Source organism: Weeksella sp. HMSC059D05 (assembly GCF_001809725.1).
Lineage (GTDB): Bacteria > Bacteroidota > Bacteroidia > Flavobacteriales > Weeksellaceae > Weeksella > Weeksella virosa.
The window spans coordinates 121,122-178,792 of the sequence record NZ_KV798535.1 but is presented as its reverse complement, the minus strand read 5'-3'; the positions used below and the strand labels follow the sequence as shown (position 1 = coordinate 178,792).

Annotated in this window: 47 protein-coding genes, 2 tRNA genes, 1 other RNA gene and 1 pseudogene (1 of these 51 only partly in view); 29 read left to right on the top strand and 22 right to left on the bottom strand. The window is 36.1% G+C overall.

The features are described 5' to 3' along the window. Both rfbB and HMPREF2660_RS10975 read right to left on the bottom strand, forming a co-directional pair. Positions 1-939, bottom strand: partial view of a dTDP-glucose 4,6-dehydratase gene (gene rfbB, locus HMPREF2660_RS05550; RefSeq protein ID WP_013597730.1) — the 5' portion only. It extends 108 nt beyond the left edge of the window; only the first 939 of its 1,047 coding nucleotides appear in the window; its start codon is at positions 937-939; its stop codon lies off the left edge, out of view. A gap of 127 nt (positions 940-1,066) precedes the next feature. Further along, positions 1,067-1,207, bottom strand: a complete 141-nt coding sequence (locus HMPREF2660_RS10975; protein WP_168160791.1) for a hypothetical protein — start codon at positions 1,205-1,207, stop codon at positions 1,067-1,069. A gap of 540 nt (positions 1,208-1,747) precedes the next feature. Between HMPREF2660_RS10975 and panB the strand changes: the two genes are divergently transcribed. The 7 genes from panB (at position 1,748) to HMPREF2660_RS05515 (ending at position 9,731) form a co-directional block, all read left to right on the top strand. Next, positions 1,748-2,563 (top strand): 3-methyl-2-oxobutanoate hydroxymethyltransferase, encoded by an 816-nt coding sequence (gene panB / locus HMPREF2660_RS05545; RefSeq protein WP_013597731.1) that lies wholly within the window; start codon positions 1,748-1,750, stop codon positions 2,561-2,563. A gap of 88 nt (positions 2,564-2,651) precedes the next feature. Next, complete coding sequence (locus HMPREF2660_RS05540) at positions 2,652-3,335, top strand: RluA family pseudouridine synthase (protein ID WP_013597732.1); 684 nt, start codon at positions 2,652-2,654, stop codon at positions 3,333-3,335. A gap of 31 nt (positions 3,336-3,366) precedes the next feature. After that, entirely contained in the window at positions 3,367-4,239 is an 873-nt protein-coding gene (locus HMPREF2660_RS05535; RefSeq protein ID WP_070486001.1) for a lysophospholipid acyltransferase family protein, read from the top strand. After that, entirely contained in the window at positions 4,232-5,230 is a 999-nt protein-coding gene (locus HMPREF2660_RS05530; protein ID WP_041942248.1) for a glycosyltransferase family 2 protein, read from the top strand. The genes HMPREF2660_RS05535 and HMPREF2660_RS05530 overlap by 8 nt, the downstream gene beginning before the upstream one ends. Positions 5,231-5,595: 365 nt before the next feature. Next, on the top strand, positions 5,596-6,198 hold the full coding sequence (gene pncA, locus HMPREF2660_RS05525) for a bifunctional nicotinamidase/pyrazinamidase (RefSeq protein ID WP_070485999.1): 603 nt from the start codon (positions 5,596-5,598) through the stop codon (positions 6,196-6,198). A gap of 62 nt (positions 6,199-6,260) precedes the next feature. Further along, on the top strand, positions 6,261-7,022 hold the full coding sequence (locus HMPREF2660_RS05520) for a GLPGLI family protein (protein ID WP_070485997.1): 762 nt from the start codon (positions 6,261-6,263) through the stop codon (positions 7,020-7,022). 27 nt (positions 7,023-7,049) lie between these two features. After that, positions 7,050-9,731 (top strand): TonB-dependent receptor, encoded by a 2,682-nt coding sequence (locus HMPREF2660_RS05515; RefSeq protein WP_070485996.1) that lies wholly within the window; start codon positions 7,050-7,052, stop codon positions 9,729-9,731. A gap of 929 nt (positions 9,732-10,660) precedes the next feature. Here HMPREF2660_RS05515 and nth read toward each other — a convergent pair. From nth to recQ, 6 genes and pseudogenes are all read right to left on the bottom strand, one after another. Then, positions 10,661-11,281: pseudogene (gene nth, locus HMPREF2660_RS10860) on the bottom strand (endonuclease III); the annotation flags it as partial. Between the two features lie 175 nt (positions 11,282-11,456). Beyond that, complete coding sequence (locus tag HMPREF2660_RS05505; RefSeq protein WP_013597739.1) at positions 11,457-12,239, bottom strand: class I SAM-dependent methyltransferase; 783 nt, start codon at positions 12,237-12,239, stop codon at positions 11,457-11,459. Positions 12,240-12,248: 9 nt separating this feature from the next. Further along, entirely contained in the window at positions 12,249-13,055 is an 807-nt protein-coding gene (gene map, locus HMPREF2660_RS05500) for a type I methionyl aminopeptidase (protein WP_013597740.1), read from the bottom strand. Beyond that, positions 13,052-13,471 carry a BT0820 family HAD-type phosphatase gene (locus tag HMPREF2660_RS05495; protein ID WP_013597741.1) on the bottom strand — a complete coding sequence of 140 codons (420 nt, stop codon included), beginning with the start codon at positions 13,469-13,471 and terminating at the stop codon, positions 13,052-13,054. The genes map and HMPREF2660_RS05495 overlap by 4 nt, the downstream gene beginning before the upstream one ends. A 56-nt stretch (positions 13,472-13,527) precedes the next feature. Further along, the gene (gene gpmI / locus HMPREF2660_RS05490; RefSeq protein WP_041942250.1) at positions 13,528-15,057 is read right to left on the bottom strand and encodes a 2,3-bisphosphoglycerate-independent phosphoglycerate mutase; all 1,530 of its coding nucleotides are present in this window, start codon (positions 15,055-15,057) and stop codon (positions 13,528-13,530) included. A 59-nt stretch (positions 15,058-15,116) separates the two neighbouring features. Next, positions 15,117-17,309, bottom strand: a complete 2,193-nt coding sequence (recQ, locus tag HMPREF2660_RS05485; RefSeq protein ID WP_070485992.1) for a DNA helicase RecQ — start codon at positions 17,307-17,309, stop codon at positions 15,117-15,119. 159 nt (positions 17,310-17,468) lie between these two features. On the opposite strand from recQ, the gene HMPREF2660_RS05480 reads away from it, so the two are divergent. The 6 genes from HMPREF2660_RS05480 (at position 17,469) to HMPREF2660_RS05455 (ending at position 23,179) form a co-directional block, all read left to right on the top strand. Beyond that, positions 17,469-18,437 carry a KpsF/GutQ family sugar-phosphate isomerase gene (locus HMPREF2660_RS05480; protein WP_070485990.1) on the top strand — a complete coding sequence of 323 codons (969 nt, stop codon included), beginning with the start codon at positions 17,469-17,471 and terminating at the stop codon, positions 18,435-18,437. Further along, positions 18,437-19,276, top strand: coding sequence for a twin-arginine translocase subunit TatC (gene tatC, locus HMPREF2660_RS05475; RefSeq protein ID WP_013597745.1), 840 nt, complete (start codon positions 18,437-18,439; stop codon positions 19,274-19,276). The genes HMPREF2660_RS05480 and tatC overlap by 1 nt, the downstream gene beginning before the upstream one ends. 90 nt (positions 19,277-19,366) lie before the next feature. Continuing rightward, the gene (locus tag HMPREF2660_RS05470; RefSeq protein WP_013597746.1) at positions 19,367-20,113 is read left to right on the top strand and encodes an electron transfer flavoprotein subunit beta/FixA family protein; all 747 of its coding nucleotides are present in this window, start codon (positions 19,367-19,369) and stop codon (positions 20,111-20,113) included. Between the two features lie 34 nt (positions 20,114-20,147). Then, positions 20,148-21,110, top strand: coding sequence for an electron transfer flavoprotein subunit alpha/FixB family protein (locus tag HMPREF2660_RS05465; protein ID WP_013597747.1), 963 nt, complete (start codon positions 20,148-20,150; stop codon positions 21,108-21,110). A gap of 100 nt (positions 21,111-21,210) precedes the next feature. Continuing rightward, complete coding sequence (locus HMPREF2660_RS05460) at positions 21,211-21,825, top strand: bifunctional nuclease family protein (RefSeq protein WP_013597748.1); 615 nt, start codon at positions 21,211-21,213, stop codon at positions 21,823-21,825. 19 nt (positions 21,826-21,844) lie between these two features. Beyond that, a complete protein-coding gene (locus tag HMPREF2660_RS05455) occupies positions 21,845-23,179 on the top strand; it encodes an MFS transporter (protein ID WP_070485988.1) in 1,335 nt (444 codons plus the stop codon). A 58-nt stretch (positions 23,180-23,237) separates the two neighbouring features. Here HMPREF2660_RS05455 and HMPREF2660_RS05450 read toward each other — a convergent pair whose 3' ends face one another. The 4 genes from HMPREF2660_RS05450 to HMPREF2660_RS05435 form a co-directional block, all read right to left on the bottom strand. Beyond that, entirely contained in the window at positions 23,238-23,723 is a 486-nt protein-coding gene (locus HMPREF2660_RS05450) for a dihydrofolate reductase (protein ID WP_013597750.1), read from the bottom strand. A gap of 7 nt (positions 23,724-23,730) precedes the next feature. Continuing rightward, a complete protein-coding gene (locus HMPREF2660_RS05445) occupies positions 23,731-24,183 on the bottom strand; it encodes a copper resistance protein NlpE N-terminal domain-containing protein (protein WP_070485986.1) in 453 nt (150 codons plus the stop codon). 85 nt (positions 24,184-24,268) lie between these two features. Beyond that, a complete protein-coding gene (locus HMPREF2660_RS05440) occupies positions 24,269-24,685 on the bottom strand; it encodes a nucleoside-diphosphate kinase (RefSeq protein WP_013597752.1) in 417 nt (138 codons plus the stop codon). A gap of 131 nt (positions 24,686-24,816) precedes the next feature. Beyond that, a complete protein-coding gene (locus HMPREF2660_RS05435; RefSeq protein WP_070485985.1) occupies positions 24,817-27,231 on the bottom strand; it encodes a TonB-dependent receptor in 2,415 nt (804 codons plus the stop codon). A 182-nt stretch (positions 27,232-27,413) separates the two neighbouring features. Here HMPREF2660_RS05435 and HMPREF2660_RS05430 point away from each other — a divergent pair, with 182 nt between their 5' ends. Genes HMPREF2660_RS05430 through zupT form a run of 4 tightly spaced genes read left to right on the top strand, consistent with a single transcriptional unit; the run spans position 27,414 to position 30,097 of the window. After that, positions 27,414-28,181, top strand: coding sequence for a Rossmann-like and DUF2520 domain-containing protein (locus tag HMPREF2660_RS05430; RefSeq protein WP_070485983.1), 768 nt, complete (start codon positions 27,414-27,416; stop codon positions 28,179-28,181). Continuing rightward, positions 28,168-28,701, top strand: a complete 534-nt coding sequence (locus HMPREF2660_RS05425; RefSeq protein WP_070485981.1) for a KdsC family phosphatase — start codon at positions 28,168-28,170, stop codon at positions 28,699-28,701. The genes HMPREF2660_RS05430 and HMPREF2660_RS05425 overlap by 14 nt, the downstream gene beginning before the upstream one ends. Then, positions 28,685-29,299 (top strand): Maf family nucleotide pyrophosphatase, encoded by a 615-nt coding sequence (locus HMPREF2660_RS05420; protein WP_070485979.1) that lies wholly within the window; start codon positions 28,685-28,687, stop codon positions 29,297-29,299. Before HMPREF2660_RS05425 ends, HMPREF2660_RS05420 begins: the two co-directional genes overlap by 17 nt. Positions 29,300-29,314: 15 nt before the next feature. Continuing rightward, positions 29,315-30,097, top strand: coding sequence for a zinc transporter ZupT (gene zupT / locus HMPREF2660_RS05415; protein WP_013597757.1), 783 nt, complete (start codon positions 29,315-29,317; stop codon positions 30,095-30,097). A gap of 47 nt (positions 30,098-30,144) precedes the next feature. Here zupT and HMPREF2660_RS05410 read toward each other — a convergent pair. Further along, a tRNA-Glu gene (locus HMPREF2660_RS05410) sits at positions 30,145-30,216 on the bottom strand. A 472-nt stretch (positions 30,217-30,688) separates the two neighbouring features. Next, on the bottom strand, positions 30,689-31,678 hold the full coding sequence (obgE, locus tag HMPREF2660_RS05405) for a GTPase ObgE (protein WP_013597758.1): 990 nt from the start codon (positions 31,676-31,678) through the stop codon (positions 30,689-30,691). A 104-nt stretch (positions 31,679-31,782) separates the two neighbouring features. Between obgE and HMPREF2660_RS05400 the strand changes: the two genes are divergently transcribed. Continuing rightward, a complete protein-coding gene (locus tag HMPREF2660_RS05400; RefSeq protein WP_013597759.1) occupies positions 31,783-32,814 on the top strand; it encodes a quinone-dependent dihydroorotate dehydrogenase in 1,032 nt (343 codons plus the stop codon). Positions 32,815-32,818: 4 nt separating this feature from the next. Here the strand turns inward: HMPREF2660_RS05400 and rnpB are convergent. Continuing rightward, positions 32,819-33,140: RNase P RNA component class A (gene rnpB, locus HMPREF2660_RS05395), an RNA gene on the bottom strand. Positions 33,141-33,342: 202 nt separating this feature from the next. On the opposite strand from rnpB, the gene HMPREF2660_RS05390 reads away from it, so the two are divergent. The 4 genes from HMPREF2660_RS05390 to HMPREF2660_RS05375 are packed head-to-tail and all read left to right on the top strand — an operon-like array spanning position 33,343 to position 40,019. Continuing rightward, positions 33,343-36,102 carry a TonB-dependent receptor gene (locus HMPREF2660_RS05390; RefSeq protein WP_068597493.1) on the top strand — a complete coding sequence of 920 codons (2,760 nt, stop codon included), beginning with the start codon at positions 33,343-33,345 and terminating at the stop codon, positions 36,100-36,102. A gap of 36 nt (positions 36,103-36,138) precedes the next feature. After that, positions 36,139-37,350 (top strand): DUF4876 domain-containing protein, encoded by a 1,212-nt coding sequence (locus tag HMPREF2660_RS05385; protein WP_068597491.1) that lies wholly within the window; start codon positions 36,139-36,141, stop codon positions 37,348-37,350. A gap of 13 nt (positions 37,351-37,363) precedes the next feature. Continuing rightward, positions 37,364-38,866, top strand: a complete 1,503-nt coding sequence (locus HMPREF2660_RS05380) for a DUF6850 family outer membrane beta-barrel protein (RefSeq protein WP_141743552.1) — start codon at positions 37,364-37,366, stop codon at positions 38,864-38,866. Positions 38,867-38,870: 4 nt separating this feature from the next. Next, entirely contained in the window at positions 38,871-40,019 is a 1,149-nt protein-coding gene (locus HMPREF2660_RS05375; protein ID WP_068597486.1) for a cytochrome-c peroxidase, read from the top strand. A gap of 15 nt (positions 40,020-40,034) precedes the next feature. Here HMPREF2660_RS05375 and HMPREF2660_RS05370 read toward each other — a convergent pair whose 3' ends face one another. Beyond that, on the bottom strand, positions 40,035-40,829 hold the full coding sequence (locus HMPREF2660_RS05370) for a rhomboid family intramembrane serine protease (RefSeq protein ID WP_070485977.1): 795 nt from the start codon (positions 40,827-40,829) through the stop codon (positions 40,035-40,037). A gap of 81 nt (positions 40,830-40,910) precedes the next feature. After that, positions 40,911-41,924 (bottom strand): ATP-grasp domain-containing protein, encoded by a 1,014-nt coding sequence (locus HMPREF2660_RS05365; RefSeq protein WP_141743551.1) that lies wholly within the window; start codon positions 41,922-41,924, stop codon positions 40,911-40,913. Positions 41,925-42,105: 181 nt separating this feature from the next. Here HMPREF2660_RS05365 and HMPREF2660_RS05360 point away from each other — a divergent pair, with 181 nt between their 5' ends. Further along, the gene (locus HMPREF2660_RS05360; protein ID WP_070485973.1) at positions 42,106-44,637 is read left to right on the top strand and encodes an ATP-dependent Clp protease ATP-binding subunit; all 2,532 of its coding nucleotides are present in this window, start codon (positions 42,106-42,108) and stop codon (positions 44,635-44,637) included. Positions 44,638-44,727: 90 nt separating this feature from the next. Here HMPREF2660_RS05360 and HMPREF2660_RS05355 read toward each other — a convergent pair whose 3' ends face one another. From HMPREF2660_RS05355 to HMPREF2660_RS05345, 3 genes are read right to left on the bottom strand one after another with little or no spacing between them, the layout of a single operon-like run. Further along, complete coding sequence (locus HMPREF2660_RS05355; protein ID WP_070485971.1) at positions 44,728-46,608, bottom strand: LysM peptidoglycan-binding domain-containing protein; 1,881 nt, start codon at positions 46,606-46,608, stop codon at positions 44,728-44,730. Between the two features lie 36 nt (positions 46,609-46,644). Then, positions 46,645-48,252, bottom strand: coding sequence for a bacillithiol biosynthesis cysteine-adding enzyme BshC (bshC, locus tag HMPREF2660_RS05350; RefSeq protein WP_083299067.1), 1,608 nt, complete (start codon positions 48,250-48,252; stop codon positions 46,645-46,647). Beyond that, positions 48,249-49,118, bottom strand: coding sequence for a glycerophosphodiester phosphodiesterase family protein (locus tag HMPREF2660_RS05345; RefSeq protein WP_070485969.1), 870 nt, complete (start codon positions 49,116-49,118; stop codon positions 48,249-48,251). The genes bshC and HMPREF2660_RS05345 overlap by 4 nt, the downstream gene beginning before the upstream one ends. Positions 49,119-49,180: 62 nt before the next feature. On the opposite strand from HMPREF2660_RS05345, the gene HMPREF2660_RS05340 reads away from it, so the two are divergent. After that, positions 49,181-49,594 (top strand): hypothetical protein, encoded by a 414-nt coding sequence (locus HMPREF2660_RS05340; protein ID WP_070485967.1) that lies wholly within the window; start codon positions 49,181-49,183, stop codon positions 49,592-49,594. 104 nt (positions 49,595-49,698) lie between these two features. After that, on the top strand, positions 49,699-50,652 hold the full coding sequence (locus HMPREF2660_RS05335) for a coiled-coil domain-containing protein (protein ID WP_070485966.1): 954 nt from the start codon (positions 49,699-49,701) through the stop codon (positions 50,650-50,652). 103 nt (positions 50,653-50,755) lie between these two features. Here HMPREF2660_RS05335 and HMPREF2660_RS05330 read toward each other — a convergent pair whose 3' ends face one another. Next, entirely contained in the window at positions 50,756-52,015 is a 1,260-nt protein-coding gene (locus tag HMPREF2660_RS05330) for a serine hydrolase domain-containing protein (protein ID WP_070485964.1), read from the bottom strand. Between the two features lie 97 nt (positions 52,016-52,112). After that, positions 52,113-52,844 (bottom strand): TrmH family RNA methyltransferase, encoded by a 732-nt coding sequence (locus HMPREF2660_RS05325; RefSeq protein WP_070485962.1) that lies wholly within the window; start codon positions 52,842-52,844, stop codon positions 52,113-52,115. Between the two features lie 84 nt (positions 52,845-52,928). Between HMPREF2660_RS05325 and HMPREF2660_RS05320 the strand changes: the two genes are divergently transcribed. The 4 genes from HMPREF2660_RS05320 to HMPREF2660_RS05305 all read left to right on the top strand — a co-directional run bounded on the left by HMPREF2660_RS05320 (position 52,929) and on the right by HMPREF2660_RS05305 (position 57,621). Then, positions 52,929-55,478: a translocation and assembly module lipoprotein TamL gene (locus tag HMPREF2660_RS05320; protein ID WP_232013430.1), complete on the top strand. Its 2,550-nt coding sequence runs from the start codon at positions 52,929-52,931 to the stop codon at positions 55,476-55,478. Between the two features lie 41 nt (positions 55,479-55,519). Beyond that, complete coding sequence (gene fbaA, locus HMPREF2660_RS05315) at positions 55,520-56,587, top strand: class II fructose-bisphosphate aldolase (RefSeq protein WP_041942055.1); 1,068 nt, start codon at positions 55,520-55,522, stop codon at positions 56,585-56,587. Positions 56,588-56,611: 24 nt separating this feature from the next. Beyond that, positions 56,612-57,460, top strand: a complete 849-nt coding sequence (accD, locus tag HMPREF2660_RS05310; RefSeq protein ID WP_070485961.1) for an acetyl-CoA carboxylase, carboxyltransferase subunit beta — start codon at positions 56,612-56,614, stop codon at positions 57,458-57,460. Positions 57,461-57,548: 88 nt separating this feature from the next. Further along, positions 57,549-57,621, top strand: a tRNA-Gly gene (locus HMPREF2660_RS05305). The last annotated feature ends 50 nt before the right edge of the window (positions 57,622-57,671 follow it).

Genomic DNA, 57,671 nt, shown 5'->3' with positions numbered 1-57,671 from the left:
GAAGGTTACGGATGGTTTCCAACCCAATTCTTTATTTATTTTTGTAGCATCGATCGCATAACGCAAATCGTGCCCCGGACGGTCTTTTACGAAAGTAATTAATTTCTCACTTTCGCCTTTTTCACGACCAAGTTTCTCATCCATTTGTCGACAAAGCTCTTTCACCAAATCGATATTCGTCCATTCATTGAACCCTCCAATATTGTACGCTTTTCCTGTTTTTCCTTCGTGGAAAACCAAGTCGATTGCTTTCGCATGATCGATCACATACAACCAATCGCGGGTATATTTTCCGTCACCATAAATCGGTAAAGGTTTTTTATTTAGGATATTATGAATGCATAGCGGAATCAATTTTTCTGGGAAATGATTCGGGCCATAATTGTTAGAACAATTTGTGATTACAATCGGTAAACCATAGGTATCATGATACGCTCGCACAAAATGATCAGAAGATGCTTTGGAAGCCGAATACGGAGAATGCGGATCATACGAAGTTTCTTCAGTGAAATATCCAGTTTCGCCTAGCGTTCCATAAACTTCATCTGTAGAAACATGATGAAAACGTTTTCCTGAATAATCATTTTGCCAAGTTGCTTTTGCAGCATTTAATAAATTAACCGTTCCGATTACGTTCGTCATCACAAAATCTATCGGATTGCTGATCGAGCGATCCACATGCGACTCAGCGGCTAGATGAATTACGCCATCGGGCTGATAGCGCTCGAACAATGCATTCACCGCTTTTGCATCGACAATATCCACTTTCTCGAAGCGATAATTCGGATGATGTTCTACATCTTTCAGGTTTTCTAGATTTCCGGCATACGTCAGGGCATCTATATTCACAATCGTATAATTCGGATGTTTCTGCAAAAACTCGCGAACCACGTGCGAACCAATAAAACCTGCTCCTCCGGTAATAAATATCGTTGTCATAAATTGCTTTCTTAAATAGTTATACACTGTTCTTTTGCCAATTGATTTGTAGAAAAATATTTCTCTCCTCTAGAACACCTAACTCCTATAAGTTTCAATCATCAAATATAACTTATTCTTTTGTTTATCACTCATCAAATTGTATTAACTCTGATGTAATCAACAATGCATCAGCGTCTTCTATTGCCGTATACCTATCGCTTGTATTGTGGATTTTATGACCTGAAACTTTTTTTACATTTTTTGGGATAATAACCCTGTCGTACATCACAGCCTCTGTCTTTTCTTTTATTTATTCATTGAGCATTTCAAGAGCCAATTTCCTACTCGTTTATCCGACCCCATTTCAAGACAAAACTTATCATTCTTCGTTCCGACCAATATCATACTTTGCATGTTCAGACGAGTTTTCAGGCATCCTACTTACCAGAAATCTTGCTTCGGTCAACGAACGATAAACCCGACACTAGAAATCGAGAACTTGGTAAGAAGTAGCTCCTACAAACACACGGTTTGGATACCTAACATCTTAAAGTAGCACAACCTTTGTGTATAAATTCTGGATTAGAAACCACTTATCTTGTTCCTACAACAGCAATATTCATCGTTTATGTTGGCAATTAAAGAGCACAAAATTACATATTTTGCACGAATATTACTACCCAAAAAACATTGACATTTAAAAAGTCTGACGGTTAAATAATATTAAAAATCAATTGCTAAACAAAAGTATTTTTCTAATAAAATCTCATAAAACATTAGTAGTTCCTTAAAAATCAAATTACCTTTACCAAGAAATAAAAATAGCATGTCAGTAACCAAAGATTTAAAACGTATAACGACCGAAACAATTCGTAAAATGAAATTTTCGGGCGAAAAGATATCCATGTTAACGGCTTATGATTTTACGATTGCTACTTTAGTAGATGCAGCCGGCACCGAAATAATTTTGGTCGGAGATTCTGCTGCCAACGTTATGGCCGGTCACGAGACTACTCTGCCAATTACTCTAGACCAAATGATTTACCATGCACAGTGTGTTGTTCGTGCTGCAAAAAGAGCATTGGTCGTTGTAGATTTACCGTTTGGTACTTATCAATCTGACCCACAAAAAGCATTGGAATCTGCCGTAAGAATCATGAAAGAGTCGGGTGCCCATGCCGTGAAATTAGAAGGCGGAAAAGAAATCGAAGAATCGATCAAAAGAATCATCAATGCAGGAATTCCTGTGATGGGACATCTAGGGCTTACACCTCAATCGATTTATCAATTCGGGTCGTATAAAGTACGCGCCAAAGATAATTCTGAAGCAGAACAACTCATCAGCGATGCAAAACTGGTAGAAGAGTTGGGTTGTTTTGCCTTGGTGATGGAAAAAATCCCTGCCGATTTAGCCAAAAAAGTAACAGAAACCATCCAAATTCCTACAATCGGGATTGGTGCCGGAAATAGTACAGATGGGCAAGTTTTGGTCGTGCACGATATGTTGGGCCTCAATAACGAGTTCAACCCTAAATTTGTTCGCAAATATTTACAACTAGAAGACCAAATAAAATCAGCAATCGAAAATTATGTAGCCGATGTGAAGTCTTCTGATTTTCCAAATGAAAATGAACAATATTGATAACTTATCCAACATAAAAATAAGTTAATGATGAAAAACTGTAAAAATAATCCTAACGAAAACTAAATTTTTTTATCCATTATAATTCATGGTAAACCCTGACATTCTATTCGAAGACAATCATTTATTGATTATAAATAAAAAACCTGGTGAATTGGCACAAGGCGACAATACCGGCGATATCCCACTAGTAGATAGCCTGAAAGCCTACATCAAAGAACGTGATCACAAACCTGGCAATGTGTTTTTGGGTTTAGTTCATCGTTTGGATCGACCAACTTCTGGGATAATAATGTTTGCAAAAACATCAAAAGCTTTGGCACGCATGAATGATGCCTTCCAGAAGCGGGAAGTAACCAAAGTGTATCGCGCATTGATACAGGGAAAACCGCCAAAAGAACACGATCGTTTGACACACTACCTTCGTAAGAATCAGAAAAACAACAAAACAACCGTTTTTAGCCAACCCACCAACAATGCCAAAGAAGCAATTCTCGAATACTATTGGGTAGGAAGCCTGGATTCGTATGAAGTGCTCGATGTACAACTTTTCACCGGACGCTCTCACCAAATTCGGGCACAACTGAGCTTTATCGGATGCCCCATAAAAGGCGATCTGAAATACGGTGCAAAACGTTCTAATCCAGACGGAAGCATCTCTCTGCATGCAAGAAAATTAATATTTACGCATCCCGTGAGCAAAGAAGAAATCACCATTATTGCTCCTCCACCAAAAGATGTTTTGTGGGAGGCAAGTTTAGGTTTTGAGTAAATCTCTATCTTTACAGACATTTTTTCATTATATGAATCAGTTGGTGTTTTGGATAGTAAAGGCCTTTTCTAAGTTACCCTTTCCGGTCTTGTATTTTATTTCGGATATCATTTATTTCGGATTGAATTATTTGATCGGTTATCGACGCAAGGTAATCTTCAACAATCTAAAAAATTCATTTCCCGAAAAATCCAATCGAGAGATAAAACAAATCCAAAAAGAATTCTATAAAAACTTTGCCGATTATTTGGTAGAAACCCTCAAAGCCTTCACGATCAGCCCAGAAGAACTTGAGAAACGACATACGCATTCTGGTTTAGACATTATGAATCAGATTCAGCTCGAAAAGAAAAATGTTTTTTTAATGGCGGGTCATGTTTTCAATTGGGAATGGTTTATTGGCACAGCACTTATCTTACCTACCCCAAAAAATGTTGCCGTGTATCATCGTTTACGAAATGCTTTTTGGGATAAAAAAATGCAACAATTACGCGCTCGTTACCGAACAACAACCATAGAAATGCGTCGCGTAATCCGAGTAATGTTACAAACACCCAATGACGGAAACACGACCTATCTTTTGATTGCCGACCAGAGTCCGAAGAAACATGAAATACATTACTCGCTAGATTTCTTACATCAACAAACACCTGTCTTTACGGGTTTCGATAAGTTGCTAACCAAGAAAGATTTTGCAGTTGTCTATGCCCAAACGACCAAAATAAAACGCGGCTATTATCATACCGAATTCATTCGAATTTTACCCGATGGTGAAGATTTTGTAGAAAACGAAGCGGTAAATAAGTTCTTTCATCTGCTCCAGAAAACCATTCAGCAACAACCAAGCAATTGGTTATGGAGTCATAAACGTTGGAAACATGCACAAAACAAATCTTATGGATAAACTGGCAATTTGCATTCTAAATTGGAACGGCAGAAAACTATTGGAAGAGTTTCTACCATCGGTTGTCGAAAACAGTAAAGGTTACCCGATTTATCTTATAGACAACCAATCGTCTGATGATTATTTAACACTATTGCAAGAAAAATTTCCAGATGTTCGGGTTATACAAAACTCTGAGAATCACGGTTTTGCAAAAGGCTACAATATTGGTTTACAATCTATTGATGCAGAATATTTTTGTTTACTAAATTCGGATGTAGAAGTTAGCAAAAATTGGATAGAACCGGTTCTGCAACTTTTTGATACGGATAAAAACATTAGCGCAATTCAACCCAAAATTTTATCCTACCGAAACAAAGACGAGTTCGAATACGCTGGTGCTGCAGGCGGTTTTATTGATAATTTGGGCTATCCGTATTGCCGAGGAAGACTTTTTTTTACCATAGAAAAGGACAGACAACAATACAATGATTCGATTGAAATTTTTTGGGCTTCGGGCGCGTGTTTATTTATTCGTGCAAAAGATTATTGGGCTGTCGATGGTTTTGATGAAGATTTTGAGGCTCACATGGAAGAAATTGATTTATGTTGGCGTCTGAAAAATAGAGGCAAAAAGATTATGTTTTGCGGAGATTCTACGGTTTATCATTTAGGAGCTGCAACGCTGAAAAAAGATTCGTACAAAAAAATGTACCTCAACTACCGCAATAGTTTATGGATGAATGTGAAAAACCTACCCAAAAGTCGTTTATTTCCGTGTCTTTTTGCAAGACTTTCTTTAGACGGAATAGCGGCAATTGCTTTTTTACCAAGTAAAGGTTTCTCTCATTTGCGTGCTGTATTTTGGTCACACATGCACTTTTATCGTGGCCTGAAAAAAATGTATCGCAAACGAGAACTTCATCCTATCAAAAATTATTATCAGACAAAGTTTCTTGTTTTTCAGTATTTTATTGCTACCAAAAGAAAATTCACCGATCTCGATAATTAATCTTATCCTTCTTTTTATATTTTAGGTAAAACTAACTTTTTTTCGATTGTTTGTAAAAACATAAAAGAGAATTTTAATCATAAAATCTTCTTCCTATCGAGTATTTTTTTATAATCTCTACAATAAAATATCAAACTAAGAAAAACCATAGAACCAAGCGGATAACAATTTAATTCCCACTATAGGACTGATGCTTCTAGTAAGTACAAATACTACTCATCAAACCAAAAACAAAACATAATCTATAAAAAACACAAAAAATTTATCTACAATTCTGATAATAAAAGAGAAATGAAACAAGGCACAAAAAAAACTAGCCAATAGTTCTAATTTCTCCTTATTTTTAAGCATAAAATAACTTAAAAATGAAAGCATTAATCATTGTCGATTTACAGTACGACTTTTTACCAGGTGGTAAATTGGCCGTTCCTCATGGAGATGAAATCATCAAACGCATCAACGAATTGCAAGCCAAGTTCGAGCTGATTATTGCCACCCAAGATTGGCACCCCGAAAAACACCAAAGTTTTGCATCTCAACATCCGAACAATCAAGTTTTGGATATTGTCGATTTGCAAGGTTATCCGCAAACACTATGGCCAGATCATTGTGTGCAAGGAACAAAAGGCGCAGAGTTGAGCCACGAATTACATCAGAACAAACTTTCCGCAATCATCCGAAAAGGCATGAATCCTTCGATCGATTCGTACAGTGCTTTTTTCGATAATAACCATCAACGCAAAACTGGCTTACACGGCTACTTACAAGAACATGGCGTAACCGAAATTTTTGTATGCGGTTTGGCTGCTGATTTTTGTGTCTATTTCACCGCCATGGACGCACTGAAATTGGGATACAAAGTTCATATTCTCGAGCGTGCCGTAAAAGCGATTGATAATGAAATGTACCAAGAAAAACTAAAAACATTTATTACCAAAGGCGGACAACTCACAAGCTATTTGGATTAAAAAAAATGGATTAGATGTAACGATTACAAAAAAAATACACCTAATAAAAAAACACAACGATTATGAAACAATTTATTTATACTTGTCTGATTGCTTTTTCTGCCATACATGTCGGATTTGCACAAAACCAAAACATAGAAGCCACCTATGTTATGAAAATCGATTTGAATGTTGAAGAAAACTTGAAAAACGTTCCGAAAGCATTTCAATCCGAAGCAAGAAAAAACCTAGAAACTGCTAATAAAGAAGGTGTTTATGTAGATTACACCCTGAAAGCAGATGGCAAAAAATCTGTTTATCAATTGGTAGAAAAAATTAGTAATGATAATTCGATATCGGCACAAGTCGTAAAAATGATGACGATGATGGACAAAGAACCTCTGTACAAATTAATCGACAACAACGAATACACAAAACTCTATGACATGTTTGGCAAACGCTACCAAATAAAAGACCAATTAATCAACTTCAACTGGAAAATAACCCGTGAGAAAACTAAAATCAACGGATACGATGTTACCAAAGCAACAGGCGTTATCAACGACAGCATTCCGGTAACTGCTTGGTATGCACCACAAATTACTGTAAAAGATGGTCCCGACCGTTTTTGGGGTTTGCCAGGTTTGATTGTGAAAGTTGACGGTAAAAATGAAAAAGCAGATTTTTCTATCCAATTAAAAGACCTAAAAATCACTGATAAACCAGTGAAAATTAACGTTCCGACCGAAAAGAAAACCTATACCATGAAAGAATACGAAGAAGAAATGCGTATTTGGGAACAAAACATTCGCGAACAAATGAACCAAGGCGTAGAAACCGATTAATTACATAAGCTCTATTAAAATTAATGTATGAGGATTGTATTTTTCTTGACCTTATTATTGGGATTATCCAATGGTATTTTTGCACAAAACTGTACCGTGAAAGGTATTTTACAAGACGAAAACGGCTTACCTATCAACGATGCAACGGTTTCTATTTTCAATACGCAAAATGAAGGAGTTGGTTTCACCTATTCTAACCTCGAGGGTGAGTTTTCACTTGAGGTTCCTTGCCATGAAAAGTATGAAATAGAAGTCGAACATTCTGGTTTTGAGCAAGTGGTTCAAGCATTGGATTTATCAAAAAATCAGCAACTAAAACTAAAACTAAAAGCCACCAAGACCATTGCTTTGCAAGAAGCCATTATCAATGCCAAACAAGCAATAAAAATAAAAGGAGATACTATAGAATATGATGCAGACTCCTTCAAGGTTGGGAATGAAGAAGTGTTGGAGGATATCCTAAAAAAACTGCCCGGTATTGTAGTAGAAAACGGAAAAGTATACCACAACGGGAAAGAAATTACTACTATCACCGTTGGCGGACGTGAAGTCTTGGGAGGTAACACCAAATTACTGAACAAGAATTTACCATCGGATGCAGTGGATAAAATCCAACTAAACAAGAAATTCAAAGCCAATCCATTTGCCTCTTCCCTACAGCAAGATGAGCAGATGTCGCTCAATATCGAACTAAAAGAGGACAAAAAAAATCTTGCCTTCGGGAATATAACCATTGGTGGAGACGCCAATCAACACGCCGATGCACAATCTAAAACATTTTATTTTAGCGAAAAAACAGATGCTACGCTCATCGGAGATTTCAACACTTATGGCAAGCAAGTTTTTAATCAGGAAGATTATATGAGTTTTTTTGGGGTATTCTCTGATTTCAACTCAGAAGGAAGTATACTCTCTTTGCGTTCTGCCAACACTACATTTAGCTTTCTAAGCACCCAAAATCAGGCACGAGAACTGAACACGTTTACCAGTGCAGCACATATGGGCTACCAAGCAAATAAAAATCTAATGGTGACCGGTTTTGGGATGTTGGCTTCGAACAATATCCGATACAATCAGTTGACAAAACGCTTTCATAGTGCATCGATCAACAACCGAATCGATCTAGATGAAGAACGAAATAAGCAAAATATTTTATCAGCAATGGGACGTTTACGACTTGATTATTCTCCGTCTGATCGATCGCAAATCAAGTATCGATTGAATTTCAATTATACCAAAAACAATCTAGAACAAAACCTATCATCCTACCAAAATAACACTTTTAGCGCCAGCAGAAGTGTAGAAAACAAACGGACGAATAACAGTATTACACAGAATTTTAGTTACATAAAAAAAGTAGGAAAAGACGATAACCTTGGTCTGTATTTCCGTCATCAATACCAAGAAGAAAAACCTGATTTGATGATTCGCTCTTCGCATGAGTTTTTGAGTAATCTTTACCCATTCTCGCTAAACTCAATCGATCAGCAACAGAAAACAAACGTAAATACCTTGCAGCTATATGCTGTTTATAACCATTTATTGAGCTATACTACAAACTTAAACCTAAAAGTAGGCACGAATTTCAGCAACCAAAAAAACACGACCACTACATTTGGGCAAGAAGAAATTTTGGCAGGAGAATTCTATAGCGGACGTGCCGATATGGACTTTCAACAGTTTTATATTTCGGCTTCAATCAAAAAGAAATTTGGTAGGTTTTTGATGGATGTCGGAACAGGCTTGCATCATTTGTATCAAAATATCGATTTTCTTAACGAAAGAAAAGAAGAAAAAGATACAAAATTTTTTCCGTTTGCAAATTTCGAATATAATTTTAGCAACGCTCATCAATTGAGTTTGGATTATCGCAGAAATTATTCTTATCCATCAATTAGAGATCTGAATCCATTGATGAAAATAAATTCTTATTTTTCTGTTTTTTACGGAAATAGAGATTTATACGCAAGCAATCAACACGATATGAATTTGAGATATTACTATTTCAATTCATTTTCCTTTTTCAATATTTACGCACAAGTAAGTTATACGATTCGCGACAATTCGATACAAACCATGTCTAATTTCTTGACCTATGTACCGCCAAATAATCCGGAAAATATACAGTTTAACCAAAGCAATACGCTGATTAATAGCCACAAAAACGAAAAATCTTTTTCTGCCAATTTGAATATCGGAAAACGCTTTTCTAAATTTTATCGTGCAAGTATCAACGGTAATTTTTCTAATATGGATTATTACACCTTTGTAAATAATGAATCGACCAATACACGTACAATTTCTCATTTCTATATGTTGGATAATATTTTCACATTCAAAAAGAAAGTAGAATTTACGGCCGGCCTCAAATGGATGCAAAATGATTATCGTTCACTAACAAAACAGAGTTTCGAGTCGTGGGTACCGAACGGTAATTTTGCTTGGACCTTTTTAGACAAATGGCTACTTCAGTCGGATATCAACTATCATTTGCAATACCAAAATGGCGAAAAAATCAATGAAGCCAAAGAACTCAATGCGTCTTTGCGCTATAATATTGCTAAAAAAACATACATTACTTTTATCGCAGGAAATATTTTAGGAAATGATTTACTCGTGACCAATTCATTCAACGATAACTATACCCAAACCACTCAGCAAGAAGTATTGGGTCGTTATTTTTTGGTAAATCTACGATATAAATTTTAAGGATTTTCTCAAAACCTCCGTTTACAAAATGCCGCTCCGAACTGGGCGGCATTTTTGTTGCAAAAAAGATTTTCTTATTTTTTTTCTAAAAAGAAATCTCGTATCAATTCCATTGCCCATAAAAAATCTTCGGGTAGTTGACCTTCGGTCCAAGGTTCTTTCGAACCAAAAGCATGATTCACACCTGCCAAAACCTGTAACTCAATAGTAGGATTCCATCTTTTCAGGTTTTTGGCTTCTTCTACCGAAACCGTTTCATCTGCATCACCATGTAGATTGAGATACGGAATGCTTAAATTCTGAATATTTTTTTCAATCGACAGACGATTTTCATGCTGGATATAGTCCTCATAAAACTGATAATTCATCGGCATCCATTGCTGGGTTCTCATATTCTGAAAACGATATACTCCAGAATCTTTCCAATCTTCTAATTCTTGCTCCGAATAATTTCGGAAACGATCTAGGTAAGAAATCGCACCAAGTGTAGCTATCTTTTTCACACGTGGATCTTCTATTCCTTTTAGAATCGTGATTCCTCCACCTCGAGAATGGCCAATCAAATAAACCTCATCGCGATTAATCTCTTTTTCGGGAATCCAATCACCGCTAATCGCATGCGAAATAACCAAGCCCAAATCATCGAGTTCTGTAGAATAATTATTTTCACCGAAAGCTTCTAATTCTGTAAATTTTTGCGTATTGGTCAATCCAATTCCGTTGTACGAAAAATTGTATTTGATGAATGCAAAATGATTAGTAGCCCAAAATTTTGCCATCAAATCAAAACATCCATGGTCTTTAAATCCTTTGAAACCATGGCTAAAAATTACAATCGGTTTCTTTTTTCCATCTCGTAGATAAGCAACATCATACAAAGATTTTCGTTCTCTACTTCCTTGGAAGAGATTGTTTTTTGATAGAACTATTTTCTCGAACATTTTTCGGGTTATAAAATCTTTTTCTAAACTCCAACCACGAGCAGGCGAATATTCTCTCCCATACATGATGATCTGGATATGCAGTTTATTCCATACCTCACGAGGGAAAATACGTTTAGCATCGCGTTCGGTTTCTTCTACATTTTTTCCTTTGGTCAATTTCCACAATTTCATCAATCGGTGGATATGTGTATCGACCGGGAAGGCCGGAATCCCAAACCATTGGGCCATCACCACCGATGCAGTTTTGTGCCCAACACCTGGTAATTCTTCTAATTGCTCGAAGGTCGATGGAACTTCGCCATCATATTTTTCGACCAACATTTCTGATAGAAGACGAATATTTTTGGCTTTGGTGTTCGACAAGCCTATTTGCTTTATATATTCTTTGATTTCTTCGACTTCGAGCTGCATCATTTCTTTTGCATTATTGGCTCGAGCAAAAAGAGCAGGCGTTACTTCGTTTACTTTTTTATCGGTTGTTTGTGCCGAAAGCAAAACAGCTATCAGCAATGTAAAAGCATCTTGATGATGCAACGGAATGGGTGGATTTGGATATAATTTTTCTAATTCTTGAATAAGAAAATCTATCCTTTCCTGTTTTTTCATCATAGGGAATATCTTTCATCTATAGACAAATTTACAAGGAATAAAATGAATAGAAAAAAGTAGAGAATTTCTCTTTTTGTGACAGAATGAATGATTGGGTGAGAATAGTCTAGCATCTTTCTGAAAAACAAAAAAGTCGAACCTATTCAACTCGACTTTTTGAATTTTGATTGTTCTATTCATTGGTTTGTATAGGTTTTTCGACAACCGGAAGAATTTCTCCTTTCTCTAAACGATATCGGTTGATTTCTTCTGTCGGAATTTCTTTGGTATAATCGACCTTATGCACGATAAAACCTGCATCTTCTAAGCGCTGATAGTAATCCAAACCATAAATCCGAACGTGATCATATTGACCAAATTTTTCTTTTCGCTCTTCTTTGCTTGTCACAGAACTATCTTCGTAGGTAAGCTCGCGTTGATAACTTATCGGTACCTGAAAAATTCCCCAGCCACCTGGTTTCATCACTCGAAAAAGCTCGCTCATCGCCTGATGATCATCCATGATGTGTTCGAGAACATGGTTACAAAAAATTACATCGAATGTGTTTTCTCCAAAGGGTAAATCGCAAATGTCTGCTTTTACATCGGCCAAAGGCGATTCTATATCAGACGTTATATAGTCTAGATTTTGCATTGCCCGAAAGCGTTTATAAAATGCTTGTTCGGGTGCAATGTGCAGCACTTTTTGTTTTGCCTGAAAAAAATTGGTTTTATTGGTAAGGTACAACCACATTAATCGATGCCTTTCTAAGGAAAAGGTATTCGGTGCCAATACATTTTCGCGTTGTTTTTCGTATCCATAGGGCAACATTTTATAATATCCTTGTCCATCGATTGGGTCGTAGTAGCGATTCCCTTTTAGTAGCCATACCAAAACAGGCCGAATGATATAGCTAATGTTGATGAGTATTGGTCTTGGGATTAGGTTCATCCCATAGCGGAAAAGTCGCTTCATGAGTACGAACTATTTAAAAAGATATGGTTTTTCTTCATCGGATTCGATTCCTAGAGCTTCGTATATATATCCGAAAGTTGACAATAATTTAGGTTCGCCTTCTACCAAGCATACATCGTGCTCGTAATGAGCAGAATATTTGTTATCGCGTGTGGTCACTGTCCAGCCATCTTTATGGAATTTTACTTTATCGGTTCCCATATTGACCATCGGTTCGATGGCTAACACGATTCCGTTTTCTAGTTTTTTACCAGTTCCTCTTCTTCCGTAGTTGGGTACTTGCGGATCTTCGTGCATCTCGCGTCCTAGGCCATGCCCTACTAATTCTTTTACAATTCCGTATCCTTCTGCTTCGCAGTGTTGCTGAATTGCATAACCTATATCACCAATACGGTTTCCTTTACGCATTTGTTCAATTCCTTTGTATAGAGATTCTTTGGTTACACGAAGTAACTTTTCGGTTTCTTCATCAATATTTCCTACTGCAAAGGTGTAGGCATGGTCTCCATAAAACTCGTTCATATAGACTCCACAATCTACGGATACGATATCGCCATCTTCTAAAGGAATATCGTTCGGAATGCCGTGTACGACTTGTTCGTTTGGTGAAATGCATAAGTTTTTTGGAAAATCATACATTCCTAAAAATGCTGGATACCCGCCATGGTCTCGAATAAATTCTCCACCTAATTTATCTAAATGATTGGTTGTTACGCCAGGTTTAATTTCTTTTGCTAACATACCTAAAGTTTTCGATACCAATTGTGCACTTAGGTACATGAGCTCTAACTCTTCTTTTGTTTTTAAAATTATCATAATCTAAAAAATCCTCTTTTTTTCTTTTGTTCTTTTTTCTCACCATGATGTAGAGTGAACTCTATTTTTTGTGAAATTACTTGATAGACTTCTCCCCAACCGGGAAATCCCCCTAAATTTCGATCGTCTATAAATAGATCAGCATTTATTTTTCTGCTTTGTTGTTTTGGGTCGTATTCTTCACCCTCGAAACTACTATTTACGGCATAGAATTCTATCCCATTTGCTCTACAAAACTCAACAGCTTCGGATAATTTTTCTCCGCTGCGGTACGTCCAGAGTATCAATCGATAACCTTCATTTTGTAGTTTTTTTAGCGTTTCAAAAGCAAATAACTTTGGTTTCCCTATTTGCGGATATTTATCTTCGACTATTGTTCCATCAAAATCAACTGCTATTATTTTTGTATTCATCATGGTTTTATCTTGTTTAGGAGAGATGTATTTGTATCTAAATATTGCCTAAATGTTTTTTATGAAACCAAAATATCACCTATCATTTCGGTCGGAATTGGTATTTGCATCACTGTAAGAATAGTAGGTGCAATGTCGCCTAGTTTTCCATGTTTCAAATTCCAACGACGATTTTTATCTACAACAATCAACGGAACGGGATTTGTACTATGCTGTGTATTGGGGCTACCATCTTCGTTAACCATACAGTCAGAATTTCCATGATCTGCCAAAATAAAAGTGGTGTAGTTATGTTTTAGGGCAGCTTCTACGATTCTTCCGACACAAGAGTCTACTACTTCAGCAGCTTTTTGTGCGGCAGAAAAAATGCCTGTATGCCCAACCATATCAGTATTAGCAAAATTTAATACAATGAAATCTGCTGTTTCTTGATTGATTTCTTCTAACAATGCATCGGTAAGCTCATAGGCAGCCATTTCGGGTTTTAGATTATATGTTGCTACATCTCTCGGAGATGGTTTTAGGATTCTCTTTTCACCCTCGAACGGTACTTCTCTGCCTCCCGAAAAGAAAAAGGTAACATGTGGATATTTCTCTGTTTCTGCCATTCGGATTTGGGTTTTATGATTTTTCTCTAAAACCTCCCCTAAAGTCATTTGCAGAGTAGAATCCTGAAAAACAACTTCTACATTTTGATATGTTTTATCATAGTCTGTCAGAGTAACGTATTTTAGTTTTAATGCAAACATTTGATGCTCTGGAAAATCTTTTTGCGATAATACTTCGGTAATTTCTCGTCCACGATCTGTTCGGAAGTTGAAGCAAATCACTACATCTTCATTTTCGATAATGGCTTTCGGTTGATCATTTTCATCAGTAACAATAATGGGCAACAAAAATTCGTCGGTCAAAGTATTGGCATAAGCATCTTCTATTGCTTTTATCGGTTGTGTTGTGTATTCGCCAAAACCGTGAACCATAGCATCATAAGCTTTTTTCACCCGCTCCCAACGTTTATCCCGATCCATTGCATAGTAACGTCCTGTAATCGAAGCAAGTTCCCCTACCGATGTTTGCATATGGGTTATGAGTTCTTGTATGAATTCTTTACCGGATGTAGGGTCGGTGTCTCGCCCATCGGTAAAAGCATGTACAAAGACGTTTTTTTCGAGCCCAGCTTCTTTGGCTGCATCGAGTAATCCTTTGAGATGATTGATATGAGAATGCACTCCACCATCGGAAACTAATCCTATGAAATGGACTTTTCTACTGTTTTCTTTGGCATAAGAAAAAGCATCATGAAGCACTTTTTCTTGTAATAATTCTTTGTTTTCTACTGCACGATTGATCCTCACTAAATTCTGATAAACCACTCTACCAGCTCCTAGATTCATATGTCCCACCTCTGAATTCCCCATTTGTCCTTCTGGCAAACCGACTGCTAACCCAAAGGTGTCTAACGTTGTATTGGGATAATTTGTCATCAAGGTATCGATATTGGGTGTATTGGCTTTTGCTATTGCAGAGACTTTCGGGTCTGGATTGATTCCCCAACCGTCTAAGATTAATAATAGTGCTTTGTTATTTATCATACTTGTAAACTGTAAAAGAAAAATCCAAAGTTACGAACTTTCGATTTATTACTGGGTCAATTTGCGACTTCACTTATAAATTTTATTCGCATCAATCGCAGTTCTTCTTCGTCGTAATCATCGCTAAATTCATCGAGAAGATTCGCCATCGAGTCGTTTTCGGCTTCCATCAAATAGTCGAAAATTTCTTCTTGTTGATCTTCATCCAAAACCTCATCTATATAATAATTGATATTCAACTTTGTTCCCTGATAAACTATACTTTCCATTTCTGACAATAACTCATCCATCGAAAGGTTCTTCGCAGAAGCTACATCTGCTAAATCGAGTTTTCGATCAGTAGATTGAATAATATATACTTTATGACTTGTTTTATCGGCCACTTGTTTGATTACCATGTCATCTGGTCGTTCGATCTGGTTATCTTCTACATACTGTGCAATGTAGGCTACAAATTCTTTCCCGAACTTTTTTGCTTTTCCTTCTCCTACTCCATATACGTTGGTAAGCTCGACGAGATTGGTAGGGTATTGCATGGTCATGTCATCTAAACTTGCGTCCTGAAAAACGGCAAAGGGAGGCAACTGATGCTTCTTAGCAATTTTTTTTCTTAATTCTTTGAGATGTTTTAGAAGTCGATCATCAAAAGCTGCAGGTGAAGTAGGTGTTTCATCTACTATTCCTCCATCGAGTAGCTTTTTATAATCTATATCTTGAGCAATCTCGAATTTAGTCGGATTGTCTAAAAATTCTCTTCCTTGCTCAGTTATTTTCAGTAATCCATAAGTTTCTATTTCTTTTTTCAGATAATTATGGACGATTAATTGTCGTACTACCGTTTTCCAGAAACAATCTTCTTTGTCTTTCCCGATCCCAAAATATGGTTCTGATTGTAAGTTGAATGATTTGGTTATAGAGTTTTCTTTGCCAACCAATATATGGACTATATCAGCAATACGTAATTTTTGATTGGTTTTCTCTACAATGGTCAAAACTTGCTGTGCTTCTCGGGTAGCATCCATCATTTTTTTAGGATTACGCATATTATCGTCCATATTAGCACCCGCACCGTTTACTTCATCGAATTCTTCTCCGAAATAATGGAGCAAAAATTTTCTTCTCGACATAGAAGTCTCGGCATATGCTGCCACTTCATTCAACAGTTGCATACCGATCTCTCGTTCTGCAACTGGTTTACTAGCCAAAAACTTCTCTAGTTTTTCGATATCTTTATAATCGTAAAAAGCCACACATTCTCCTTCTCCACCATCTCGACCTGCTCGTCCAGTCTCTTGATAATAGCTCTCTAAAGATTTTGGAATATCGTAATGAATAACAAATCGTACATCGGGTTTATCGATTCCCATCCCAAAAGCAATGGTCGCCACCACAACATCTACATCTTCCATAAGGAACATATCTTGGTGTTTACTTCTTGTTTTAGCATCTAAACCAGCATGGTACGGGATCGCCTTTATTCCGTTTACTTGAAGAAGTTGTGTTAATTCTTCAACTTTTTTTCGACTAAGACAGTACACGACTCCTGATTTTCCTTGTCTTTTTTTGATGAATTTTACAATTTCTTTGTCTTGATTAATTTTCGGACGAACTTCATAAAAAAGATTGGGACGATTGAACGAGTCTTTGAAAACCCTAGCATCTTGCATGCCCAATGTTTTTTGGATATCTTCTTGTACTTTTGGTGTTGCTGTAGCAGTGAGTGCTATAATAGGAGCATTCCCTATTTTTTGGATAATGGACTTTAGATTTCGGTATTCTGGACGAAAATCATGACCCCATTCTGATATACAATGAGCCTCGTCTATAGCGAAAAAAGAAATTTTTACCGTTTTGAAAAAATCGATATACTCTTCTTTGGTTAATGACTCTGGTGCTACATACAACATTTTTGTTTTACCTGCTCGAATATCGTCCATCACAATTTTTGTTTCGGATTTGTTGAGCGACGAATTTAATACATGAGCTACTTCATTGGTCGATATGCCACGTAACGCATCTACTTGATTTTTCATCAATGCAATTAGTGGCGATACTATAATGGCCACCCCTTCCGACATCAAGGCTGGCAATTGATAACACATAGATTTTCCTCCGCCAGTTGGCATCAGTACAAAAACATCTTGGTTATTCAAAAGCGTTTTAATAATTTCTTCTTGTTGCCCCTTAAATTGATCATACCCAAAGTATTTCTTAAGGTAGCTAGATAAATCTTTTGTATGCGTCTCCATCATTCCTATCAATTCAATTTTATCAAAATACTATAAAATTTTTCTTATAATAAACCCTATATTTGGAGGCGAATTCAGTAAAACTTAAATCCTATAACTTCCAATCATATAAGGAATTTAAATATACGGATTTTTTAGGAGCTGACAATACATTTCATTTTGGAAGAAAAAAATTTAACATTCATAGCTAAAGAGGTTTTTTTAGAAGAAGCCAAAGAAATTGAACTAATTGCCAATCGTTTGAGCAATTCTTTCAGCCAAGCTGTTCGAGAAATTTTTAACACAAACGGGAAACTTGTCGTATGCGGAATTGGGAAAAGTGCCCATATTGCAAACAAAATTGTCGCAACCCTAAACTCTACTGGTACCCCTTCTCAGTTTCTCCATGCTGCAGAAGCCATCCATGGTGATTTGGGATTGCTACAAAAAGAAGACGTTTGCTTATGTATCTCTAACAGTGGGAACACACCCGAAATAAAACTTCTTTCTCCTATCCTAAAAAATAGAGCAAAATCGCTAATCGCCATTACAGGCAACACAGAATCCGTTTTGGCAAAAACCGCTGATTATGTACTTGATGCATCCGTAAGCAAAGAAAGTGGACGCCTAAACCTAGCGCCTACAAGCAGCACAACTGCTCAACTTGTAATGGGCGATGCAATTGCAGTAGCTTTGATGGAACTTCGAAAGTTCGAAAAACAAGACTTCGCAAAATACCACCCAGGAGGGGCTTTAGGAAAAAGGCTCTTATGGCGTGTAGATAATATTGTAGATACAAGTAAAAAACCTCAAGTATCGGCAGACGCTCCGATGACAGAAGTAATTGATTCGATGACTACTGGCAAAATGGGAATTACCACCATTATCGATAAAGACAACAAAGTCCTGGGAGTTATCACCGATGGAGATTTACGTAGAATGCTTATCGAGCATCCCAACTTTCAGCATCTAAAAGCAAAGGATATTGCTACGATGCATCCTAAAAAAATAAATAAAACTGCCTTAGCTGCTACTGCCTTAGACCTTATCAGAAACAACAGTATTGGGCAAATAATTGTGGTCGACGATACCGATAAGTATTATGGAGTTTTGGATATCCATTCGATATTAGCAGAAGGAATAGAATAATGACAAAGAAAAAACAATACACAGCCGACATGTCTTTTTTGGCGCACGTAGGCGAATTAAGAGGTCATCTTGTACGATCTTGTATAGCCCTGATTTTGGCATCTATTTTTGTAGCTTTTTTTTGGGATTTCATTGTCAATGATATTATCATGGCACCCTTGAAATCGAACTTTGCTACCTTTAGATTTTTCAACTATTTAGGTGAAACATCAGGAATAGGAAAATTATATACATCCGAATTCGATATTTCTAAAGACTTAACAAACCTCGACCCATCGGGTCAAATTACTTCGCAAATTATGGCAATTCTAGTTTGCGGGTTGATTGTTGCCATTCCATATATCATTTGGGAAATTTGGCGATTTGTGAAACCAGGCCTCAATGAGAATGAAAGAAAAAGTGCCACAAGCACTGTCTTTGCGATAACCTTGTTTTTCTTGTCTGGTATATTGTTTAGCTATTATATGCTTCTTCCACTTTCTACACAATTCTTATTTTCTTACGATCCGTTCAACGTTGGCAACACCTGGACTTTACCAAAATACATCAGCTTGTTTGTACAAACCTTATTATCGATGGGGGTAATTTTCCTCCTACCAGTATTTGTTTATTTCTTTACTTCGATAGGATTGTTGACCCCAACTTTCTTAAAAACTTATCGAAAACATGCATTTGTAGTAGTTTTGGTTATTGCTGCGGCGATTACACCGAACGACATATTGAGCATGATTGTAGCCTCGATCCCTCTTTGGTTTTTATACGAATTAAGTGTAGTTGTTGCAAATAATGTATACACAAAGCAACTCAGAAAACAAGAAAAAAGTTTAACAAAGAATTAATTTACTATGCTTGCATAGTAAAATGTTTTTTGTAAATTAGCAAATAGAAATTATTAAGACAATTTTTTAAAAACAAAAAATCATAAATCGATGAAGATATTAGTTTGTATTAGTAGCGTTCCAGACACTACCGCAAAGATAAACTTCACTTCTGATGGGAAGGAGTTTGATAAAAACGGCGTGCAATTTGTAATCAACCCGCATGACGAATTTAGTTTAACCCGTGCCGTTGAATTGCAAGAAAAACAAGGGGCAACAGTGACAATCCTTACGGTAGGTGATGCAAGTGTAGAGCCTGTGATGCGCAAGGCTTTAGCCATTGGTGCAAATGACGGAATCCGTATAGATGCTGATGCGAAAGACGATTTCTTTGTAGCTACCCAAATTGCAAAAGCTGCTAAAGAAGGTGGATATGACTTGATTTTGACTGGGAAAGAATCTATAGATTACAACGGAGGTGCTGTTCCTGGTCTAGTAGCCGGAATGTTGGACTACGGTTTTGTAAACGGATGTATCGGACTAGAAGTTGAGGGCACTACTGCCAAAGTAGTTCGTGAAATCGACGGTGGGAAAGAAAAAGCGAGCGTCGCTCTACCTGCTGTAATCGCTGGACAAAAAGGAATGGTTGAAGAAAGTGCTCTTCGAATCCCGAACATGAGAGGTATTATGCAAGCAAGATCGAAACAAATCACAGTTGTTGCTGCAGAACCAACCGAAACCAAAGTAACGGTTGTTGGTTATGAAAAACCAGCTTCTCGTGGTACTGTAACTTTAGTAGACAAAGATAATGTTGCCGAATTGGTACGTTTGTTACATGAAGAAGCTAAAGTAATTTAATTCACCCTATTTATCAATTTCAAAATAAAAGAACATGCCAATATTTGTTTTCGCAGAAACCCATGATGGACACTATAAAAAAGCAGCATTAGAAGCCGTTTCATACGCCAAATCTATAGCCGACTTAGCAGGTAACACGGTAACAGCTGTTGCTTTTAACGCTACAGAATCATCGGATAAACTATATGCTCACGGTGCACAGAAAGTTGTAAAAGTTGACAACGACACACTCAAAAACTTCGATCCAAGCCTTTACGCAAAAGCCTTGGCAGAAGTAGCAAACGGAGCCGATACTTTTGTATTAGCTTCTACAAACGACTCTTCTTCTGTAGCTCCTATACTAGCACTCAAATTAAACGCTTCTTTGGTGACCAATGTAGAAAAAGCTCCTACTTCGGTTACTCCTTTCACAGTTCAAAGAAAAGCTTTCTCAGGGAAAGGAATCGAAACAGTAGCAGTAGAAGGTGCCAAAGTAATCACTGTATTACAAAACTCTTTCGGGGTTAAAGATAACGCAGTTAGCGGCACAGAAGAAACAGGAAATGTAACAGTAAATGCAGCCGATGCAAAAATTACAATAGAAAGTGTAGAACAAGCATCTTCTGAAAAAATAGACCTTTACGAAGCCGAAACCGTAGTTTCTGCTGGTCGTGGACTTAAAGGCCCAGAAAATTGGGGAATGATCGAAGAACTAGCGAACATTTTAGGTGCTGCAACCGCTTCATCTAAGCCAGTTGCGGACATAGGTTGGAGACCTCACTCAGAACACGTAGGACAAACCGGGAAAGCCATTGCACCAAATTTATACATAGCAATCGGAATCTCAGGAGCCATCCAACATTTAGCAGGAGTAAATGGATCGAAAACAATTGTTGTAATCAATAACGATCCAGAAGCACCATTCTTCAAAGCTGCTGACTATGGTATTGTAGGAGATGCCTTTGAAGTGGTACCAAAACTTATCGAAGAAGTTAAAAAACTAAAAGGAGTAAATTAATATTTACCTATAGTAATCTTATCCGAATTGACCGAAAAGTTGATTCGGATTTTTTTATTTTTTTCAATAATTCATAAGATTTTGTTAGTTTTACCATCCAATGGATAATTTAGTTAAACTCAATATTAAAGGAATCTCTTATAGCCAAACACAAACAGGAGCTTATGCTCTTATTTTGGAAGAAGAATTCGGAGGACGTAAACTCCCTATCATCATCGGAAGTTTTGAGGCTCAATCTATTGCATTAGCTTTAGAAAAAGACATTGCACCGCCAAGACCACTCACACATGATCTTTTTGTGAGCTTGGGAGAACAATTCAAGTTTTCTGTAAAATCGGTTTATATCTATAAATTAGAAGATGGCGTATTTTATTCGAAAATAGTTTTTATAGATTTCACAGGACAAATAGCCGAAATCGACTCACGCACCTCAGACGCCATTGCTATTGCTATTCGTTTCTTTGCCCCTATTTATGCCTACCAAGACGTTGTAGAAAAAGCAGGGATCCATTTAGAAGTTATCCAAGAAGAACAAGATAGCATCAACCAAGCTATGCAAAAAATAGAAGAGGAAGTAAAAGCAATGAATGATTTATCCGACTATTCAGAATGGACAACTGAAGAATTAGAAGAAGAAATGAAAAAAGCAGTAATGGAAGAAAATTACGAACTTGCTGCTCAACTTCGAGACGAACTCGACAAACGTACAAACTAAAACACACATTTTATTTTATATGTCTATAAAATTAAGACTAACAATCATGAATTTCCTAGAATTTGCAGTGTGGGGAGCATACCTCACCTCTATGGGAAATTATTTGGGATCTGTAGGCTTAGGCTCGAAAATTGGGCTATTCTACGCAATGCAAGGAATCGTTTCTATCTTCATGCCTGCAATTATGGGAATTATTGCCGACAGATGGATACCTGTTCAGCGGCTTTTAGGCCTCAACCATCTCTTGGCTGCTATCTTTATCATTGCAGCAGGATATTATGGCCATATCGCCGGTGAAACTGTAGATTTTGCCACCATCTTCACGCTCTACTCATTTAGTGTTGCCTTCTTTATGCCGACCATTGCACTCTCCAATTCAACAGCATACAGTATTTTAAAACAAAACAAGCTTAACACCATAAAAGCCTTTCCACCAATCAGAACCTTTGGTACAGTAGGGTTTATTTGTGCAATGTTGTTTGTTAATTTTATCGGATTTGATAATGGACGTTTAGGCTTTAATTTTTCGAGTGATCCAAACTTTATCAGTTTCCAATCTAATTATTATCAATTTTATGTTTCGGGTATAATAGGTATAATATTATTTCTCTATAGTTTCACCTTACCGAACTGCCCAATCAGTGAAAAAACAGAAAAACAATCCTTTTCGGATGCGTTCGGTTTCAAAGCCTTCGCCTTATTCAGAGATAAAAAAATGGCCATATTTTTCATCTTCTCGATGCTATTAGGCGTTTCTTTACAAATCACCAATGGGTATGCCAATCCATTTATCACAAGCTTCAAATCTATACCAGAATATGCCAACACCTGGGGAGCAAACAATGCCAATGCATTGATTTCACTCTCTCAAATCTCTGAAACGCTTTGTATTCTCCTTATCCCTTTTGTATTGAGAAAATTCGGAATCAAAATCGTCATGTTAATGGCCATGGTAGGATGGGTTCTGCGCTTCGGGTTATTTGGGCTTGGAGATCCAGGTTCGGGCGTTTGGATGTTTATTCTTTCGATGATCGTTTACGGAATTGCTTTTGACTTTTTCAATGTTTCGGGTTCACTGTATGTCGATAACGAAACCGACGAAAAGATACGCTCTTCGGCACAAGGTGTCTTTATGATGATGACCAATGGTTTTGGTGCTACAATAGGGATGTTGGCCGCTCAATACGTTGTTAATCATTATGTTTATAACCAAACCGATCTTTTGGCTCAACTGCACGGTTGGCAAATGTCATGGTTTATTTTTGCTGGTTATGCACTAATTGTTACCATTCTTTTTGCCATTATTTTTAAGCACAAGCATGATCCGAAAGAAGTGGAAAAAATAATTCGTTAATATTACTTTCTATCAGAATAATACCAACACAAAAACTTCAGCCTAAGGCTGAAGTTTTTTATCTTCTTAGATATTCTACAAAATCATAACTATAAAGATGTTTATCATCTTTTAGATGATGTTCACGGTCTACTTCTACCCATTTTTCATCATCAATTTCTGGGAAAAATGTATCCCCTTCAAATTCGTGATGCACTTCGGTGAGATAGATTTTATCGGCAAACTCCATTGCTTGGCGATAAATTTCTCCACCACCAATCACGTAAAGATCCTCATCCAACTTATAGCCTTTTTCTATAGCTTCTCGCAACGAATGAACGACCTGTATTCCATCTGCAGAGTAATTGCGGTCTCGCGAAATCACAATATTTACTCGGTTGGGTAAAGGTCTACCAATTGATTCGAATGTTTTCCTACCCATAATTATCGGATGTCCGGTAGTGATTTTCTTGAAATGTAGAAAATCTTTTGGTAAATGCCAAAGCATCTGATTCCCCTTCCCTATCGCATGATTACTTGCAATTGCGACTACGAGATGTAGCATAAGCAGATTATTTTTTTATTAAAATATAATGAACCTCGCCGTTGCTTACTTTTGGGTTTCCGTTTTTGTCTACTTCGATCAGCTTATCGCCTTCTATTCGGAAAGCATTTGGACCATCTGAAATATTGCCCAACAATAGGGTTTTACCATCATCTTTCAGATCATAAACCCCCGTTGTTATTAGAACTTCACCTGTTTTATCGTCTTTGGTTTGATATATATAACTTTCGTCCGGATTCAGAGTTATGGTATAGGTAATCGAATTAGAAGAATTTCCAAGTTTTCCTTGGAATTTTTCACTTTCTGCTGGTTGTTCTGCTAATGGCTGAACAGAATCTTGCTTGATCGAATCTACAGTTTCTGTTACGATCGGGGTTTCTTGAACCGAATTTTCTTTCTTTTCGCAAGCTACTAAAAGAATTAATAAAGCAGAAAGACCGAAAATAGTATTTTTTTTCATAATTTTTCTTTTGATAAAGGTACGGATTGTAAACAAAAAAATCCCTTTTATATGAAAAGGGATTAGAATTTTGTTGTTTATTTTCTTAGAAAATTTCTTTCTTTGCGAAATGAAAGGCAGCTTCAATCGCAGCATTCTCATCACTATCAGAACCGTGAACAGCGTTCGCATCGATTGACTCTGCGTATTTGTTACGGATTGTTCCTTCAGCAGCTTCTTTCGGATTCGTTGCTCCGATCAATGTGCGGAAATCTTCTACTGCGTTTTCTTTTTCTAGAACTGCTGCTACGATTGGGCCCGATGTCATGAATTCTACCAACTCACCAAAGAAAGGTCTCTCTTTGTGTATTGCATAAAAAGCTTCTGCATCTTGCTTCGCTAATTGAGTCATTTTCATTGCTTTGATTGTGAAGCCTGCATCGGTAATATCTTTTAAAATATCACCAATATGCCCTTTTGCTACTGCATCGGGCTTGATCATGGTAAAGGTAATGTTTGCCATTTGTTTCTAATTATCGATTTTCCTTAATTGGATTGCAAAATTAAACATTAATCTGCGAAAATCATAAAGATTTGCTCGATTATCGAGCAAATCTTTTAGCAGTATCTTATATTCTATGTATTATACTTTATTTATTGTAAAGAAATTCCGCTTTCTGCTTGGGTTTTGTTTTGTTGCACTTCTTTTCGTGTACGCACTTTCCCGCCAAAATTATAAGTAAATCCTACGTAGAAGGTCTGAGATTCCCACTGGAATTGTCCTGTTCCCACGTAAGGTGATGTCATATCAAATTGTGCTTTCATGGTATCTAAAACATCATTCATTCTTGCACTAAGACTTGCTCGACCGTCGATAAAGCTATATCGTACTCCTAAATCCATTCGCCACATTTCGTGCATTTTTCCCTGGAAATTTTCGAAAGGTCCTTGATAAAAAGCAAAATGCTGTATACTAAAGTTTTTGGACAAAGTGAACGTATTGCTCATACGTGCAGTGAAACGGTTGGTGCGCATGTCTTCTAATTCTCCTTTCAAATTGGTATTGAAAAAGTTCATCGATGTCCAATCTCCGGCTACAAAAGTAGAAAACCATTTAGCCAAACGATAATTGAAACTAGCCTCGAAACCATATTCATTCGTCTTACTATAATTTTCTGCGGTCTGAATTACTTGACCTTCTTTGTCTGGATTATTCTTCATACTAAACATGATATTGTCTTTGGTATGACGATAAAATGCATTGGCAGAAACTGATCCTTTTTTCAGTTGTTGTAATAATCCCAACTCGAAAGCATCGGTATATTCTGGTTTCAGTTCTGGATTTCCTTGATGCGTCATCAAAGGTGAAGACCAGCGTCTAACTGGCGTTAGTTGATAGATTCCGGGACGCGTAATTCTACGGCTATAGTTTGCAGTCAATTGCCCACGATCGGTAATATCATACGTTAAGAAAGCTGATGGAAACAGATCGAAATAGTCTTTTTTGTAATTGCCTTCTACATCGGGATTCACACTATACGCAGCATCGTCTTCGGTTTGCTCACCTCGTAGCCCTACTTGCATACCAAATTTTCCGAATTTTTGTTTGTAATTTAAATACACTGAATAAAAATTACGTGTAAAGTCGAACATTGCACCTTCGTTTACCGCATTTCCTTGAGAGTCGAAAATAGGGTTGTGATTGATGTCAATCATTTGTTTACTCGACGAAAAGGTATTGTCTTTTTTTTCTTGACGGAACTGAATTCCTGCTTCTATTTTTCCTCCATCTATGATTTGATTTTCGTAATCTAAATTGATACGTAGATTCGAATTGTCATCTTTTCTTGCCTCATGATAAGATAATGGACGTTCGTATTGGTCGGTCATTAGACGGTTGTCTGGAGTTTTCGAGTTTGAGTAAAAAGCATCCAAAACAATGTTGTGATTTTCTTTATCGAAATCATGCTTCAAATTCAGACTATAATCACCTGCTGTAAACTTCGACTTGATATCCGAAACATTTAGATATTTTTGTCCTCCACTCAAAATATAGCTGTCAAAGTTTCCGTCCCATTTATTATCGTATTGATTGGTATAAATAGTTAGGGCTGTTTTATCACTGATAAACCAATCGAACCCAAATTTATAATTAATGTTTTTTGCTCGGTTGTAGATATAAAAATCTTGGATTTCGTTAACGGTTTGGTTGGTCATACTACCTTCGTTCCATGAAGGACTGTGGTTGTAATTAAAATTCCCAAAAAAATTGAAGCTACCAACGTTCAGGTTTGCATTCACCGCAGACGTATGGCGTGTTTTTTCGCCGTGTTCTACACCCAAATTCAGGCCTATATTGTAGCCTTTATTCTTTTGTTTAATAGTAATGATATTGATAATTCCAGACTTTCCATCTGCCTCATATTTTGCCGAAGGATTGGTAATGATTTCTACTCTCTGGATCTGATTAGAGGGTAATTGTTTCAATAATTCAGCCGCCGAAAGAGAAGAAGGTTTCCCGTCGAGATAAACATTTACATTTTCGTTACCGCGTAGAGAAATATTCCCCGTTTGTTGATCTACATTCACCGAAGGAATATTATTGAGTACTGCGACAGCTGTTGCTCCGGCACTTACCAAATCGTTCCCTACTTCAACCACGCGCTTATCAATCTCATTACGGTACTGCGAAACTTGTGCACGCACAAAAGCTCCTTTCAGCTCTATGGTAGAGCCGACTTGCTGTATCAAAGTTATTTGCCCCATTGCAAACTGCCCGTCTTTTACCTCTACCGTACGTTCGATTGGTTGATAACCAAACTCTATTATTTTCACTTTGTACTTCCCATCTGCTATCTCTTCGATCGTGAAAGTTCCGTTTTCATCAGAATCAGCTTCTGTAATAAACTCACCCGTTATTGGGTCGAATACACTCACATTAACCAATGGTAAATTTTCTGTTTTTTCATTCTGGATTTGACCTGTAATCTTCCCTTCACCCTGTTGTGCGTATCCATAAAAAGACAACATTGTAAATGCAAATACCAGCGATAGTTTCCTTAGTTTCATGTAATTAAAAAATTGTTTTGTTTATTAACCTCTCAATGCCCTAACAAATCGTAATTGTGATTTGTTTTCATCGTATTAGACGCTGCTAAGAGATAAATGTTACAATGACTTAAAAAAACAAAAAAAAATTCACTCTTTTTATCAAACAAGTTTGTTATTTTTGTTAACAAAAGTATAAGATATTGAAATCAATAGTTATTTTGGGAGCAGGCAATGTTGCTTTCCATCTTACCCGAGCCTTGATAGAAAACACTTTCAATGTTCGACAAATATTCAACCGAACCCTAGAAAATGCCCGAGAAATTGGTGAAGCGCATCGTATACCTTACACCGATAAAATCTCTGAATTAGAAAAAGCAGAGCTTTATATCATTGCATGTGCCGATTCTGGTATAGAAGAATTTTCACATTACATACCGTTCGACGATACATTGGTAGTACACACCTCTGGTTCATCGCCGGTTAATGTATTGAAAGGTGATTACCGAAAGGGCGTGATTTATCCGTTGCAAACTTTCTCAAAAGATAGAAAACTTCGGTACGATGAAATTCCGTTTTTTGTAGAAGCAGACGACAAAGCAGACGAAGAAGCATTGTACAAGTTGTGTTCTAAAATTTCGAACGAAGTTCATGTTCTTCCACACGCAAAGAGAATGCAAGTTCAAATGTGTGGTGTTTGGGCAAATAATTTTGTGAATCATCTTTTTTATATTGCCAATGAAATTTGCAGAGAAAACGACTTACCGTTTGATGTTCTTCGACCTTTGATCAAAGAGACTGCCTCTAAAATAGAAACTCTTGCACCGTATGATGCACAAACAGGACCTGCAAAAAGAGGAGACGATGTCATTATCAATCGTCATTTAGATTTATTACAAAACGACTCTCGTTTATTAGAAATCTATCAAGTGCTCACCAAATCAATCAAAAGAACTTATGACAGAGATTAGCTACAAAGAAAAGTTAAACCATATCAAGACCATTATCCTCGATGTAGATGGTGTACTAACAGACGGCTCACTGATTCTTTTACCTACAGGAGAAATGGTAAGAACCATGAATACACGCGACGGCTACGCTATAAAACTGGCTATAGAAAAAGGCATAAAAATAGCGGTTATTTCTGGCGGACATGACCTGGCAGTTGTTCAACGTCTAAAATATCTAGGACTAACGGATATTTATACCAAAGCGATTGACAAAACAGAAGCATTCAATGATTTACTTTTTAGTTATGGTCTACAAAAAAATGAAATCGCCTATATGGGCGATGATTATCCGGATATCGAAGTGATGAAATTGGTAGGATTATCCTGTTGCCCCAATGATGCTTGCATGGATGTACGCCGTGTTGCCGAATATATATCACCCGAAAATGGTGGAAAAGGTTGCGTTCGCGACTTAATCGAACAGATTCTAAAAGCTCAAAATCTTTGGTACGAAAACGATTCTCATGTCACATCCGATTGATACAAAAAGTTTCAACCTAATCTTAGGTTCTCAATCACCAAGAAGAAAAGCCCTTTTGCAGGAAATGGGTTTTTCTTTTTCGTGCATTAGTCTTGATATCGATGAACAATTCGATCGAGAAAAATACAAAGCTGCAGAAATTACCGATCATCTTGCCAGAAAAAAAGCAAACGCTTATCCCGATTTACAAGCAAGAGATATTTTGATAACATCAGACACCACGGTTTGGGTAAATAATCAGTCATTGGAAAAAGCATCATCAGAAAAAGAAGCCATCGAAATGATACGCTCATTGTCCAACCAAAAACATTCAGTCTATACTTCTGTATGTATTAAAAGTATACATCAAGAAATAACTTTTTCAGATGAAACGAAAGTTTATTTTCGGACCATAACAGACGAAGAAATTACGTATTATGTACAGAACTATCGACCGTACGACAAGGCAGGTGCTTATGGCATACAAGAATGGATAGGATTGATTGGAATAGAAAAAATAGAAGGTAATTATTTTACTGTTATGGGTTTACCAACCACCCTACTCTACCATGAACTGAAACAATTTGTAGAGCAGGAAAGTCTTTATTATAACACTTAATACAAAGCCCGCAACATGGAAGAAAATGTACTTTTTGCATTGGCACTTACCCTGATTGCTGGCTTATGTACAGGTATCGGAAGCTTATTGAGTATTGTATACCAACGTTTCAACCCAAAATTTCTTTGTCTAGCCCTCGCCTTTTCTGCCGGTGTAATGATCTATGTCTCTTTTGTAGAAATCCTAGGAAAAGCCCGAAGCTCTCTCATGTCTCTCTATGATGTGAAAACAGCAAGCATCTACACCACCCTTGGTTTCTTTGCCGGGATAGCTTTTATTGCTGTCCTTGATCGGTTTTTACCAGAAAATCGACTTCCCAAAAATAATGGTAAAGAAAACGAAAACGATAAACTTATGCGTATGGGACTTTTTGCAGCCTTGGCCTTGGGCTTGCACAATTTCCCCGAAGGTTTGGCAACTTTTATGGGGGCAATAGCCGACCCTGCATATGGAGTCGGGATTACCGTAGCAATCGCAATTCATAATATCCCCGAAGGTATTGCCGTAGCAGTGCCAATTTTTTATGCCACAAAAAGTAGAAAAAAAGCTTTCACTTACTCATTTCTTTCTGGTTTGGCAGAACCAGCTGGCGCCTTGGTAGGTTATTTTATTTTGAAGAATTTAATGGATGACTATTTTTTTGGCTTGATCTTTTCGAGTGTTGCCGGAATCATGGTTTATATCTCACTTAGCGAACTAATCCCTACAGCAAACGAATACGGAAATCAACGATTGACGCTTTGGGGAATAATTGGCGGGATGCTCCTTATGGCTTCAAGTCTTATTTTACTAATGTAAAAATACAAACGTAAAAAAAGCAGCTCAGTGATACTGAGCTGCTTTTGTACTCCCTAGGGGAATCGAACCCCTCTTTTCAGAATGAAAATCTGATGTCCTAACCGATAGACGAAGGGAGCATCCTTGTTGTAATTCGATTGCAAAAATAACAACTTTTTTCTAATTACCAAACATTTTTATGTTTTTTTTATTTTTCCTTTAAACCAATGTTGTTTAAAAATCGAATTTGCTCGAACTCCACTATCCTATTGACATCAGAACAAAATAAATTTCATACGATAATCAATTACTATTTCTTAAAATGTTTAAAAACCTATTTTTTTTAGAAGTTTAAGAAGATAAATCAAATCATTTTACCCGATGATGAGTTAGATTTGTCTGTATTAGGATCTGGAAAATCACTTCTAATCAACTACCCTCTTACGAATCTGGTGTTGGATTTTTTTTAGTTCGGACACCCCTTAGAAATTTTTGGGTTAGTTCTGATAGCGGAGGCTATATAATGGGTATAGAATATAAAAGCTTCCCAAAAATTGCATTCATTTTTTTAGGGAAATATCCATCTTTTGATGGAAGTTTGTATTGATTTTTTTATTCCTCGTGTAATTTCTTCCAAAGAAGGTCTTTCAGTTCGGTTAAACCAAGATGTGCCACTGCCGAAATAAAAACAGTTTCTATATCAATCGGGAGTTGTTTTTTGATTTGAGCTTTCAACTCATCATCCAACATATCACTTTTAGAAATAGCCAATACACGTGATTTATCCAACAATTCGGGATTGTATTTTTTCAGTTCATTAACAAGAATATCATACTCTTTTTGATAATCATCGGCATCGGCCGGAATCAAAAACAACAAAGTAGAATTTCGTTCGATATGTCTCAAGAAACGATGTCCAAGTCCTTTTCCTTCGGCCGCACCTTCTATAATTCCAGGAATATCGGCCATGATAAATGATTGATGATCACGGTAATTTACAATCCCTAAATTCGGTGTCAAGGTCGTAAAAGCATAGTCGCCAATTTTAGGCTTAGCTGCGGTAATTACCGATAACAAAGTAGATTTTCCAGCATTCGGAAAACCAACTAAACCAACATCGGCCAAAACCTTCAGTTCTAAAGTAATCCATCCTTCTTGCCCTTCTAGGCCTGGTTGTGCATAACGCGGAGTTTGTCTTGTTGCTGAACGAAAATGCCAGTTTCCCAAACCTCCTTTCCCACCTCGCATCAGGATTATTTGTTGCTGATCTTCTGTAATTTCACCAATCACATTTCCCTGTTCGTCTTTGGCAATTGTCCCAATGGGCACTTCGAGGTAAATATCTTTCCCATCTTTTCCGGTAGAACGCGATGCCCCTCCATTTCCGCCTCGCTCGGCACGAAAATGTTTTTGGAATTTATACTCTAACAAGGTCCATAGATTTCGGTTTCCTTGTAGGATGATATGACCACCACGGCCACCATCGCCACCATCTGGACCACCTTTATCGATGTATTTTTCTCGATGCAAATGTGCTGATCCGGCTCCTCCGTGTCCACTTGTACAATGTATTTTTACATAATCAACAAAATTCGTCTGCATAGTTTTTCCTTGTATAGCTAATTTGCAAAGATACAAGAACTCTATTGGATTATAAAACGAAAATTTTACTAAATATCCGCCTTTGATTGATTATTTTTGTAGCTATGTACGATATTATCAAATCTTTTCTATTTAGAAAAGAACCCGAAGCGGCTCATTATTTTGTGATGAATAATCTGAAACGATGGAAAAACTTTCCTTTGGTTCAGACACTACTTCAATCAACTCTACAAACTTCATCCAACCAAAAGCCAATTCATGTGATGGGTTTAGATTTTATAAATCCTGTTGGCATTGCAGCTGGCTTTGATAAGAATGCAGAGTATATTGAAGAGCTGGCTCTTTTAGGGTTTGGGTATGTTGAAATAGGGACGGTAACGCCTTTGCCACAACCCGGAAATCCTGCGCCACGATTGATGCGTTTACGTAAAGATAAAGCACTGATTAACCGAATGGGCTTCAACAACAATGGAGTAGATTATGCGGTAGAACAACTAAAGAAAACCAAACGAAATCGGTTGATTGTTGGTGGCAATATCGGCAAAAATAAAATTACCCCGAACGATAAAGCGGTAGAGGATTATCTTATCTGTTTCAGGAAATTATTTGATTATGTTGATTACTTTGTAGTGAATGTGAGTTCGCCCAATACGCCTGGTTTACGAGAATTACAAGAAAAAGAACCCTTACTGTATATATTGCAAACCCTACAAAAAGAAAACGAACAAAAGAATAAACCAAAGCCTATTCTCCTAAAAATTGCTCCTGATTTATCTACCGATCAGTTGGATGATATTATCGAAATCGTAGAACAAGCCAATATTGCAGGTATTGTAGCTACCAATACGACACTTTCTCGTGATGGCCTTGTATCAGAGCAAGAATTAACCCAAGAAATTGGCGGTTTGAGTGGTAGACCTCTGATGGAAAAATCGACTGAAGTACTTCAATATCTTCATACCAAAATACAAAAAGACAAAGTATTGATTGGTGTTGGAGGAATCCATACTGCGAAAGATGCAATCTGCAAACAAGAAGCTGGAGCATCTTTGGTACAATTATACACGGGTTTTATTTATGAAGGACCACAATTGATACAATCTATAAAAAAAGCCTGGATTTCTACCCAAAAATAAGAAAGAAAAGAGCAAGTCTATAAGCCGGATTCTGTACTTTGCTTGGTATGATAACTAAACAAAGCCTTTGTCATTTATCTACTATTTTGGTTACCCAAAACATGAAGCTGCCTACCCCCCAACAACGCACGAGCAGCACTTAACTGTTGGTATACATGGCATTTCACCGCATAGAGTTTACCTGTTTTCACTACAGCCGAACTGTACTTGCTTTCTGTTGCACTTGTCCTCGCCTTTCGACGGACGGATGTTATCCGCTATGCTTGCCCTTTGGTGTCCGGACTTTCCTCTCCGATTTTCATCGCAGCGACAAAGCGACTTGCTCGGTACAAAGGTAGATAGTTTTTTGATTATAATTTTGATTATACAAAAGATATCTTCCCTAAAAAATTCTGTTTATAAATAATAATTGATCGGTTACAATAGTACAGGAAAACATGATTTTAGTTATATTATTTATATTTATTCTAAATAAAATTAGTTATTTTGTTAAACGCTTCTTAATTTTGTTACCCATTTAGAAGCTCGATGTTAATAAACCATTCTATTTCAATCAAAAAGCTTTCATTAATCATTCTATTAGTCGTTTGTTATTCTATACAAGCTCAGGATTACATCGTTACTTTTGATATTTCTGATATTGATAAAGTAAAAATAAGTGATGTAGAAATTATCTCTAACGAAAAGATATTAGGAATCAGTGATCAAGAAGGAAGGACTAGTATTGTTTTAGCGAAAGGTTCGTATACTTTATTGATTAATCATTTCATGTATCAGCCTCAAGAAATAAGTATTAACCTTTCCAAGAACACAGTTTTCAACATAGAGTTAAAATCGGATTATAATCAATTACAAAAAGTTGTAATCACTGCAAAAGAAGATAAAGGACTTACAAGTAAATCAATCATCACCAAAGAAGCTATGCAACATTTGCAACCTTCTAGTTTTACAGATCTCATGGAGTTACTTCCAGGAGGGTTGGCACGTGATCCTTCTCTAACATCAAATAATAGCGCATCATTAAGGGAAAGCCGTAGACCATCAGATTACAATACAACATCTCTAGGTATTCAGTTTATGATTGATGATAATGTAATTAACTCTGGAGCAAATCTTCAAACCTCTCTAGATGCTGACCATCTATTAAAAGCTGCGGAAAATAGATACACCACAAGTACTGGTGTAGATATGCGAACTCTTTCTACGAATGATATCGAAAAGGTAGAAATTATAAGAGGAATTCCTTCTGCTGGTTATGGAGATTTAACTTCTGGTTTGATAAAAATAGATCGAAAGATAAGGCATACTCCTATTCAAGTGAGATTTAAATCTGACGGATTTAGCAAACAATACTATACAGGAAAAGGGTTTAGAATTAAAGATAGCTGGGATTTATTTGCTAGCTTAGACTTACTTGATGCGAAGTCTACACCCGATATCGATTTTAACAATTACCAAAGATTAACTTCATCTTTACGTTCAAAAGCAAAATTTAAGATTGGTGAAAATTCTTTAGAATGGCGATCAAACTTAGATTACTCAAACAACTTAGATAAACAAAAAGCTGATCCTGATACAGGATATGATTTAGTAGACAAATACAAATCTTCTAATCAGAATATTGCATTGAGTAATAATTTTATTTACAATTTGAAAGATGAAAACTTATTCTTCAATAAATTTATCTTAAATACATCTGCAAGACAAGGTTTTGAAAAATTAGAACAAACCAAATTTGTTCAACTATCAGGACCTAGAGCCGTTTCGATTGCAACTGAACAAGGAGAGAATGTAGGATATTTTCCTGAAACAAGATACATTTCAGATTTTGAGACTGACGGCAAGCCACTCAACATTTCTGCTATGTTCCAAGCAAATGGACGTAAAACAATCGGGGCTTTTAATCATAAATACGAAGCTGGATTGGATTTTCGTTTGGCAAAAAATTATGGTACCGGGCATAAATACGACATCTTAAGACCTGTTACTGGAGGGATGACTACAAGGCCTCGACGTTTTGATGATATCCCTGCTTACCAATTAGTTGCTACTTTCCTGGGTGATGAAATAGCATATAAAATCAACAATCACAGGTTTACACTTTATGCCGGTTTACGCTTTTCTTCTATGCTTAACGTGGGTTCTGATTATAAAATCAACAACAAAATCTATACAGAGCCTCGTGTAAATTTACAATACAACCTCCCTAAACTTATACTTAACAACTCTCCTTTTCTAATAGATTTGACCATGGGTTATGGAGAGTTTTACAAAATGCCAACTTTGAATAACCTTTATCCGAATGATCGATTTTGGGATTATACACAATTAAGTTTTTTTCATAAAGATGCAGATTATCGTTATGCTTATTTTATGACCTATAAACAAAATACGGTAAACAAGAATTTAGTAGCTGCAAAAAACATAAAAAAAGAATTGAGAGTCGATTTAAGCTACAAAAACCACAATCTTTTTGTCAACTTTTACAAAGAAAATTTAGAAAATGGTTTTCGTGCCGTGAGCAATTATACAGTCCATTCTTATAAAAGATATGATAATACACAAGTGGATCTTAGTACTTGGAATAATGGACCAGATTTAACAAATATTCCTTTTGAATCAAGAAAAGTTTGGGCTTCTTATACAACCACAGAAAACGGAAGTGAGACTACTAAAAATGGTGTAGAATTCGGTTATTCATCACCAAGAATCAAAACCATTAACACTCGTTTTACATTTACAGGTTCTTACTTCAGAACTCAATACAGAAATACAATTCCTGTACAAGAGAAACCACAAGTTTCATTAGTAGGAAATGATTATCAATATGTAGGAATTTATAAAAATGATATGGGTTATGATTTTAGAAACATGAATTACAACCTATTTATAGATACGTACATCCCTAATTTAAACCTTACTTTTTCAGCATCTTTTCAGGGCTCTTTATTTAATAGAGAAAAAAGAGACAAACGAATAGCAAAGCCAGATTACTATGTAGATCCGAACGGAAATATTTTTCCATACACAGAAATAGAACAATCAGATGCAATTTTACAATGGCTAGTAAGAAACACCTCAGTAACTGATAATATACAAACTAACTATACTTTTACTTTCAATACAAATCTAAAAGTTACCAAGAGCATCTATAAATCTCTTAGCGCATCTATGTTTGTAAATCGATTATTTAGTTATGCACATCCTTATACATTTCATGGACGAAAAATAGAGCGTAGAAACGGTATTGCGCCTTATTTCGGAATGGAATTAAAGTACAATTATTAACAATATCAGTCAAAAGTAAAAAACAAATATTTTAATATGAAAAAGAGAATTATTATTTTAGGAATTGCAGCACTTTTTGCATCTTTCAATCTTTTTTCTTGTAATAGTGATGACGACTTCGGAGTAGAAGTTACACAAAACAGTGTTTTAACACTTAATTTTAAGGGAGAAAACGTATCAAAAATCAATTCCTTAAAAATTGAGATTATCGAAACCAACACTGGAACTAAACAAACCATATCACTAGAAAACCAAACTACTTACTCATTAGAACTACCTTACGGATCATACAACATCATTGCAAACGGCTTAGGGATTGATAACAATGGAGACCACGTTGCAATTGCAGGAGGAAATACAATTGTTATAAACACCTTATCATCTAACCTTACAATAGATTTATTAGTAAAACAGTTTGGTGAAGATTTCATTATAGAAGAAGTTTTCTTTACAGGAATAAAAACTGCAGAAAATAAAAATTACAACAATAGTCGTTATTTCAAAATTACCAATAATACAGAAAAAGTATTGTATGCTGATAACTTAATTATTGCCACGTCTGAATTCTTTACAACAACCGATCAGCATGTAACACCATTTCACCCGAATAAAGCTTTTGCTATATCCGCAATCATGACTGTTCCTGGTAGTGGAACAGAACACCCAGTACAGCCTGGTGATTTTATTGTAGTAGCAGATAATGCCATAGATCATACAGAATTTGCACCTGATGCTTATAATTTAATTAATGCTGATTTTGAGTTCCCGAATGAAAATCCATCTTTAGGGCAAGTAGATAATCCTAATGTACCAAATATGAATATCATTTATACAAAAATGAATTACAATATGATATTCTTATACACAACTAGTCAAGAGTCTTATGTAATTGCTCGCTTCCCTGAAGGACAAAATGCAGAAAACTTTCTAGAAAACAACAAATACAATTACTCTTATACAAATGCAGCTGGAAATGTCATTAATCGATCATCTTACCAAATTCCAAACTCATGGATTATAGATGGAGTAAATGTAAGCAATCCCGACAAATTCTTAAGATTAATTACTTCTAAATCTATAGATTCAGGATGGACAGGTGCTTGGCCAGGATACAATGGCAAAACAATCCGACGTAAAGAAGCAGGTAAATTGAAAAATGGAAAAACACGTTACCAAGATACCAATAACTCTACAGAAGATTTTATCGCTAATTCAGATTCTTCATTAGCAAACGGTATTGTTCATTAAAAATATTTTAAAATTGAAAATATTAAATTTTCTTGGCTTTGTTTTGATTAGTTTAGGTTACACAATATTGCAAGCACAAGACAGTATTGATTTGTATCCTAAAATCTACAATCAATACAATACAGAAAGAGATTTAAAAAACAATTTATTCTATAATCCGGCAACTATGTCGGATTATAGTTCTTCTTCATTCTCTGACTTTTCTCTTAACTATCTAAAAGACGACAAAAAATTATTTCGTCAGCAGACGGGCTCTAAATCCGAAGGTTTTACGATTCTCACCAATTCGTTTCAAAAACTAAACGAAAACAAAACCATATGGGGAAATGCAAACTATCAAAACCAAGATATTTTCAATATCAAATGGAATGAAAATCTAGACTTTGATCGTATAGCACCCTATATCATTGCTGATAGTATTGGTGGAAACATGAACATAGAACAATATAAATTTGGAGGTGGATATAATCAAAAAATCAACAAATGGACATTAGGTTTACAAGCAGACTATTCTGCACAACAAGGAAGCAGACCACGGGATCCTAGAAATGTAACAACCACTTCTGACCTATCTATGAAAATAGGTTTTAATTTCAACCTATACAAAGATTGGACTATAGGAGTCTTTGCTAACGTAAACAAATACACCCAAAAAATTTCTGTAAAATTCATAAGCGACATTATCAATCCATATTTGTATAATATGAATGGTTTCGGTGCTTACAATTATTTCTTTAGTAATACTAATTCTAGCATACACGAAGAGTATGGATACACCGCAGGAGGACAAATCATCAATAAAAAACATGATTTTTATTTAAATGCAACATTAGAAAAATCAAAAAACACAAAAAAAGTAACCAACGCTTATTATGATATTTCTGATTTGACAACCGAAAGCAACTCTATCGAAATAGGAAAATTTTATAGTTTTAATCAGAACCGTATTGGGTTTATTGCACAACTGGCTAACCAAACAAGAACTGGGGAAGAATACGGCTATACCAATAATACAGAAATAACACAAGTTATATTCAAAAGAAAAGCTTACAGGAAAGAAACCAACACAAGTAAAATTCAACTTTATTACGAATTACAAAAAGACAAATACAGCCTTGCTATTATTCCGTTTACAGATTATCAAACCATTAAAGAATCTAGATTATACCCATTTAATGGACAGAAATATGATTGTATACAATTTGGTATAAACTTAGATTTTAAACAAAAGATAAAAAATAATCAAGTTTTAGAATTTCAACCTTATTATTCTCAACGACAAGTAATCAACGTAACAAATGCTCTTAATCTAAACAATATCGACTTTTTGAATGATATGGTTCTAAGAGATTATACATTTCTCACAAGTGATATCACAACCGTTGGAGCATCTTTACGTTATCATCTAGAACTAGATAAAATCCCGGCAATATTTATCGGAACCCAATATCAATCACAGAAAATACAAAATAAAAACAATAATTTTACAAGCCTAAACCTTGGAATAACATTCTAAAGAAATGAAAAAATTCACATTACTTGTAATTGGCATCATTTTATCTATTTTGGTCGGTTTTACACCAAAAGTAAAACAGTCATTAGAAAAGATTCAAGACCCAAAAGTGCAAGATATTGTCAACAGTTATAAAAAAGCAATTGTAGATTGGCCAAAACCTACGATTGATCATGGTGTAGAGTGGAAAGAATTTCAGTCTATAAAAACAGATACCGCTTATTTCACCACACAAGCTTTACCAAAAGTTTTATTAGGAAAAATGTTGTTCTTCGATCCAAAACTTTCGGGTTCTCAACAAATTTCTTGCAGCTCTTGCCACGAACCAGAATTTGGATGGACAGATGCACGTAGAGTAGCTTTAGGGAATGATCATTTACAAGGCAAACGCAATACCATGTCACTTCTTAATATTGCAGACCGAACAAGTTTCTTTTGGGATGGAAGAGCAACAACACTAGAACAGCAAGCTTCAGGACCTATCGCTGCGCATAACGAAATGGCAATGGATCTAAATTTATTACCAGAAAGACTAAGCAAATATCAAGATTATTTAAAACTATTTGAAGATGCTTTTGGTGATAATAAAATAACCACAGAAAGAATTTTCAATGCTTTAGCAGAATTTCAAAAAACGATAAAAAGTCAACCGAGTAGATTTGATAAATTTATTGATGGAAACTACACAGCTCTTACCGATGAAGAAATCTACGGTATGCATATTTTCAGAACGAAAGCTCGTTGTATGAATTGCCACTTCGGAAAGAATTTAACAGACGAATCTTTTCATAACATTGGACTTACCTATTACAAAAGAGAATACGAAGATTTAGGCTTGTACGAAATCACTAAAAATCCAGATGATACTGGAAAATTCAAAACTCCATCTTTACGAGATTTGATGATTACAAGACCTTGGATGCACAACGGATTGTTTGATACTTTAGAAGGAATTGTAAATATTTACAACAGCGGAATGCAAATGAATAGTCCCACACCAGAACAAAAAATTGCAGACCCAATGCATCCTGTAACAGATTCTTTATTGAAACCTCTGAATTTATCAAAAGTAGAAAAAAAAGCTTTGGTATCCTTCTTAGAATCCATGACGGGTACCAAATACAAAATGAGAAGACCAGAATTTCCTACAAAATAAAAAAACCTCGAACCATTATTGTTTTAAGGTTTTTTCTTCTGAGGTATCATCATCATTCTTTAAGTAATAATGAATCTTTATTGGGTTTTCTTGCATTTCTTCATATTCTCGTTTCAGCTCCTCTTGTTCCAAATAAGCTTGCCAAAGCGCTTCTGCTTTAGGGTCGTACACATTTTCATCTTCCCAATAATAGGTTTGTTTCTGCGGGCCTAATTTTCTGAAATAAAGCGCTAAAACTAATCCCACCAAAAAACCAGACAAATGCCCTTCCCAGGAAATAGGATTTTTATTGGCATTCATTTTTAGGGTTGGCAATATATTTTCGGGTAGAATTCCCCAAATAAAACTTCCGTACAAGAAAATCACAATCAATGATACAGCCATAGTACTACGATCTTTACGGATAAGACCACTAAAAAACAAAAAAGAAGCCAACACATACACCACACTACTTGCACCGATATGGCAACCAACGGTTTCGTCGAACCAAGGAAGATCACCTATAAACCAAAGTAAAATTCCAGAAAAAATCCAGCCAAAAAAAACGACCAAATAGGTTATCCTATCATATAATAAAATACTGAGCAACGAAAGAAAAAACAAGGGGAAAGTATTGCTCAAGATATGCTCCCAGCTCGAGTGAAAAAGCGGAGACAAAAGAACCCCTTTCAGTCCTGCTAAATGTCTAGGAAAAACACCATTACATTCACCATCTAAAAAACCGTTGAGGTTGAGAAGGAAGACAACCCAAATGGGAAGCAAGAGCAAAATAGGGAAACGAATTGCTTTTTTTGGTAAAGATGTCGCCATAATTCTTTGGGTGATTTTGGATTTGGAGAAGATAGAACAGAAATCAAACCAAAAAAAATTTAACGACAAAAAGGCTTGATTTTATGCTTTCAAAAGTACTTTTGCCAAAGGCTGCCAAGCCAAATAGTCAAAACCACGTTGTTTGTTTTGTTGCGCAATCCGGAATTGCATCTCGAGTAATTCGGCCGCAATTGTCCAGGCTCGAAAAACAGAATATTTTGGGTCGTATAACTGTGTTGCCTCTGAGTTTGCCGCATTGAGCTCGAGAATGATAAAGTTGCCTTGTTGCAAATCTTCTATCGATTGTGTTTTAACATCTAATCGACCATAAAAAAACTCTGGTAGAGCCTGAATGATTTCATCTACTTTTTGACTCAGTTTTTCGGTAATCAAATAAGATGCATCCAAAAAAGTTGTTCCCTTATAATGATTCCCTATTTTACTAAGCTGTAATACTTCTCCGACCTCTAAAACCTCGTCCAATCGGTTAGAAAATCTTTCATACAACACTTTTTCTTGACCATATGTTCTAGGGTTTTCAGCAATCAAACGATGTAGATCTTTTTTTCCATCGCCTTTCACAGCCAGAAATTCTTTACCAGTTATCGACCAAATAAAACCTTTTTCTTGATTCGGATAACGTATATAAAATATACCAAACTCTAACGGAAAATCGACTAACTCTTGCACAATCAAATCTTCATTGCATATTTTTTTATATTTTTCCCAATCGGTAGGATGGTACAAGATTGCAACATTCTTCCCTCTTTCACCCTTATTAGGCTTTGCAACTATTGGGTAATAAGAAGGTTGGAAAGAATCTATGTTTTTTCGAGCAATAAAAAAAGTTTCGGGAATATATTTTTTTGGCAATTGTCGAATCAAATCGTATTTTGGATAATCGTAAAAACCACCAAAGCGTAGAGATGGATTAACATTGCAAAAATACATCAACGATCTTGCACGAATTGCATACAATAAATACAGTGGAGTAAGTGCGCCATAGAAAACCCAAAAAGGCCAAAACTCGTATTGACATATTCGTTGCCAAAATTTTTTCCCGATCATACCGCAAAATAAAGGATAATCTAACACTCTTCAAAACTGACAAATTGTCACAAAATAGAATAAACAGGGTGAATTTTAATATTTTATTACAATTTTAACAGACAGATTAACCTCCCGTATTGCTTTATTGCTTAATATTATTGCACGGCATAATTTATGCAACACACCAATAAATAATTTATATTAAACTGAGTAAGAGAACTGAACAATGAACGATAATTTTTCTCAACAAGTAAAAGACGTAATTGCTTATAGCAAAGAAGAAGCATTGCGCTTAGGTCACGAACAAATCGGCACCGAACATCTTCTTTTAGGTATACTACGAGATGGTGAAGGGAAAGTGATTTCTGTTCTCGAGGCACTGAACGTTGATTTAAAAGAAGTAAAAGCTAAAATCGAAACTTTGGCTCCTCCCAAAGAGGTAGATTCTCTGTATACTTCTAGAAATCTAACTTTAACCAAACAAGCAGAACGCGCACTAAAAACAACCTTTCTAGAAGCCAAGTTATTTCGTAGTCCGACTGTAAATACTATCCATTTATTACTATGTATACTACGCAATGAAAACGATCCGATAACCAAATTGATGAAAAAAATGGATATCGATTACGATAGCGTGAAAGAAGAGTTTAAGTTTCTATACCAAGATGAAACCTCTACGGAAACACCCCGTGCAGAATCTTCATCGTACGATGAGGACGAAACTTCTGGACGCACAGAATTTGATCGTCCTTCTTCTAAATCGACAACCAAAAGTAAAACTCCTGTTTTGGATAATTTCGGTCGCGATTTAACCGCTATTGCACAAGAAGGAAAGCTAGACCCGGTGGTTGGTCGAGAAAAGGAAATCGAACGTGTATCGCAAATTTTATCTCGCCGCAAAAAAAACAATCCATTGCTAATCGGTGAACCAGGAGTCGGAAAATCTGCAATCGCAGAAGGTTTGGCACTCCGTATTATTCAGCGAAAAGTTTCGCGTGTTTTATATAATAAACGTGTAGTTACTTTAGATCTAGCAAGCTTAGTGGCAGGCACCAAATACCGTGGACAATTCGAAGAGAGAATGAAAGCCATCATGAATGAATTAGAGAAAAATGATGATATTATTCTTTTTATCGATGAGCTACACACTATTGTAGGTGCTGGAGGAGCTACAGGATCTTTGGACGCATCAAACATGTTCAAACCTGCTTTGGCAAGAGGAGAACTACAATGTATCGGAGCAACAACACTGGACGAATACAGACAATACATCGAGAAAGATGGGGCTTTGGTACGACGTTTCCAGAACGTAATGGTTGAACCCACTTCGCCCGAAGAAACTCTTCAGATATTGCATCAAATCAAAGATAAATACGAGGCTCATCATAATGTAAATTATACCGAAGAAGCCTTAGAAGCCTGTGTAAATCTGACGACTCGTTACATTACCGATCGTTTTTTGCCCGACAAAGCTATCGATGCGATGGACGAAGCTGGCTCTCGTGTACACATCAAAAACATCAAAGTGCCTCAAGAAATTTTAGACCTTGAGAAAAAACTAGAAGAAATACGCGAAGAGAAAGTGAAAGTTGTTACATCACAGAAATACGAAGAAGCAGCAAGATTACGAGACACAGAAAAGCAAATAGAAGCAGACCTAAAAAGGGTGCAAGCAAATTGGCTAAAAGAATCGAAAGACCATCGTGAAACCGTAACAGAAGACAACGTTGCCGAAGTAGTCTCTATGATGAGTGGCGTACCCGTACAACGTGTTGCTGCCGGAGAAATGAAAAAACTTGCCAAGATGAACGACCAAGTAAAAGGAAAAATAATTGGGCAAGATGCAGCGGTAGAGAAGGTAGTAAAAGCCATACAACGCAATCGCGCCGGACTGAAAGATCCCAATAAACCAATAGGCTCTTTTATATTCTTGGGTACAACAGGTGTTGGTAAAACACAGTTGGCCAAAATATTAGCCAAAGAATTATTCGACTCGGATGATGCTTTGATCAGAATAGACATGAGTGAATACATGGAAAAATTCGCCGTATCTCGTTTGGTAGGGGCACCTCCTGGTTATGTTGGTTATGAAGAAGGCGGACAATTAACCGAAGCCGTGCGCCGTAAACCGTATGCTGTAATCCTTCTAGATGAGATAGAAAAAGCACATCCAGATGTTTTTAATATTTTGCTACAAATCTTAGATGACGGCCATGTTACGGATAGTTTAGGTAGAAAAGTAGATTTTAGAAATACAATCATAATCCTTACTTCGAACATCGGAACAAGACAATTGAAAGAGTTCGGAGATGGAGTCGGATTTGGAACTTCTGCTAAAAAAGATTCAGCAGACGAAAGAGCAAAGTCGACGATAGAGAGCGCCCTTAAACGTGCTTTTGCACCAGAGTTTCTAAACAGAATAGACGATATTATTATATTCAATTCTTTATCGAAAGAAAATATTATGGAAATTATCGACATCGAGCTCGATCAACTTTTCCATCGTCTTTCGGCTTTAGACTATCATTTGGAATTAACCACGGAAGCAAAAGATTTTATTGCAGAAAAGGGATTCGATAAAGATTTTGGCGCTCGCCCACTAAAACGGGCTATCCAAAAATACATAGAAGATCCATTGGCAGAGGAAATCATCAATGCAAATGTAACAGAGGGCGACCATGTTATACTAGAGTTAAACGATGCAAAAGATGGAGTAAAAATACAAGTAAAAGGTAAGGCAGAAGAGAAAAACTCTTAATGCTTTACGGTAATAGCACATAACAACAAAACCCACTTCGTATGAAGTGGGTTTTGTTTTATTGAATCGTACGGATGATAGATTGAGCATTTAGTTACTCAGTCGCACTACCCGTACGGCATCATTAACATAAGCCTTATTGTTTCCTAAACGTTTGTAGCTAAATTTAGAAGAAAGCTGTGTATTTTCTGCCGATAAATTTCCTGTGAAATCTCCTTTAAAATTCATTCTACTGATAATGTCGTACGTAACATCATACCCAAACTGCTCGTAATCGCTCGGTGCTGAACAGTAATTATCATTAAAAAGCTTCAGAATCTCTTGCTCTTTGGTGCCGTAAATGTTCATCAAACGAGAAGTACTATACACAAATCCGATAGCTTTTAGAGCTTCTATATTGGCTTGATTATTTTTACTAAATATATCGTACACTGACACTGACTTTATACCAAAAGCTTTAAGATTAGAGACATCAAACGTTTTTAATTTATTGAGGTATGAAATTCCTAACTGATCGTTATCCGAAATCAAAACCGTAACAATTGGTTTTACGTATTTATCTGCTCCGATAACTTCTGTTGGCTGAACAACCTTGTTTACATCGGTTACGATAACTACGTTAGCTTTTAGTTTTTTAGTCAGTTCTTTTCGTGTATATTCTGCCAAATCTTTGTATTTATCCTCAGTAAGTAAATAGATTTGCTCTTTGGCATAATCCTTTGCAATCTCATTGATAATCTGATCCGCCAAAACCTCATCTCTTGGTGTTGCCATAATTACATTTCCATAATTGTCTAAGTTATTTGCGTTGGCAAATGGTGATACAATAGGAATATTAGCGTTGCTCAACATTTGGGCAGCTTGCTCGACACTCGAAGCATAAAATGGTCCGATGATAACATCTGCTTTGTTCAAATCATATTCATCATTAATCTGAAACAACTTATTTACATCACGCTCAGAATCAATTACTTTTACATTTACATTTTTTCCTTCCTTGGCTAATTTTTCTAGAGCTACTTTTGATCCAGAAAAGAAATTCATCGCTAAGTTTTTAGACAAATTTCCTTTACCTAAATCAAAGGGGAAAAACATCACGACATTTATTTCGTTATCAGAAATACGCTTCAACTCAGAAACAGATGCTGTAGTTGTTATTTTTGCTCCTTCTTGCAACGGAATTCGCAAGACTGATCCTTCTAAAAGTCCTTTCGTAGCAAGATTAGCATTGGCTTTGAGCAATTGATCCATGCTTACCTGGTACTCGGTTGTTAAACCATAAATCGTCTCACCAGCTTTTACTTTATGCTCTATAAAATTATCGCGTATTATAGCATTACTTCCTTTTCTCGGTATGATAAGATACATACCTTCTTGGGTTCCCTTTGTCTGTAAATCTGGATTCGTTGCATAGAAATCCTCCACCTTGAAATTATATTTCTTCGCAATCGAATACAGCGTTTCTCCTTTTCTTACCAAATGCATACCGTCTGGTACAATTTCTTTTTCGGTTGTGGTAGAATTTTTATTGCTTGTCTTGGGTAAACGGATAATATCACCCGCTTTCAGTCCGTGTTTCAGCTGTGGGTTTAGACTGACCAAAGTTGCTTCGGATATATCGTATTTTTTGGTAAGAGAATAAATTGTTTCTTTTGGTTCTATTAATAAATAGGTATAATTATTATCGTCTTTTGGTAACGATGGTGGCGTTAGAGTTTGATTATTTTTTGGCAGTTTCGGTTCCTCTTCTACCTTGAATATTTTACCATCTTTCGATGGAATCGTCAAAACATCGCCTGGATGCAATCCTCTAGATTCGATTTTGGGGTTGGCTTTCAGCAAGGCTTCTTGAGAGATGTTGTATTTTTTAGAAATTCCGTAAACGGTTTCTTTTGCTTTCACCGTATGCGTTTGTTGGGCATACAATGAAAAACTTATGAACAGAAAGACAAACGTCAATATTTTTTTCATAGTTAAAAGTTATCCTATAGATTTATACAAAAATAATCATTTTCTATCATCCGATAGGGTTTTTATTATAAAACCAAAAGTAAACGGTGAAATGGCATCATACACATCATTTAGCCAATCCTTGCCATAATCAAGCCAAAAATCACTAAAATTTACGTGACGCTCTTGTAATTCTCCTTGTGGGAAAAGTTCATTTTTCAATTTTTTGATTCGATTGCTCAAAGCTTGGTGTTCTTTTATTTCGGCTTTCATCATTCTTTTTTTCAATTTATCAAAGCCCTTCAATTGTTTTGATCGTTGTGCCTGGAGCATATCCGAAAATGTAGGATTGGTTTGTTCGGCCAATTTTTCTAGCTCATCAAAAAGGTCTATTAGTCGATTCTCATACGGTAGAATTGTATGATAAACTGTTGATTCTTGCCGCACTTTTTCTCGAACCAATTCATGTATCGGGTAAAATAATTCTTGGTTACTCAACTGCAATCGCAGCTGTTTACTGTGTTGTTTTTCTGACAAAAACAATAGTGAGTTTCTGAGAAACAAAAGCGGAAAATCAACGTCCAATTCTACAAAATTCGATTTCAATTGTAACCAATAGGCCAACTCTCCTCCACCACCAATATAAGCAACATTCGGTAAAATAACTTCTTGATAAACTGGCCGAAGTACTACATTCGGGCTGAATTTTTCTGGGTATGCGTACAATTCATCTATAATTTCTTTACGATAAAAAGATAAATTAGTATTCAGTACCATAAAACGACCCTCCTCCTCAACAATTCTTTCTCGCTTAGAGCCATGTAAATAGAATAAATTTATCGGTCTAGGATATACTTGGATCGTATAGCCTAAATCGTGTAACGCTGCGCTTTGCTCTTGTATTTTTGTTTGGGAAGATTGTTCGATGAGCTCTTTCTCGAAGATTGGAATCATTTCTTTCTTCAGTCGAGCATCATCTCCATCCAAACATAAAATCCCGTACTCTCCTAATAATTCTTGCACAAAAATTCTTGTAGCTTGAGAGAGATTTTTGGCCGAGCAATAACTTTTATCTATTATTTTTTTCAACTCTTTTTTCCGTTCACTTTCCGGGAAAAAATTCAAAAAAGCATCCACCACTTCTTCTATACCTTCTAAGCTCAATCGGCCGACTGCTCCGCCATGAGGATGTTCCCAGATGAATTTTCTATTCTGAAAATTAAAATGATTAATCTCCTCAAAATCATGATCTTCTGTTGCCATCCAAAAAATTGGCACAAACGAATATTTCTTTTGTGATTCGTTCAACAAGGCACACATTTTTATGGTTTGAAGAATTTTATAGAAGAAAAAAACTGGTCCTGTCAACAAGTTCAATTGATGTCCGGTGGTAATGGTCAACGTATGGCTATTTTTGAGTAATTCTATATTTTCTCGTTGTTTTTGGGTAAGAGAAATTTCCGAATATTGAGCTTGTAAACGCTCTACCAAAAGCTCTCTACGAGAATAAGAACGTAGTTTTTTTTCGGCTTGTTTTAAGAGGTTTTCTTCATTTGGATACGCTTGATAAAATGGCTCCACGTTTTCATTTTTCGAGAGATAATCTACCATCAAAGTAGTAAAAGACTGACTCTCACTTAGTGTAATTATCGGATTGTTCATCATTTATTTATCGTTTCTAAAACAGCCAAAGGACGATCCGTTGCAAAAATATCTACCCCCATTTTCTCATATTCTTGGTAACGGCTATTGCCTCTTTTTTCGGCTTGTTTATCCAAGTTACCCAAAGTACCTAAAATGACCATGATATCCTCCTGATGAATTTTTTGGTACAATGATTTGTCAGACAAGCGAGTTCCGGTAAAGGCAATCATTCGATTACTCGGTATATCAGACTCTAATAAATCATTCAATTCTCGCTCATTTCGCATATTTACAGACAACATCATTTCGGGGGCTAACCGATGAAGTTTCTCTGCCTGTCCGACCGAATAACTCACCAAAATACATTGTTGTTCCATTTTATTTTTGCGAATCACATCTATCAACTGGTGGTAATCGACGGTCTTTTTAATATCTACCATAAAATAGAGCATTTTATCTTTTCCCCATTGCAAAGCCTCCTCGAAGGTCGGAACTTGATAGTCGGTTTGGTTTCCGAAATCATCCATCAAAAAATATTTTTTTATCGTAGACAAACTTACCTGATTTACATCTTGCCTCGCCGTAGTAGTGCGCTGCAAAGAGTTATCGTGCATCAAAATTAATTGTTTATCTTGAGTACTAGAAATATCAATCTCGAAAATGTTAATCCCTTTTTGGTATAAAAATTCCATGGTTTCTATACAGTTTTCTGGATAATTTTCTAGGCCACTCCCGCCTCGGTGTGCACTAACTAAGGTTTTGGTTTTGTTGGCATAAGAAAAATCTTCGGTAGAATTTGGTATGATATTTTCTATAGTAATAGAGGGTTTACATTGTAGAAAAAGAAACAATGCAGAAAACAATGTATATCGAAAAATCAATTTCATATAAAAATATATAAATGTGAACCACAAAATTAGATGTTTAATTTTAAAATAAATGCAGCAAAATGGGTTTAAAATCATTTGTAAAAAAAATAGCAGACAGTGCAGAGAACCAAGCGCACCGTTTGTTCCATACACTAGAAGACGTAAGACACGAGGCGTCTAAGCTTGCGATCGACATAGCAATAGAAGGTATCGACATGACACAAAAAGCCTTGAAGAAATTTGATGAAAAATCGGATGAAGTATATGAAAAAGCTAAAGAAAGTGCATCAAAACTAAAAGATAAATTAGAAGAAGAAACAAAAGATGTTCGCGAATTAGCCGAAGACCAATACCAAAAAACAAAAGATTTGGTACAAGATAAAATGAAAACGGCAGAAGACAAAATGAACAAAAAAAGTACAGATTTAGCAGAGAAGGTAAATGATACCATCGATGAGATAAGTGAAAAACTAGACAAAGAAAAAGAAGATTGATCTATTCTACTTTTTTAGTGATGATGTTTTGGGGATAATATTCTTTACCCAATTGTATTATTTGGACTGATTTTTGCTAACTCTGCAAAGATTAATTTAAGAATATGGAAAATAATTTAAATGATTACAGCAGACAAAATCGTCCGCGAGATATTGCTATTTGGGTATTAGCCATATTGCTTTTGTTATCTATTGGTTTTATTATTTACCAAAATATTAATTACAAAATAGACAACTCTTCCCTCACAATAGACGCCAATGATCTAGAGCGTAGCCGAGAAATACTGAAACAAGAATTACGCATCTTACGGTCTGATTACGAAGACATGAAAAAAGTTGCCAAAGAGCAAGACTCTACCATAAATGATAGAGATATAGCTATTTTCGAGAAGCAAAAACAAATACAAAGTATTCTTAATAAACAAAACATTAACGAAGACGAATTGCAAAAAGCCCGAAAATTGATTTTATCGTTACAAACCGACATAGCAGATTATAAGCAGCAGATTGCAAAATTAACGTACGAGAACAAGAAACTAAATGCCGAAAATTTAGCGCTTAACACCTCGAAAGATTCTATCAGAAAAGAAAAAGACAAAACAGAAAACGTACTCCAAAAAACAAAAGAAGCTTATACAGACCACCAAGAAAAAGTGAATGCAACCTTATCCTTATCGAACTATAAAATAAAAGGAATTAATGTTCGCCGTGGCGGGAAAGAAATAGAGACAACCCGAGCAAAACGAATAGACAAAGTTCGTGTTTCGTTTGATATTGACGAAAACGAAAGCGCTTCTGGAGAAAAAACATTATACATTGCTGTTCATAAACCTGATGGTTCTTTAGGGATTTTCGACGGTGCACAAAACGGAAGTTTAGTTTTGAGAAATAACAATGAAATAAAGTTTTCGGACAAAATACAAATCAACTACACTCAAGGAGAAGCACAAACGGTTTCTTTCGATTGGATAGATTATGATTTCCCAAAAGGAAAATATGATATAGATGTCTATGAAAATGGTTTCAAGATCGGACAATCTACAATACAGTTGCACTAAGAGCAAATAAGCATCTATAAAGCTCTTATCGGTATAAATAATCAAAAAGCCAGAATAGCATTGTACTCTTCTGGCTTTTTTACTGAAAAATATTATTTCTTGTTCATCTTGCTTTTTTCACAGGAACACTATCTGAAGCTGGTCCGCCACCATCCATAACGTTGGATGCTTTTAATGTTATCGGATAAGAACGACTCATCACGCCAACCAATTTAAAAGCATCGTAGATCTTTCTATTTTGCTGATTTCCTAAGGCAATAATTGCAACTCTATTTTTTATATCGTGTACATAAACACTATAATTACCGTGCCACCAACCGTTATGATACATAAATTTTCCGCCGTCTGGATATTCCATCATACGAAAACCTAAACCGTAATTTTTTATCCCTTTACTCTCGTAACTATATCCTGTAAACGCTTCCTTCATCAAATTTTTAGGCAAGAATTTTTTAGAGTACATCGCATAATCTAGTCGATAAATATCGCGCGGCGTAGAATAAATATTTTTATCTCCATACACTTTATCGAGATGATCCCAAGCCCATTTCTTACCCTTGAAACCGTATGAAGAAGAAACTTTATCTTTATCCTTATCAAACTCGAAAACAAACGTATGTTCCATGCCAAGTGGATCGAAAAGCATGTATTTCATTGCTTTTGGGTAGGACATCCCCGTAAATTTTTCTATCATCAAGGCCAGTAACGCATAATTGGTATTCGAATATGCAAATTTAGTTCCGGGCTTGCTAAGCAAAGGTACCTGATGATTTGTAAATATTTCTAAAACCTCTTGATTGGATATTTGTTTGGTTTTATCCCACAATTTCATATTGTCTATCACGTTAGCATAATTGGGTAAACCGCTTCGGTGATTGAGTAAGTTTCTCACCGTTGTTTCTGGATAAGGAAAACTCGGTAGAATACTTTGCACGGTTTGGTCTAATGTGAGTTTTTTATGTTCGACCAATTTCAAGATGGCTAATGATGTCATAACCTTTGACACCGATGCAATATGGATTGGCGTTTCTGCAGTAAGTGGAATATTCTTTTCTACATCGGCAAAACCATCATACGCCTCGAAAAGAATCAAACCATTTTTGGCAACCAACATACCTCCACTAACAGGCTCGGTTTGCCAATAATCTCGATGAAAATTGTACAAGACTTTTCGGTAATCGTAAATTTCTTTTTTAGGAAGAGGGTGAAATTTTATGGCTGTAAACCAGTTCATCGAATCGAATCTTGGGGGTGCATTAGGATCTATTTTGATTGTTTTTTTTTCTTCTTTTTCTTCTTTTTTACACTGGGAGAATGTTGCAATGATGGTGGTTAAGCTAAGGGCGACAATCAAATTTTTCATACTATCATAAATATTACAACCTAAAAAAGGAAAACAAATCTAAACTATAAGTCGGAAGTGTAAAAACAGATAGCTGATTTTAGCAAAAAAATAACAATTAACGTAATTTCTGCGAGAAGTATTCGCCCACAACAATGCTCGTCGCCATAGCAACATTTAGGCTTTCTGTCGATTGTCCAAAAGCGGGAATGCTTATTTTTTGAGAAATATATTGTTGTAAATGAGTTGAAATACCGTTGGCTTCGTTACCCATAACAATCATAGCGTTTTCTGGAAAACGATACTGATATATGGATTCACCCTCCATAAAAGTTCCCAAAATTGGATACGGATATGATGCAAAAACTTCAGCTATATCAGTATAAATAACGTCAACACGCGAAAAAGATCCCATTGTAGACATGATAACTTTCGGATTGTAAACATCAACGGTTTCTTTAGAACAAATAATTTGTGTAATGCCAAACCAATCTGCCAACCGAATAATTGTGCCTAAATTCCCTGGATCGTTTATCGTATCCAAAACCAAAGTAAGTCCTTTTACCGGAGCTATAGAGCGTTGTGGCGGAATCTCGCAAACCGCTAAGCATTCGTTTGGTGTAGAAAGAAAACTAATTTTTTTCAGTTCATTGGGTGATAAATAATGTACCGGAAGATTACCTTTCGCATCAAAATTTTGGTTCGTTGTGTACAGTTCTTTTACCGTAATGTTACTTTTCAGTACTTCTTTTACATTTTTAACACCTTCTACGACAAACAAATTATATTTTTGTCTATATTTTTTAGATCCTAATGAAGTTATTATCTTCATTGCGTTTTTAGTTAACATCATTTTATGCAAAAAAACATTACAAATATATCATTATTATTTAGTGCAATAATCTTTTTTTGGTCATGTAATGCTACAAAAAAAGTGCCCGAAGGTGAATATTTATTAACTAAGAATACATTCGAATTTATTGACAAAGAACAGAAAAAAAATCTTAGTGGCGAGCTAAATAATTATGTAAAGCAAAAACCAAACGCTAAGGTACTCGGTTTCTCGATTCCGTTAGCCGTCTACAACATGTCCGACCCAAAACTAGATACCGTATTTGAAATTTACTACAGTTACCCAGAATCTAGACAAAATAGAGAAACACTCGACAGCTTATTTCGCTCACACCACCTAGACGAATACGTAGGTAAAAGTAAATGGCTCGATCGATTATTTTTCACTAAAGGTCAACCTCCTGTTATTTTAGACACTGCTCAAATGGGTTTTTCTGAACGGAATTTAGAGGTTCATCTTAAAGACAAAGGATTCTTTGATTCAGATGTCACCGCAATTGCCAAAACAGATTCTACCAATAAAAAAGCAGAAATCGTATACAAAATAAAACTCAACTCTCCTTCTTATATCGAAACCTATTCATACAACATTCAAGACACCTTGATCAATCGATATGTCAATCAATCGGCAGAGAATTCTTTGCTGTTTGCAGGTGATCAGTACAATTATGAGAATTTCGAAAAAGAAAGAAACCGAATCGTAGATTACCTAAAAAATAGAGGATTTTATGATTTCAATGCCTCGGGAGAAGATATTTATTTCGAAGCCGACACCACAAAAAGCAACAAAAGATTAGACGTAACTATGTTTATCGACCGATATATTGTCGATTCTACACTTTTGGTTCACGACACTTTACAACAAAAACAATACAACCAATACACGTTCAACAAAATAAGAATATTCCCTGATTCGGAAACTGCTGTAACTCCAGACCAGTTCAACCCAGACGATTTTCCATACCAAAGAAATTACAAAGGATATGAATTGTATTATCGAGAAAAACCCCGCTATAGAGCAAAATATTTCACAGACGGAATGGTAATGGAGCAAGATGCTCTGTATCGACTACGAAGCGAAACGCAAAGTAAACGCAACATTCTCAAGAAAGAAAACATGACTTTCCGTGGCTTTATCCCCGAAAAAGTCGACACAACACTCAATTATTACATCACCTATAGCCCCAAAAAAACGTATGATATGAATTTGTTTTTCGAGGGATATTGGGCGCGTTACCTCAACTTTGCAATTTCACCAGGGGTTACGCTCACAGCGAGAAATCTATTTCGGGGAGGCGAAAATCTAGAAACCACATTCAAAGGAACTTTAGGGAATGTAAACAACGATTTTGCCGCCAAAAAAGAAGGATTTTTCAATGCTTATGAACTATCACTAGAATCAAAAATTCGTTTCCCTTATCTCTTTTTACCATTCAATGTAGAAAAATTCTTACCAAAGAGATTCTCATCAGAATCTGTTATCCGAATTGGTTCTAGTACACAACGAAATGTTGGGTTGGATAGAAATAATTATACTTTTGGATTGGATTTCGATATCTCTTACCGAGAATTTCAACACAAAGTCTCTCTTTTCAATATAGAGTATGTACGCAACAATAGAAAAGAGCGATATTACGACATTTATTCTCGCGATCGAGAAATTTTTGATCAAACAGCAAATGATTATTTTTTGTATGATCCTACTTTGCAAACCGATTATGAAAATGATTTGATTACCCGCGATCAATTAAGTGCTGTGATCGATGCCGACCAAGGCTTCCGAACATGGATGGATACTCAAATGGCAGAAAATTTTGTATTATTCCAAAACATGCTATACCGAAAAGCGAGTATTTCTCAAGACGCTTTGATCAATTCTTTCATCTATCAGTTTACGTACAACGAAGAAAATGTACCTAGAATATCCAATAGAAACCCTTGGTTTATCAATGCTCGCATAGAGCTTGCTGGTAATTTGCTAGGATTATTAGATAAAAGTTTTGGTTTTATAAAAGATACCGACGAACTTGGTGAAGAAGTAGGAACAATATTTTCTATACCTTATTCGCAATTTGTCAAAGTAGATGTAGATGCTCGAAAAAAATGGAATTTCGATAAAACCCTTACGATTGCAACGCGCGCAATGTTTGGTTTTGCTCAACCTTACGGGAATTCTAATTTCATCCCTTTTATCCGAAGCTACTCGGCTGGTGGCTCGAACGATGTTCGCGGTTGGGCACCACTTACTTTAGGTCCATCTGATCAGCCTCGCGTACCAAATTCTAAAAACCAAAGTTTATCTTTTGAAAGTATGAAAATTTTATTGAATGCTGAAGTACGAAAACGTTTTTTCGGTAACGTAGAAGGTGCTTATTTTATCGATGCTGGGAATATTTGGGGAACGAGCAAAGATCGTCCTCAGACCATGTTTCATTTCGACAAATTCATCAATCAGTTTGGTATTGGTACGGGTGTTGGCTTACGTTATCATATCGGGACGTTTGCTATAATACGATTAGATGCAGCATTCAAACTTCATGATCCATCCTATCCAAAAGGAGAACGTTGGCGTTTTGTTGATTTTAAAGACAACAAACCCCGTTTACATTTTGGGATAAATTATCCATTCTAAAAATAGTTTACCTATCTTTGTTTAACCAAATTTTTAATACGATGAGTAGAAAATTTCCTGCTGGTGTTGCCACTGGCCAATTAGTACAAGAAATCATACAAGATGCTAAAACAAATAAATATGCTCTACCAGCATGCAATGTGATCGGATCCGACTCAATTAATGCAGCAATGGAAACTGCCGTTGAAGTAAATTCGCCAATTATTATTCAGTTTTCTAATGGTGGAGCCGCTTTCAACGCAGGTAAAGGTCTAAGCAATGACCAGCAACGTGCAGCAGTTTTGGGCTCTATTGCAGGTGCAAAACACATCCATCAATTGGCAGAAGCTTACGGAGCAACCGTTATTTTGCATACAGACCATTGTGCAAAAAATCTTTTACCTTGGATTGATGGTTTATTAGAAGCCAACGAGCAATACTATAACCAATTTGGTAAAACTTTATTCAGTTCGCATATGCTCGATCTTTCAGAAGAACCTTTGAAAGAAAACATGGAGATCTCTAAAAGATATCTAGAACGTATGTCGAAAATCGGAATGACACTCGAGATAGAATTAGGAATTACAGGTGGTGAAGAAGATGGTGTAGACAACACAAATGTTGATAACTCTTTACTCTATACACAACCAGAAGAAGTAGCCTTCGTTTATGAATCCCTAAAAGAAGTTAGCGATAATTTTTGGGTTGCAGCAGCATTCGGTAATGTTCATGGAGTTTACAAGCCTGGGAATGTAGTTCTTACACCAAAAATTTTGTACAACTCACAACAATTCATCGAACAAAAATTTGGTGTAAAAGACGCCATTAATTTTGTTTTCCACGGTGGTTCAGGTTCTTCTTTAGAAGAAATTAGAGAAGCAATAGATTATGGTGTAATAAAAATGAATATTGACACCGATTTGCAATTTGCTTTCATGGAAGGAGTGAGAAAGTATTTTGATGAAAATAGCGCTTACCTACAGTCACAAATCGGAAACCCAGAAGGAGAAGACAAACCGAATAAAAAATTCTACGATCCACGTGTATGGTTACGTAAAGGAGAAGTAAGTTTCAAAGAAAGACTGAAACAAGCTTTTGAAGATTTAAACAATATTAATCGTTTAGGATAACCCTAACAAAACTAAAATAGCATTATGCCTTGGTTTATTAGACGAAAAAAAAATATCACTACCCCAACCGAAGCGAAAAAAGATGTACCAAAAGGTCTATGGTACAAAACTCCTTCGGGAAAAATAATTGAAACAGAAGAACTCAAAGCAAACAACTACGTAAGTCCAGAAGATGATCATCATGTTCGTATTGGTAGCAAAGAATATTTCGATATCCTTTTCGACGATGGGAAATTCAAAGAACTCGATGCCAATCTAAGCAGTGAAGACCCTCTGAATTGGGTTGATACCAAACCCTACAAAGAACGTTTAGAAGAACTAAAAACAAAAACTGGACTCAATGACTCTATACGTACAGGCGTAGGAAAAGTACACGGTAGAGACATTACAGTTTGTTGTATGGATTTTAAATTCATCGGGGGGTCATTAGGATCAGTAATGGGGGAGAAAATTGCCCGTGCTGTGGATTATTGCATCAAACACAAAACTCCATTATTGATCATTACCCAATCTGGAGGAGCTCGTATGATGGAAGCTGCCATATCGCTGATGCAATTAGCAAAAGTAGAAGCTAAACTAATACAATTAGCAGAACACAATATCCCTTATATAACTTTATTGACGAATCCTTCTTTTGGTGGGATTACCGCTTCTTTTGGCTCTATAGGAGATATTATTATGGCTGAACCAGGAGCATTGATAGGGTTTGCTGGTCCACGTGTAATCAAAGAAACCATCGGACGAGACTTACCTAAAGGATTCCAAACTTCTGAATTTTTATTAGAAAAAGGGTTTGTAGATATGATTGTTCACCGAACTAAACTAAAAGATAAGGTAAAAGAGGTTACTGATATGTTGATGCCTATCAAATAATTAATGGAAAGAATGCAAATATTTTTAATTATTTTGACGATATAATTTGGATTATTAAAAAATGATTTATTATATTTGCACTCCATTCGCGAGAATAGCTCAGTTGGTAGAGCACGACCTTGCCAAGGTCGGGGCCGCGGGTTCGAGTCCCGTTTCTCGCTCTATTTCATATGAAGTGGCTGCCTTGGTGGTGGAATTGGTAGACACGCAG

Excerpts from the sequence above, each read along its gene's own strand:
- HMPREF2660_RS05425 (WP_070485981.1), top strand. The coding sequence starts at position 28,168 with ATGACAGAGATTAGCTACAAAGAAAAGTTAAACCATATCAAGACCATT.
- HMPREF2660_RS05400 (WP_013597759.1), top strand. The coding sequence starts at position 31,783 with ATGTACGATATTATCAAATCTTTTCTATTTAGAAAAGAACCCGAAGCG.
- HMPREF2660_RS05495 (WP_013597741.1), bottom strand. The coding sequence starts at position 13,471 with ATGATGAATACAAAAATAATAGCAGTTGATTTTGATGGAACAATAGTC.
- map (WP_013597740.1), bottom strand. The coding sequence starts at position 13,055 with ATGATAATTTTAAAAACAAAAGAAGAGTTAGAGCTCATGTACCTAAGT.
- HMPREF2660_RS05335 (WP_070485966.1), top strand. The coding sequence starts at position 49,699 with ATGGAAAATAATTTAAATGATTACAGCAGACAAAATCGTCCGCGAGAT.
- HMPREF2660_RS05370 (WP_070485977.1), bottom strand. The coding sequence starts at position 40,829 with ATGGCGACATCTTTACCAAAAAAAGCAATTCGTTTCCCTATTTTGCTC.
- HMPREF2660_RS05360 (WP_070485973.1), top strand. The coding sequence starts at position 42,106 with ATGAACGATAATTTTTCTCAACAAGTAAAAGACGTAATTGCTTATAGC.
- HMPREF2660_RS05450 (WP_013597750.1), bottom strand. The coding sequence starts at position 23,723 with ATGCTACATCTCGTAGTCGCAATTGCAAGTAATCATGCGATAGGGAAG.
- HMPREF2660_RS05345 (WP_070485969.1), bottom strand. The coding sequence starts at position 49,118 with ATGAAATTGATTTTTCGATATACATTGTTTTCTGCATTGTTTCTTTTT.
- HMPREF2660_RS05465 (WP_013597747.1), top strand. The coding sequence starts at position 20,148 with ATGCCAATATTTGTTTTCGCAGAAACCCATGATGGACACTATAAAAAA.
- HMPREF2660_RS05445 (WP_070485986.1), bottom strand. The coding sequence starts at position 24,183 with ATGAAAAAAAATACTATTTTCGGTCTTTCTGCTTTATTAATTCTTTTA.
- HMPREF2660_RS05420 (WP_070485979.1), top strand. The coding sequence starts at position 28,685 with ATGTCACATCCGATTGATACAAAAAGTTTCAACCTAATCTTAGGTTCT.
- zupT (WP_013597757.1), top strand. The coding sequence starts at position 29,315 with ATGGAAGAAAATGTACTTTTTGCATTGGCACTTACCCTGATTGCTGGC.
- recQ (WP_070485992.1), bottom strand. The coding sequence starts at position 17,309 with ATGGAGACGCATACAAAAGATTTATCTAGCTACCTTAAGAAATACTTT.
- fbaA (WP_041942055.1), top strand. The coding sequence starts at position 55,520 with ATGAGTAGAAAATTTCCTGCTGGTGTTGCCACTGGCCAATTAGTACAA.
- HMPREF2660_RS05385 (WP_068597491.1), top strand. The coding sequence starts at position 36,139 with ATGAAAAAGAGAATTATTATTTTAGGAATTGCAGCACTTTTTGCATCT.
- HMPREF2660_RS05455 (WP_070485988.1), top strand. The coding sequence starts at position 21,845 with ATGTCTATAAAATTAAGACTAACAATCATGAATTTCCTAGAATTTGCA.
- HMPREF2660_RS05440 (WP_013597752.1), bottom strand. The coding sequence starts at position 24,685 with ATGGCAAACATTACCTTTACCATGATCAAGCCCGATGCAGTAGCAAAA.
- accD (WP_070485961.1), top strand. The coding sequence starts at position 56,612 with ATGCCTTGGTTTATTAGACGAAAAAAAAATATCACTACCCCAACCGAA.
- HMPREF2660_RS10975 (WP_168160791.1), bottom strand. The coding sequence starts at position 1,207 with ATGTACGACAGGGTTATTATCCCAAAAAATGTAAAAAAAGTTTCAGGT.
- HMPREF2660_RS05540 (WP_013597732.1), top strand. The coding sequence starts at position 2,652 with ATGGTAAACCCTGACATTCTATTCGAAGACAATCATTTATTGATTATA.
- HMPREF2660_RS05340 (WP_070485967.1), top strand. The coding sequence starts at position 49,181 with ATGGGTTTAAAATCATTTGTAAAAAAAATAGCAGACAGTGCAGAGAAC.
- HMPREF2660_RS05505 (WP_013597739.1), bottom strand. The coding sequence starts at position 12,239 with ATGAAGCGACTTTTCCGCTATGGGATGAACCTAATCCCAAGACCAATA.
- HMPREF2660_RS05515 (WP_070485996.1), top strand. The coding sequence starts at position 7,050 with ATGAGGATTGTATTTTTCTTGACCTTATTATTGGGATTATCCAATGGT.
- HMPREF2660_RS05355 (WP_070485971.1), bottom strand. The coding sequence starts at position 46,608 with ATGAAAAAAATATTGACGTTTGTCTTTCTGTTCATAAGTTTTTCATTG.
- HMPREF2660_RS05375 (WP_068597486.1), top strand. The coding sequence starts at position 38,871 with ATGAAAAAATTCACATTACTTGTAATTGGCATCATTTTATCTATTTTG.
- HMPREF2660_RS05435 (WP_070485985.1), bottom strand. The coding sequence starts at position 27,231 with ATGAAACTAAGGAAACTATCGCTGGTATTTGCATTTACAATGTTGTCT.
- panB (WP_013597731.1), top strand. The coding sequence starts at position 1,748 with ATGTCAGTAACCAAAGATTTAAAACGTATAACGACCGAAACAATTCGT.
- tatC (WP_013597745.1), top strand. The coding sequence starts at position 18,437 with ATGACAAAGAAAAAACAATACACAGCCGACATGTCTTTTTTGGCGCAC.
- HMPREF2660_RS05470 (WP_013597746.1), top strand. The coding sequence starts at position 19,367 with ATGAAGATATTAGTTTGTATTAGTAGCGTTCCAGACACTACCGCAAAG.
- HMPREF2660_RS05460 (WP_013597748.1), top strand. The coding sequence starts at position 21,211 with ATGGATAATTTAGTTAAACTCAATATTAAAGGAATCTCTTATAGCCAA.
- HMPREF2660_RS05530 (WP_041942248.1), top strand. The coding sequence starts at position 4,232 with ATGGATAAACTGGCAATTTGCATTCTAAATTGGAACGGCAGAAAACTA.
- HMPREF2660_RS05520 (WP_070485997.1), top strand. The coding sequence starts at position 6,261 with ATGAAACAATTTATTTATACTTGTCTGATTGCTTTTTCTGCCATACAT.
- obgE (WP_013597758.1), bottom strand. The coding sequence starts at position 31,678 with ATGCAGACGAATTTTGTTGATTATGTAAAAATACATTGTACAAGTGGA.
- pncA (WP_070485999.1), top strand. The coding sequence starts at position 5,596 with ATGAAAGCATTAATCATTGTCGATTTACAGTACGACTTTTTACCAGGT.
- HMPREF2660_RS05325 (WP_070485962.1), bottom strand. The coding sequence starts at position 52,844 with ATGTTAACTAAAAACGCAATGAAGATAATAACTTCATTAGGATCTAAA.
- HMPREF2660_RS05390 (WP_068597493.1), top strand. The coding sequence starts at position 33,343 with ATGTTAATAAACCATTCTATTTCAATCAAAAAGCTTTCATTAATCATT.
- bshC (WP_083299067.1), bottom strand. The coding sequence starts at position 48,252 with ATGATGAACAATCCGATAATTACACTAAGTGAGAGTCAGTCTTTTACT.
- HMPREF2660_RS05535 (WP_070486001.1), top strand. The coding sequence starts at position 3,367 with ATGAATCAGTTGGTGTTTTGGATAGTAAAGGCCTTTTCTAAGTTACCC.
- HMPREF2660_RS05330 (WP_070485964.1), bottom strand. The coding sequence starts at position 52,015 with ATGAAAAATTTGATTGTCGCCCTTAGCTTAACCACCATCATTGCAACA.